At 42.1% G+C, this 57,671-nt stretch carries 51 protein-coding genes, 3 tRNA genes and 1 pseudogene; 37 read left to right on the top strand and 18 right to left on the bottom strand.

The window, feature by feature from the left end:
• The 6 genes from Q4557_RS02830 to Q4557_RS02855 all read right to left on the bottom strand — a co-directional run bounded on the left by Q4557_RS02830 (position 1) and on the right by Q4557_RS02855 (position 3,853).
• Positions 1 to 75 (bottom strand) — tRNA-Gln (locus Q4557_RS02830).
• Positions 76 to 123: 48 nt separating this feature from the next.
• A tRNA-Leu gene (locus Q4557_RS02835) sits at positions 124 to 208 on the bottom strand.
• A 123-nt stretch (positions 209 to 331) separates the two neighbouring features.
• Positions 332 to 408 (bottom strand) — tRNA-Met (locus Q4557_RS02840).
• Positions 409 to 612: 204 nt separating this feature from the next.
• A complete protein-coding gene (gene ychF / locus Q4557_RS02845) occupies positions 613 to 1,704 on the bottom strand; it encodes a redox-regulated ATPase YchF (protein ID WP_102438973.1) in 1,092 nt (363 codons plus the stop codon).
• A gap of 75 nt (positions 1,705 to 1,779) precedes the next feature.
• Positions 1,780 to 2,367: an aminoacyl-tRNA hydrolase gene (pth, locus tag Q4557_RS02850; protein WP_102438975.1), complete on the bottom strand. Its 588-nt coding sequence runs from the start codon at positions 2,365 to 2,367 to the stop codon at positions 1,780 to 1,782.
• A 262-nt stretch (positions 2,368 to 2,629) separates the two neighbouring features.
• Entirely contained in the window at positions 2,630 to 3,853 is a 1,224-nt protein-coding gene (locus tag Q4557_RS02855) for an FAD-dependent monooxygenase (RefSeq protein ID WP_303410541.1), read from the bottom strand.
• 259 nt (positions 3,854 to 4,112) lie between these two features.
• Between Q4557_RS02855 and Q4557_RS02860 the strand changes: the two genes are divergently transcribed.
• From Q4557_RS02860 to Q4557_RS02890, 7 genes are all read left to right on the top strand, one after another.
• Entirely contained in the window at positions 4,113 to 4,532 is a 420-nt protein-coding gene (locus tag Q4557_RS02860) for a hypothetical protein (RefSeq protein WP_102438979.1), read from the top strand.
• 92 nt (positions 4,533 to 4,624) lie between these two features.
• Entirely contained in the window at positions 4,625 to 6,055 is a 1,431-nt protein-coding gene (gene miaB, locus Q4557_RS02865) for a tRNA (N6-isopentenyl adenosine(37)-C2)-methylthiotransferase MiaB (protein WP_102438981.1), read from the top strand.
• A gap of 133 nt (positions 6,056 to 6,188) precedes the next feature.
• Positions 6,189 to 7,295 carry a PhoH family protein gene (locus Q4557_RS02870; protein WP_102438983.1) on the top strand — a complete coding sequence of 369 codons (1,107 nt, stop codon included), beginning with the start codon at positions 6,189 to 6,191 and terminating at the stop codon, positions 7,293 to 7,295.
• A complete protein-coding gene (gene ybeY / locus Q4557_RS02875; RefSeq protein WP_102477091.1) occupies positions 7,285 to 7,749 on the top strand; it encodes an rRNA maturation RNase YbeY in 465 nt (154 codons plus the stop codon). Before Q4557_RS02870 ends, ybeY begins: the two co-directional genes overlap by 11 nt.
• 51 nt (positions 7,750 to 7,800) lie before the next feature.
• Positions 7,801 to 8,679 (top strand): CNNM family magnesium/cobalt transport protein CorC, encoded by an 879-nt coding sequence (gene corC, locus Q4557_RS02880; protein WP_102438987.1) that lies wholly within the window; start codon positions 7,801 to 7,803, stop codon positions 8,677 to 8,679.
• Positions 8,680 to 8,722: 43 nt separating this feature from the next.
• Positions 8,723 to 10,249 (top strand): apolipoprotein N-acyltransferase, encoded by a 1,527-nt coding sequence (lnt, locus tag Q4557_RS02885; protein WP_102532072.1) that lies wholly within the window; start codon positions 8,723 to 8,725, stop codon positions 10,247 to 10,249.
• 14 nt (positions 10,250 to 10,263) lie between these two features.
• Positions 10,264 to 10,779, top strand: coding sequence for a prepilin-type N-terminal cleavage/methylation domain-containing protein (locus Q4557_RS02890; RefSeq protein WP_102438989.1), 516 nt, complete (start codon positions 10,264 to 10,266; stop codon positions 10,777 to 10,779).
• Between the two features lie 185 nt (positions 10,780 to 10,964).
• On the opposite strand, the gene Q4557_RS02895 is transcribed toward Q4557_RS02890, so the two are convergent.
• On the bottom strand, positions 10,965 to 11,465 hold the full coding sequence (locus tag Q4557_RS02895; RefSeq protein WP_076543105.1) for a zinc ribbon-containing protein: 501 nt from the start codon (positions 11,463 to 11,465) through the stop codon (positions 10,965 to 10,967).
• 120 nt (positions 11,466 to 11,585) lie between these two features.
• Here Q4557_RS02895 and leuS point away from each other — a divergent pair, with 120 nt between their 5' ends.
• The 14 genes and pseudogenes from leuS (at position 11,586) to lipA (ending at position 26,258) form a co-directional block, all read left to right on the top strand.
• Positions 11,586 to 14,165, top strand: a complete 2,580-nt coding sequence (gene leuS / locus Q4557_RS02900) for a leucine--tRNA ligase (RefSeq protein ID WP_102439165.1) — start codon at positions 11,586 to 11,588, stop codon at positions 14,163 to 14,165.
• A 136-nt stretch (positions 14,166 to 14,301) separates the two neighbouring features.
• The gene (lptE, locus tag Q4557_RS02905) at positions 14,302 to 14,796 is read left to right on the top strand and encodes an LPS assembly lipoprotein LptE (protein WP_303410737.1); all 495 of its coding nucleotides are present in this window, start codon (positions 14,302 to 14,304) and stop codon (positions 14,794 to 14,796) included.
• Positions 14,796 to 15,827, top strand: coding sequence for a DNA polymerase III subunit delta (holA, locus tag Q4557_RS02910; RefSeq protein WP_102438993.1), 1,032 nt, complete (start codon positions 14,796 to 14,798; stop codon positions 15,825 to 15,827). Before lptE ends, holA begins: the two co-directional genes overlap by 1 nt.
• Positions 15,824 to 16,438, top strand: a pseudogene (nadD, locus tag Q4557_RS02915) (nicotinate-nucleotide adenylyltransferase); the annotation flags it as partial. The gene holA and the pseudogene nadD, both read left to right, overlap by 4 nt.
• A gap of 230 nt (positions 16,439 to 16,668) precedes the next feature.
• Positions 16,669 to 16,998: a ribosome silencing factor gene (rsfS, locus tag Q4557_RS02920; RefSeq protein WP_076543101.1), complete on the top strand. Its 330-nt coding sequence runs from the start codon at positions 16,669 to 16,671 to the stop codon at positions 16,996 to 16,998.
• Positions 16,998 to 17,468 carry a 23S rRNA (pseudouridine(1915)-N(3))-methyltransferase RlmH gene (gene rlmH, locus Q4557_RS02925; RefSeq protein ID WP_076543100.1) on the top strand — a complete coding sequence of 157 codons (471 nt, stop codon included), beginning with the start codon at positions 16,998 to 17,000 and terminating at the stop codon, positions 17,466 to 17,468. The genes rsfS and rlmH overlap by 1 nt, the downstream gene beginning before the upstream one ends.
• 95 nt (positions 17,469 to 17,563) lie before the next feature.
• A complete protein-coding gene (gene mrdA, locus Q4557_RS02930; protein ID WP_102477088.1) occupies positions 17,564 to 19,420 on the top strand; it encodes a penicillin-binding protein 2 in 1,857 nt (618 codons plus the stop codon).
• Positions 19,417 to 20,529 (top strand): rod shape-determining protein RodA, encoded by a 1,113-nt coding sequence (gene rodA, locus Q4557_RS02935; RefSeq protein ID WP_102477087.1) that lies wholly within the window; start codon positions 19,417 to 19,419, stop codon positions 20,527 to 20,529. Before mrdA ends, rodA begins: the two co-directional genes overlap by 4 nt.
• A 95-nt stretch (positions 20,530 to 20,624) precedes the next feature.
• On the top strand, positions 20,625 to 21,656 hold the full coding sequence (gene mltB, locus Q4557_RS02940) for a lytic murein transglycosylase B (protein WP_303410555.1): 1,032 nt from the start codon (positions 20,625 to 20,627) through the stop codon (positions 21,654 to 21,656).
• A gap of 49 nt (positions 21,657 to 21,705) precedes the next feature.
• On the top strand, positions 21,706 to 22,521 hold the full coding sequence (locus Q4557_RS02945; protein WP_102439167.1) for a septal ring lytic transglycosylase RlpA family protein: 816 nt from the start codon (positions 21,706 to 21,708) through the stop codon (positions 22,519 to 22,521).
• A 281-nt stretch (positions 22,522 to 22,802) separates the two neighbouring features.
• A complete protein-coding gene (locus Q4557_RS02950; protein WP_076543096.1) occupies positions 22,803 to 23,993 on the top strand; it encodes a serine hydrolase in 1,191 nt (396 codons plus the stop codon).
• Positions 23,994 to 24,271: 278 nt separating this feature from the next.
• The gene (ybeD, locus tag Q4557_RS02955) at positions 24,272 to 24,538 is read left to right on the top strand and encodes a DUF493 family protein YbeD (protein WP_076543127.1); all 267 of its coding nucleotides are present in this window, start codon (positions 24,272 to 24,274) and stop codon (positions 24,536 to 24,538) included.
• Positions 24,539 to 24,640: 102 nt separating this feature from the next.
• Positions 24,641 to 25,291 carry a lipoyl(octanoyl) transferase LipB gene (gene lipB, locus Q4557_RS02960; RefSeq protein ID WP_076543095.1) on the top strand — a complete coding sequence of 217 codons (651 nt, stop codon included), beginning with the start codon at positions 24,641 to 24,643 and terminating at the stop codon, positions 25,289 to 25,291.
• A gap of 1 nt (position 25,292) precedes the next feature.
• A complete protein-coding gene (lipA, locus tag Q4557_RS02965) occupies positions 25,293 to 26,258 on the top strand; it encodes a lipoyl synthase (protein WP_076543094.1) in 966 nt (321 codons plus the stop codon).
• A gap of 70 nt (positions 26,259 to 26,328) precedes the next feature.
• Here lipA and Q4557_RS02970 read toward each other — a convergent pair whose 3' ends face one another.
• From Q4557_RS02970 to Q4557_RS02985, 4 genes are all read right to left on the bottom strand, one after another.
• Positions 26,329 to 26,547, bottom strand: coding sequence for a DUF6500 family protein (locus Q4557_RS02970; RefSeq protein ID WP_076543093.1), 219 nt, complete (start codon positions 26,545 to 26,547; stop codon positions 26,329 to 26,331).
• Between the two features lie 60 nt (positions 26,548 to 26,607).
• A complete protein-coding gene (gene rimI / locus Q4557_RS02975; protein WP_241901127.1) occupies positions 26,608 to 27,015 on the bottom strand; it encodes a ribosomal protein S18-alanine N-acetyltransferase in 408 nt (135 codons plus the stop codon).
• A 165-nt stretch (positions 27,016 to 27,180) separates the two neighbouring features.
• Positions 27,181 to 27,546 carry a hypothetical protein gene (locus Q4557_RS02980; protein WP_102439005.1) on the bottom strand — a complete coding sequence of 122 codons (366 nt, stop codon included), beginning with the start codon at positions 27,544 to 27,546 and terminating at the stop codon, positions 27,181 to 27,183.
• Between the two features lie 228 nt (positions 27,547 to 27,774).
• Positions 27,775 to 28,626, bottom strand: coding sequence for a GGDEF domain-containing protein (locus tag Q4557_RS02985; protein WP_102439007.1), 852 nt, complete (start codon positions 28,624 to 28,626; stop codon positions 27,775 to 27,777).
• A 383-nt stretch (positions 28,627 to 29,009) separates the two neighbouring features.
• Here Q4557_RS02985 and Q4557_RS02990 point away from each other — a divergent pair, with 383 nt between their 5' ends.
• The 4 genes from Q4557_RS02990 (at position 29,010) to Q4557_RS03005 (ending at position 35,250) form a co-directional block, all read left to right on the top strand.
• Complete coding sequence (locus Q4557_RS02990) at positions 29,010 to 30,665, top strand: amidohydrolase (protein ID WP_303410559.1); 1,656 nt, start codon at positions 29,010 to 29,012, stop codon at positions 30,663 to 30,665.
• A 268-nt stretch (positions 30,666 to 30,933) separates the two neighbouring features.
• Positions 30,934 to 31,638 (top strand): oxidative stress defense protein, encoded by a 705-nt coding sequence (locus Q4557_RS02995; RefSeq protein WP_303410741.1) that lies wholly within the window; start codon positions 30,934 to 30,936, stop codon positions 31,636 to 31,638.
• Positions 31,639 to 31,873: 235 nt separating this feature from the next.
• The gene (locus Q4557_RS03000; protein ID WP_102439011.1) at positions 31,874 to 32,806 is read left to right on the top strand and encodes a dihydroorotate oxidase; all 933 of its coding nucleotides are present in this window, start codon (positions 31,874 to 31,876) and stop codon (positions 32,804 to 32,806) included.
• Between the two features lie 275 nt (positions 32,807 to 33,081).
• Positions 33,082 to 35,250, top strand: coding sequence for a cation:dicarboxylase symporter family transporter (locus Q4557_RS03005; RefSeq protein WP_303410564.1), 2,169 nt, complete (start codon positions 33,082 to 33,084; stop codon positions 35,248 to 35,250).
• Between the two features lie 58 nt (positions 35,251 to 35,308).
• On the opposite strand, the gene Q4557_RS03010 is transcribed toward Q4557_RS03005, so the two are convergent.
• Complete coding sequence (locus Q4557_RS03010; protein ID WP_303410566.1) at positions 35,309 to 36,667, bottom strand: amidohydrolase family protein; 1,359 nt, start codon at positions 36,665 to 36,667, stop codon at positions 35,309 to 35,311.
• Positions 36,668 to 36,952: 285 nt separating this feature from the next.
• On the opposite strand from Q4557_RS03010, the gene Q4557_RS03015 reads away from it, so the two are divergent.
• Positions 36,953 to 37,255, top strand: a complete 303-nt coding sequence (locus tag Q4557_RS03015; RefSeq protein WP_157936144.1) for an NINE protein — start codon at positions 36,953 to 36,955, stop codon at positions 37,253 to 37,255.
• Positions 37,256 to 37,270: 15 nt separating this feature from the next.
• Positions 37,271 to 37,516: a TM2 domain-containing protein gene (locus Q4557_RS03020; RefSeq protein ID WP_102477078.1), complete on the top strand. Its 246-nt coding sequence runs from the start codon at positions 37,271 to 37,273 to the stop codon at positions 37,514 to 37,516.
• A 95-nt stretch (positions 37,517 to 37,611) separates the two neighbouring features.
• Here Q4557_RS03020 and Q4557_RS03025 read toward each other — a convergent pair whose 3' ends face one another.
• Both Q4557_RS03025 and Q4557_RS03030 read right to left on the bottom strand, forming a co-directional pair.
• The gene (locus Q4557_RS03025; protein ID WP_303410571.1) at positions 37,612 to 38,190 is read right to left on the bottom strand and encodes a hypothetical protein; all 579 of its coding nucleotides are present in this window, start codon (positions 38,188 to 38,190) and stop codon (positions 37,612 to 37,614) included.
• A 245-nt stretch (positions 38,191 to 38,435) separates the two neighbouring features.
• The gene (locus tag Q4557_RS03030) at positions 38,436 to 40,673 is read right to left on the bottom strand and encodes an acyl-CoA dehydrogenase (protein WP_303410573.1); all 2,238 of its coding nucleotides are present in this window, start codon (positions 40,671 to 40,673) and stop codon (positions 38,436 to 38,438) included.
• 313 nt (positions 40,674 to 40,986) lie between these two features.
• Here Q4557_RS03030 and Q4557_RS03035 point away from each other — a divergent pair, with 313 nt between their 5' ends.
• The gene (locus tag Q4557_RS03035) at positions 40,987 to 41,634 is read left to right on the top strand and encodes an SOS response-associated peptidase family protein (protein ID WP_303410575.1); all 648 of its coding nucleotides are present in this window, start codon (positions 40,987 to 40,989) and stop codon (positions 41,632 to 41,634) included.
• A gap of 385 nt (positions 41,635 to 42,019) precedes the next feature.
• The gene (locus Q4557_RS03040) at positions 42,020 to 42,250 is read left to right on the top strand and encodes a cytochrome c3 family protein (protein WP_102439023.1); all 231 of its coding nucleotides are present in this window, start codon (positions 42,020 to 42,022) and stop codon (positions 42,248 to 42,250) included.
• Between the two features lie 148 nt (positions 42,251 to 42,398).
• Here the strand turns inward: Q4557_RS03040 and Q4557_RS03045 are convergent, their stop codons facing one another.
• Positions 42,399 to 43,070: a DsbA family protein gene (locus tag Q4557_RS03045; RefSeq protein ID WP_303410577.1), complete on the bottom strand. Its 672-nt coding sequence runs from the start codon at positions 43,068 to 43,070 to the stop codon at positions 42,399 to 42,401.
• 148 nt (positions 43,071 to 43,218) lie between these two features.
• Between Q4557_RS03045 and Q4557_RS03050 the strand changes: the two genes are divergently transcribed.
• The 4 genes from Q4557_RS03050 (at position 43,219) to Q4557_RS03065 (ending at position 47,604) form a co-directional block, all read left to right on the top strand.
• Entirely contained in the window at positions 43,219 to 43,497 is a 279-nt protein-coding gene (locus tag Q4557_RS03050) for a peptidylprolyl isomerase (protein WP_102439027.1), read from the top strand.
• Between the two features lie 95 nt (positions 43,498 to 43,592).
• The gene (locus Q4557_RS03055; RefSeq protein WP_102477074.1) at positions 43,593 to 44,234 is read left to right on the top strand and encodes a sulfotransferase family protein; all 642 of its coding nucleotides are present in this window, start codon (positions 43,593 to 43,595) and stop codon (positions 44,232 to 44,234) included.
• Positions 44,235 to 44,378: 144 nt separating this feature from the next.
• The gene (locus tag Q4557_RS03060; protein ID WP_157937405.1) at positions 44,379 to 45,119 is read left to right on the top strand and encodes a DUF2057 domain-containing protein; all 741 of its coding nucleotides are present in this window, start codon (positions 44,379 to 44,381) and stop codon (positions 45,117 to 45,119) included.
• Between the two features lie 127 nt (positions 45,120 to 45,246).
• Positions 45,247 to 47,604, top strand: coding sequence for a penicillin acylase family protein (locus Q4557_RS03065; RefSeq protein ID WP_303410589.1), 2,358 nt, complete (start codon positions 45,247 to 45,249; stop codon positions 47,602 to 47,604).
• On the opposite strand, the gene Q4557_RS03070 is transcribed toward Q4557_RS03065, so the two are convergent.
• On the bottom strand, positions 47,601 to 48,569 hold the full coding sequence (locus Q4557_RS03070; protein ID WP_303410591.1) for a TDT family transporter: 969 nt from the start codon (positions 48,567 to 48,569) through the stop codon (positions 47,601 to 47,603). The genes Q4557_RS03065 and Q4557_RS03070 overlap by 4 nt on opposite strands.
• 263 nt (positions 48,570 to 48,832) lie before the next feature.
• Between Q4557_RS03070 and Q4557_RS03075 the strand changes: the two genes are divergently transcribed.
• A complete protein-coding gene (locus Q4557_RS03075; protein ID WP_303410743.1) occupies positions 48,833 to 49,729 on the top strand; it encodes a LysR substrate-binding domain-containing protein in 897 nt (298 codons plus the stop codon).
• Between the two features lie 299 nt (positions 49,730 to 50,028).
• On the opposite strand, the gene Q4557_RS03080 is transcribed toward Q4557_RS03075, so the two are convergent.
• Positions 50,029 to 50,403, bottom strand: a complete 375-nt coding sequence (locus Q4557_RS03080; protein ID WP_102520808.1) for a hypothetical protein — start codon at positions 50,401 to 50,403, stop codon at positions 50,029 to 50,031.
• 409 nt (positions 50,404 to 50,812) lie between these two features.
• Here Q4557_RS03080 and Q4557_RS03085 point away from each other — a divergent pair, with 409 nt between their 5' ends.
• From Q4557_RS03085 to Q4557_RS03095, 3 genes are all read left to right on the top strand, one after another.
• Positions 50,813 to 52,534, top strand: coding sequence for a bifunctional protein-serine/threonine kinase/phosphatase (locus Q4557_RS03085; protein ID WP_303410594.1), 1,722 nt, complete (start codon positions 50,813 to 50,815; stop codon positions 52,532 to 52,534).
• 50 nt (positions 52,535 to 52,584) lie between these two features.
• Complete coding sequence (cynS, locus tag Q4557_RS03090; RefSeq protein WP_102439039.1) at positions 52,585 to 53,025, top strand: cyanase; 441 nt, start codon at positions 52,585 to 52,587, stop codon at positions 53,023 to 53,025.
• 507 nt (positions 53,026 to 53,532) lie between these two features.
• Entirely contained in the window at positions 53,533 to 55,458 is a 1,926-nt protein-coding gene (locus Q4557_RS03095; RefSeq protein ID WP_241901124.1) for a bifunctional diguanylate cyclase/phosphodiesterase, read from the top strand.
• A gap of 307 nt (positions 55,459 to 55,765) precedes the next feature.
• Here Q4557_RS03095 and Q4557_RS03100 read toward each other — a convergent pair whose 3' ends face one another.
• Positions 55,766 to 57,232 (bottom strand): carbon starvation protein A, encoded by a 1,467-nt coding sequence (locus Q4557_RS03100; protein WP_102439041.1) that lies wholly within the window; start codon positions 57,230 to 57,232, stop codon positions 55,766 to 55,768.
• Positions 57,233 to 57,671: the final 439 nt, after the last annotated feature.

The following is a 57,671-nucleotide window of genomic DNA, read 5'->3' on the forward strand; positions in this document are numbered from 1 at the left end:
TGGCTGGGATACCAGGATTCGAACCTGGGGATGCCGAGATCAAAACCCGGTGCCTTACCACTTGGCGATATCCCAATCTAAAGCTTTTTCGAAAAACCCGCTAATGCCAGCCTTTCTATATAATGGTACGGGAAGAGAGACTTGAACTCTCACACCTTACGGCACCAGAACCTAAATCTGGCGTGTCTACCAATTCCACCACTCCCGCACTGACTCTGTTTAACATCCAGAACACGATGCTCATTTAACCTTGAGAAGGTAGCCAGTCATATTTCTAAAACCTTGCGGCTTTAACTAACCAGCGAATCTCTAGTTTGACATCTTGAGAAGATGGTAGCAATGGCGGGACTTGAACCTGCGACCCCAGCATTATGAATGCTGTGCTCTAACCAGCTGAGCTACATTGCCACTTTATCTTTCGTTGCCCTCGTCGTGAGGACGGGGCGTATTATGCTTATTCAGCGTATCGAGGTCAACTGCTTTTTTTAGCTATTTTCATCAATTGGCACTGTTCGGCTATAAGTTCACCAAACTGCGTAGCAAATCGGCATATTTGACCAAAAAAGTTAACCTCGACCGCTTGTTTGACTAATTAAAGTCTACAAATACTATTTATACGTTGAATAAGAAATGCATTACATCGCCATCTTTAACGATATAAGCTTTACCTTCTACGCGTAACTTACCTGCTTCTTTAGCACCTGCTTCACCATTAAACTCGATAAAGTCATCATAGGCCATTACTTGGGCGCGAATAAAGCCACGCTCAAAGTCGGTGTGGATCACACCAGCAGCTTGTGGCGCACTGGCGCCTACTGGCACAGTCCATGCTCTTACTTCTTTTACACCTGCAGTAAAGTAAGTCTGTAAGTCCAATAATTCATAACCACCACGAATAACGCGATCAAGCCCTGGCTCATCAAGACCAAGGTCTGCCATAAACTCATCACGCTCTTCAGCGTCCATCTCAGCAAGCTCAGACTCAATAGCGGCACATACTGCAACCACCACGGCGTTTTCTGTCGCGGCAATGGCTTTAACAGCATCTAAATGTGGATTATTCTCAAATCCATCTTCAGATACGTTAGCAATGTACATGGTTGGCTTTAGGGTTAAGAAGTTAAGGTAGGCAATTGCAGCCATTTCTTCTTTGCTTAACTCTAATGAACGCAGCATTTGGCCTTCATCTAAAGTTGGACGCATTTTTTCAAGTACTTCTACTTCAAACTTAGCATCTTTGTCGCCGCCTTTAGCGCGCTTTTGCTGACGGAAGATAGCACGCTCTAAGCTGTCTAAATCCGCTAACGCAAGTTCAGTGTTGATAACATCAATATCGCCTGCAGGGTCAACCTTGTTAGCAACATGAACGATGTTGTCATCTTCAAAACAACGTACAACGTGACCAATGGCATCCGTTTCACGAATGTTAGCTAGGAACTTGTTACCTAAACCTTCACCTTTTGATGCGCCAGCAACTAAACCTGCAATATCCACAAATTCCATTGTAGTCGGTAAAATACGTTCTGGATTAACAATCGCTGCTAATGCATCTAAACGTGGATCAGGTACTGGAACCACACCCGTATTTGGCTCAATGGTACAAAACGGGAAGTTAGCAGCTTCGATTCCTGCTTTAGTTAACGCATTAAATAGTGTTGACTTACCAACATTTGGCAAACCCACAATGCCGCATTTAAAACCCATATTTTTACCTTTATATAATTAAACTCACCTAGGAAGTGGTAAGTTGTGTCAAATCAATAATCAAAGCGCGGCTAATTAGAGCGCTTTGAATGTGTGTAATCGGTGCATCGCTTTCGCCATGTCTTGTTTAAACAATATTTCAGTTGAACGCACCGCTTCATCTATTGCTGCGTCCATCTTTTCTTGATCGCTCGCTGGCGCTTTACCTAAGACATAACCACTGACGCGGTTTTTATCTCCAGGGTGACCAATACCAATACGTAATCGGTAAAAGCCTTTTTCATTGGCAAGCTTAGCAATAATATCTTTTAAGCCGTTATGACCACCATGACCACCGCCCAATTTAAACTTGGCAACGCCCGGCTCCATATCAAGCTCATCATGGGCCACTAATATCTCTTCAGGTAAAATACGAAAAAAGTTCGCTAATGCGCCCACTGACTTACCGCTTAAATTCATAAACGTAGTAGGTATAAGTAGACGCACATCTTTACCATCAATAGTGACTCTGGCGGTTAAGCCAAAATATTTACTGTCTGGCGCTAAGGTGGCGCCACATAAACGCGCTAACTCTTGTACATACCATGCACCCGCATTATGACGAGTGTGGGCGTATTCTGCACCTGGGTTAGCAAGGCCGACAATTAGTTTTATTTGACTCATTAGCACTCAATTTCAGTGGTTAAATGACTGCGTTATCTTCAATATCATTTATCCATCTTAATAGTTATAGACTAAGATTTTGTGATTTGAAGGCGCTAAAGCGCGGCATTTTAACACTCAAAACTGAACTCAACAAATACACTGTGATAATTAGACAGAATGGGGATAACCTCACTGTGAAAAAGTTCACAGTGAATATAGTTAACCGCCATTAGAAATTGCGTGGTGGGGGAAGGCGTGATTGCTGATTAAATAGAATAAGTTACGCTAAACCCAATGCGTATTTAAGCACTTTCTGTTTGATCGGATTATCGTAGTTTGCCAGTTTCAACAACCCATTTCTTAACAGTTTTATTGGTAATAAATCATTACTAAAGCCTGCATAGAATGCATCCATTGCTGACATCATCAATAAATTATCGCTATAACGTTTGCATTGATACTGCTTTAAACAAGATGCTGTCCACCAAGGTTTATCATTGCCTACTGCATCGGCAATGGTTGCAATCAATACATCGACATCTTTAAAACCAATATTGACGCCCTGCCCTGCAAGCGGGTTAATGGTATGGGCTGCATCACCTAAAATCACAATATTATCTTGGCAATAATCTTGGGCATGACGTCTTGTGAGCGGGAAACTGCCTCTAGCTATAACGGTAAAGTTCTCATCAAGCCTTGATGGAAAGTTAAGCTTAATTTGCTCAGCCAGTTGTTTATGATTGAGCTGCATAAGCTGCTTAATGCGACTATTACTGTCATACCATACTAATGAGGCGTTATTACCCGGTAATGGCAGTAATGAGCGTGGCCCTTGAGGGGTAAACTGTTGCCAAGTTATGTCTTGCTGCGCGGTGTCAGTTTCAACATTAATGAGCATGGCTGACTGAGCATAATCCCAGCCAGTAATACCAATACCGGCCCATTGTCTTACTTGTGAGTTAGCCCCATCTGCGCCAACTAATAATGATGCATGTAATTCAACGCCACTTTTAAGGGTCGCTTTCATTCCTTGAGACAATGATTTTACGTCACTATTGCTCATTTCAATACGCTCGAACTTAGCAACGCTATCAGGGCAATAACAATGCACATTGTCCATCTTTTCAATTTGCTGCCACAGACTCAGTTGAATTAAGCGGTTCTCAAAAAAATAGCCCAGATGTGATTCATCGATCTGATCAGCATGAAAACGAGTAATGCAATCATCGAGCTCCCAGGTTTCTAAACCTTTATAGGCCACATGACGCATAGTGCGTAATTGCTCCATTACGCCCAAGCGTTCGAGTAATTGCTCAGAGGCCACACTAATAGCTGATACGCGCAAATCTAACGGCTGCTCAGGTAAATAGGCTTTAGGCGCGAATGCTTCAACCATGGCAACATTTAAGCCAAGCTGACCTAATCCTACAGCTACAGCTGCGCCCACCATACCACCGCCAACGATGACGACATCATGTTCAACTACATTCGATGCTTGATGCATTGTCTATTTACCTTTAAAAAAACTGTAATACTGAAACAACATTGACTGTGACGATTATTATGCCAATAAGCGTCACTTAAACTATGTACAAAGATGTCTGTAACGCCTCGATTGTGTCGATATGTTGCTATCTTGAGTTTGAGCAACACTTGCTTACACTGATTAAACTTTGACCACCAAACCTTACCTTATACTGAGACTGTCTAGTATGACATGCCTTGCAACCAACCCCTTAAATGTCAAGGTAAGAGAGGATAGTATGTTCAGTCAAAGCACCTATGTACAATCTAATAATGGAACCCTTAAATCACTAACAAGCAGCCGTAATACGTTAATGAGTTATGTAAAAAAGTTTACTAAGTCACTCTATACTATGCCGCTACTTGCAGGGCTTGTTGCTGGCGCAGCCATTATGCCAATGACAGCACAAGCCGAAGTACAACCGATGGAAACCATTACGGTTATTCACCGTTCATCCTTCGATTATGCCTTATATCAACAAACCACGGAAATGCTTACGCAGTTTAATAGAGAGCTAGCGCAAAAAATAATTGTTCAAGCAAGACAAGATAACGTCACAATGGCGAAACAATTTGGCTATTTTACCAATCAATCAAATGAGTTAGCCCAAATAGATAAACACCCTGAAAATATAGGGGTATTAGTCATTTCAGAATAATGCCGCTTAAGTGTGCACAAAGGCTAGCCAGCGAGCCTTTGTGCAGTTAAAATACTCGGCTATTTTTCTGTGGTAATAGAACGGCGTAACTGATGAGTAAAAAACTACACATAAAGACCTGGGGCTGTCAGATGAATGAATATGATTCATCAAAAATGGCTGACTTGCTGGACGATTATCAAGGTTATACCTTGACTGAGGATGCTGAAGAAGCAGACGTACTGCTACTAAACACATGTTCAATTCGCGAAAAAGCGCAGGAAAAAGTGTTTCATCAGCTTGGTCGCTGGAAAACCCTCAAAGACAAAAAACCTAATCTAATTATCGGTGTAGGTGGTTGTGTTGCCTCACAAGAAGGTAAAGCCATTAAAGAACGTGCTCAGTGCGTTGATATTATTTTTGGCCCACAAACCTTACATCGCTTACCTGAGATGATCACCCAAATTAATAATGGCGATAAAGCAGTTATTGATGTGAGCTTTCCTGAAATTGAAAAATTCGATCGCCTACCAGAGCCTCGCGCTGACGGTCCATCGGCGTTTGTGTCTATTATGGAAGGCTGCAGTAAATACTGTTCATTCTGCGTAGTGCCGTACACCCGCGGTGAAGAAGTTAGCCGCCCGGTTGATGATGTCATTTTAGAAATCGCACAACTTGCTGAACAAGGTGTACGTGAAGTAAACCTGCTTGGTCAAAACGTGAATGCGTTTCGCGGTGCTACCCATGATGATGATATTTGCACCTTCGCAGAGTTATTGCGTCTAGTGGCATCAATTGATGGTATCGACCGTGTGCGTTACACAACGAGTAACCCCATTGAGTTTTCACAAGACATTATCGATGTTTATGAAGACACCCCTGAAGTGGTGAGTTTCTTACATTTACCAGTGCAATCGGGATCAGACCGCATTCTAACTAATATGAAACGTGGTCATATGGCAATTGAATATAAATCAATTATTCGTCGTTTACGTAAAGCGCGCCCTGATATCCAAATCAGTTCCGACTTCATTGTCGGCTTCCCTGGTGAGTCAAATGCTGAATTTGAAGACACCATGAAGTTGATTGAAGATGTCAGTTTTGACCACAGCTTTAGCTTTATCTACAGCGCCCGTCCAGGAACACCAGCGGCTGATTTGCCAGATGATGTCACCATGGAAGAAAAGAAAAAGCGCTTAGCGATTTTACAAGACCGTATTACCCAACAAGCCATGCGCTACAGCCGCCAAATGTTAGGCACTGTTCAACGTATTTTAGTTGAAGGCCCTTCAGTTAAGAACCCTATGGAGCTTCGCGGCCGTACTGAAAATAACCGCGTAGTGAACTTTGAAGCTGATCCTAAGTGTATTGGCGGTTTTGTGGATGTTGAAATTGTTGATGTATATACAAACTCGCTGCGCGGCGTATTTATTCGTGGCGAAGACGAGATGGATTTACGTCGAAGTTTACGTCCGTCAGATATCGTAGCCAAACACAAAACTGATGATGATATTGGTGTAAGCCAATTTACCCCAGGCAGCTAATTTAGCCATAAAACGGGTTTATCATTATTTAATAAAGGCGGCCTCGAGCCGCCTTTATTGTGCTTTTCAGTTAATACCGTGGTATTTTAACTTTTATATCTATTCGCATTCTTTTTCTTTTGGAGCATTATTTTTGTCCACTAAAGTTACTACCATGAATTTATACCTCGAGCCTGCTGAAACTCGAAGAATTGCCTCATTATGTGGTCCATATGATGACAACATTAAACAGCTTGAACGTCGTTTAGGTGTTGAGATTATCCATAAGAATAATCATTTCAAAATCGTTGGCCTGCCAAGACATGCCTTTAATGCTAATAATTTACTGAAACAGCTATACATTGAAACCCAAACTGTTAAAGGTAGCACCCCAGATTTAGAGCCAGAGCGAGTGCATTTAGCCATTCAGGAGGTCATTAACCTCGAAGCTGAATCATCGGCTGAAGATGACACCCTGCATATCAAAACTAAACGCGGCATCATCAAACCTCGCAATCCAAACCAGTCTGTGTATGTGGCGAATATGGCCAAACACGACATTACCTTTGGTGTGGGACCTGCCGGTACCGGTAAAACCTTTTTAGCAGTTGCCGCAGCTGTTGATGCCCTTGAAAGACAAGAAGTAAGACGAATACTCCTTACCCGCCCAGCTGTTGAGGCTGGCGAAAAATTAGGTTTTTTACCAGGGGATTTAAGTCAGAAAGTCGATCCCTATTTACGCCCGCTTTATGATGCCTTATTTGAAATGATGGGCTTTGAGAAAGTTGAAAAGCTACTTGAACGTAATATTATTGAAGTCGCGCCTTTAGCCTATATGCGTGGTCGAACCCTAAATGATGCGTTTGTTATATTGGATGAAAGCCAAAATACTACCGTTGAGCAAATGAAAATGTTCTTAACCCGTATCGGCTTTAACTCGAAAGCGGTGATCACCGGTGATATTACCCAGATAGATTTGCCTCGCAGTCAAAAATCAGGGCTTCGCCAAGCCATTGAAGTATTGAGTGAGGTCGATGAAATCAGCTTCAACTTCTTTATGTCTCAAGATGTGGTGCGTCACCCGATTGTGGCAAGAATTGTCGAAGCTTATGAAGCCTTTGATTCAAAAGAGCTAGCACAAAAAGCTGAAAAAGAGCGCCAGTATAAACAACGTCAAACGGCCTTTAATGAACAAATGGCCAATGTGGACGTTAACGCCAACGAGATCAGTAAAGACGGAGCAATAAATAATGAGTCTTAAACTTGATTTAGATCTGCAAATTGCCGTTACTGACAGCAGTAAGCTCCCCAGCCGAAGTGAATTTGAGCTATGGGTAGCGACAGCCCTTGGTAACACTATGGCGCAAGCTGAACTGACCATCAGAATTGTTGAAAATACTGAAAGCCAGCAACTTAATAATACTTACCGTGGTAAAGACAAGCCGACTAATGTATTGTCTTTCCCCTTTGAAGCGCCTCCAGGGATTGAGTTACCGCTATTAGGCGATCTCATCATTAGTGCTGAGGTGGTAGAACTTGAAGCAAATCAACAAAATAAGCCCCTTGTCGCACATTGGGCCCATATGGTTATTCACGGCTGCTTGCATTTACTAGGCTATGACCATATTATCGATAATGAAGCTGAAGAAATGGAGTCATTAGAGACTCAACTCATTGAAGGCTTAGGTTTTTCAAATCCATATAAGGAAGCGTAAATAAATCAGACGACTGCATATAACATGCTGATTTTGATTTAGTAAAATATTATGAGTGACGACATCCCACCGAGTACCAACGCCCGTAAGAAGAACTGGATTGGCAAAATTAGTCAGATGTTTCAGGGCGAACCTCAAAATCGCGAAGACTTAGTTGATGTAATTGCTGGCGCAGAAGAGCGCTCTTTAATTACTGAAGACACCCGCGAAATGATGAATGGCGTATTAGAAGTATCAGGGTTGCGGGTACGCGACATCATGATCCCTCGAAGCCAAATAGTCACATTGCAAATCGATAGCACTGTTGAAGAGCTACTAGAAACAGTCATTGAGTCTGCACACTCCCGTTTTCCTGTGGTCAACGAGGATAAAGATCATATTGAAGGTATTTTGCTTGCAAAAGATTTACTTAAATATGGTTTCAAACAATCAGCTCAACCTTTCTCATTGCATCAAGTCATCAGGCCTGCGGTTGTTGTGCCTGAAAGCAAACGCGTTGATGTACTGCTAAAAGAATTCCGCTCCCAGCGATATCATATGGCCATCGTGGTCGATGAATATGGCGGTGTATCCGGCCTAGTGACGATTGAAGATATCTTAGAAGAAATCGTCGGTGAAATCGAAGACGAGTTCGATCATAGTTCAGTAGAAGATACCGAAATCAAAAAGATCAGTAACACCGTGTTTATGATTAAAGCACGTACACCGATTGATGAATTTAATGACGCTTGTGGCACCCAATTTAGCGACGAAGAATTTGATACCGTAGGCGGCTTAGTTTCACACGCATTTGGTCACTTACCAGAGCGAAATGAAACTGTCGTTATCGATAATATCGAGTTTAAAGTCACCAATGCTGACACCAGACGTTTAATTCAACTTAGTGTGAAGTTACCCGATCAAAAACTGCTAGAAGAACTCGACGACTAACTCTGTGCTAAAAAATAAACTTTCCAAGTCATCAGTGATTAAAATGGTGACTGCATTTGTTGCAGGTGCTTCAACCACACTTGCTTTTGCCCCCTACGCTATTTGGGCTTTTTACCCCGCAGCAATGCTGTTTGTTTTATGGCAAAGTCGCAGCCTAACCCCGAAAGAAAACTTCTTTCATTGGTTAAGCTTCGGCTTTGGCTGTTTTGCATTTGGCATTAGTTGGGTACATGTCAGCATTGATACCTTTGGTGGTTTACCGCTAATAGTATCAATGGCATTAATGGCAATATTGGCGCTTTATCTGGCCTTATTTCCAGCGCTAGCAGGTTATCTCACTGCGAAACTGTCCCAATATCAGCAAACTCAAGGCTGGCAAGTTTATTTTCGTTACTTAGGGTTATTCCCCGCACTGTGGGTATTTACCGAGTGGATGCGCGGTTGGGTTCTCACAGGTTTCCCTTGGTTATGGGCAGGCTACAGTCAAACCCAAGGGCCATTGTCAGAGCTTGGCAGTATAATTGGCGCATTAGGCTTAAGTTATGTTATCGCACTGGTTTGTGGCAGTATCGCACTGGTGTTATATCAACGTTTTGCCAGTGTTATCATCATATTCTCTTTGATATTTATCAGCACTTACCTTGCGCCGCACATCTCCGACATAAGCCCACGAAATGAAACGGTTAAAGTGGCTTTAGTACAAGGCAATATTGAGCAAAGTATGAAGTGGGAGCCTGACGCACTATGGCCAACTTTACTCAAGTATATGGATTTAAGTCGGCCTAATTTTGATGCTGATATCATCATTTGGCCTGAAGCCGCGATTCCAGCGCCTGAAGCTATGGTGGCAGACTTTTTACATAATACCGACAAGGTGGCTAATTTAAATAATAGCGCCATCATTACCGGTATTATTAGCATGCAACAAAATGACTTTTATAACTCATTAATTGTATTGGGCAATGCCTATCATCCTCAGCAGACTGAGGGCGATTACGTTGGAAGTGGCATTAATGATTACAAGAAACATCATCTATTACCAATAGGTGAGTTTGTCCCTTTTGAAAGCCTTTTACGCCCAATAGCCCCGTTTTTTAATTTACCCATGTCATCTTTTGCACGTGGCACCTATGAGCAAAAAAACCTTAATGCTTTAGGCTATCAAGTGGCACCGGCTTTATGCTACGAAATCGTCTTTCCTGAGCAATTACGCGCCAATGTGAATAAAGACACTGATTTTTTACTCACAGTGTCTAATGATGCCTGGTTTGGTGACTCTATCGGGCCACTGCAACACATGGAAATAGCCCAAATGCGCGCAATTGAGTTGGGGCGCCCCTTAGTCAGAGCCACCAACAACGGTGTTACCGCTGTGGTCGATATTAAAGGCCGTATTACTCACCAACTGCCACAGTTCAAATCTGGAGTATTAGTGGCTGACGTTGCCTTATATGACGGTGAAACTTGGTTTAAGCGAATAGGCCAAACACCGTTACTCATATTATGTAGCTTGATAATTTTATTTAGTTTTATATATCAACTATTATTAAACAAAGGCAGAAAAAAATAGCAAGGAGGCCATGATTGCAGCAAGCATTGCCAGTTAAGCCAAATATATTCAATCCAAATGGATTTACATTAATTGAGTTAGTGGTGGTCATTATCATTTTGGCCGTCATTGCCATTATTGCTGCGCCAAAGTTTATCAACTTTGCCACTGAAGCCCGAATTAACGCATTATCACAATTACAGAGCAGCGTTAAAGCAGCTAATACCCTCGTTTATGCACGCACGCAAATGCCCAGTATTTCTACCCGAAGTGTTCCAGGTCGTGATGATTTAACCGATATCGATTTAGAAGGCGATGGCAGTTTCAATACCCGTTTAATAAACGGTTATCTTGATAATACTGATATCGAAAAATGGATTGTGTCGATGGACGATTGGGAAATCCAATATCGAGGTGCACCTGAAACCTATATTGGATATGATCTCAATGACGATGGTGAAGTGCGTGATGACAACTGCTATTTTTTGTACACCCAGGCCAGTAGTGAAGCTAACCCGCCAACATACCAAGTTAGCACCTCGGGTTGCTAAATATGCGCTTTAAACTCAGTTAATCGATAAAAAATTGACCATAAAACACTATTGCATAAACATAAGACGTAAAACACTATTACATAAACATAAGACGTAAAGCACTATGCCACTTAAGTCAGCTAGCATAGTTGCTGTCTCAAACAATCTCTAAAATCGTGCTATTGTTTGAAATAGGCAGCGCTTTAAGGCGTTAGCGCTTCTCGAGTGAACATTTCATTATCGCATTGTGGGCAATCTGGAATAATACTGGGGAATTCAATTTTCATTTCATGATTACACTCAGTACAAATCACTTTACCTTGGTTAATCACCTCCCCTGACATATAAAAACCCTGATGCTTAAAGTCTTGGGCAATTTCATGCCACTCTACTTGGCTGCGATCAGTAATTTCACCCAGCCAGTGCCATAAGGTGTTTTCAATACCAATGACAGTTGGGCTAAAACTGAGGTTATCGGCATTTTCCTCTTTTATGTAGCTGGCGATGTCACGCTTTAAAAAATCTTCTGCTAAAGCAAGCTCCTCGGCATCGGCGGCTGACTTTAATTGCAAATAATCTTTACACTGGGTCACAGAAGCAAAAAGGCTCTTTGCCGTCAATGAGTTATCTTCATCATATTGTTTCTTAACTTGCTCAAAAAGCGTCTTATATAGTGCTAATAACGCTGAACTTCGTCCACTCATAGTAAATACTCCTTCATCTGAACCTTTTTAATGCATCACTTCTAGTTTATTCTATGCAGATCTTACTCGCGCTTTTTAGCGCTAGATCAAACAATGGGCGGCATTGGCCGGAATAGAGTGATGCAAGAGCAATATAATCCCTCAGAAATTGAAGCCTTGGTGCAAAAGCACTGGGAAGACAAAAAAACCTTCGAAGTAACTGAAGATGCAAACAAAGAGAAATTTTACTGTCTCTCTATGTTCCCTTATCCATCAGGCCGACTTCACATGGGACACGTGCGTAACTACACCATAGGTGATGTTGTTGCTCGTTACCAACGTTTGCAAGGTAAAAATGTGTTACAACCTATCGGTTGGGACTCATTTGGTCTACCTGCAGAGAATGCCGCAATCAATAATAAGACTGCGCCTGCGCCATGGACTTATGAAAATATCGACTACATGAAGAACCAACTTAAGCTATTAGGCTTTGGTTATGATTGGAGTCGTGAAATCGCGACTTGCACCCCTGAGTATTACCAGTGGGAACAATGGTTCTTCACCCAGTTATTTGAAAAAGGCTTAGTCTACAAAAAGACCGCCTCAGTTAACTGGTGTCCAAACGATGAAACAGTACTGGCTAACGAGCAAGTACAAGACGGTTGCTGTTGGCGTTGTGACACTGAGGTGGTTCAAAAAGAAATCCCTCAGTGGTTCATTAAAATCACCGATTACGCTGAAGAGCTATTAAACGATATCGATAAGTTAGATGAATGGCCTGAGCAAGTTAAGGCGATGCAACGTAACTGGATTGGCCGCAGTGAAGGGATTGAAATGACTTTCGGTGTTGCTGGCAGTGACGATAGCTTTGATATCTATACCACTCGTCCTGATACCGTGATGGGCGTAACCTATGTTGCAATTGCCAGTGGTCACCCTCTTGCTGAAGCTGCAGCAAAGAATAACCCTGAGCTTGCTGCATTCATTGAAGAATGTAAAAACGTTGATACTACCGAAGCGGCTATGGCTGCAATGGAAAAGAAAGGCGTTGCGACCGGTCTTAATGCAATCCACCCATTAACCGGCAAAGAAGTGCCTATTTGGGTCGGTAACTTTGTATTAATGAACTACGGTACTGGCGCAGTAATGTCAGTTCCAGCCCATGACCAACGTGATTATGAGTTTGCTAAAAAATACGGTTTAACCATTGAAGCTGTGATCAAGCCTGCTGATAGCGATGTGGATATCAGTGAAGCTGCCTTTACTGATAAAGGCGTGCTATTTAATTCAGGTGAGTTTGACGGTTTAGAGTTCCAAGCTGCATTCGATGCTATTGATGCCAAACTGACTGCTGAAGGTAAAGGTAAGCGTCAAGTGAACTTCCGTCTGCGTGACTGGGGGGTATCGCGTCAACGCTACTGGGGCGCTCCTATCCCTATGGTTACGCTTGAAGATGGCACTGTAATGCCAACACCAGCTGAGCAACTGCCGGTTGTATTACCTGAAGATGTGGTAATGGATGGTATTCAAAGCCCGATAAAAGCTGACAAAGAGTGGGCTAAAACCACGGTAAATGGCCAGCCAGCACTGCGTGAAACTGATACCTTTGATACCTTTATGGAATCATCTTGGTATTACGCCCGTTACTGTAGCCCCCATGCAGATCAAATGCTTGATCCTGCTAAAGCAAACTACTGGTTACCAGTGGATCAATATATTGGCGGTATCGAGCATGCTTGTATGCATTTGCTATACTTCCGCTTCTTCCACAAGTTGCTACGTGATATTGGTTTAGTTGACTCTGATGAGCCAGCCAAACGCTTACTGACTCAAGGTATGGTATTGGCTGATGCTTATTACTATAACAACGAGAAAGGCGCCCGCGTTTGGGTTTCACCATCTGACGTTACAGTACAAGAAACTGACGATAAAGGCCGTGTAGTAAAAGCGGTAGACAGTGAAGGTCATGAACTGGTTTATACCGGCATGAGCAAGATGTCTAAGTCTAAGAATAACGGTATCGACCCACAAGAAATGGTTGATAAATACGGTGCTGACACCGTGCGTTTATTCATGATGTTTGCAGCCCCACCTGAGTTAACCCTTGAGTGGCAAGAATCAAGCGTTGAAGGCGCACATCGATTCATTAAGCGTTTCTGGAAAACAGCTCATGATCATATCGCTCAAGGTGATGTGGTTGAACTTGACCCTAAAGCACTTGATAACAATCAAAAAGCACTTCGTCGTGAATTACATAAAACCATTGCTAAAGTCAGTGATGATGTTGAACGCCGTCAAATGTTCAATACCGCCATTGCCGCTATCATGGAACTGATGAACAAGTTGCAAAAAGCCCCGTCTGCTAATGAGCAAGACAGAGCCCTGATGCAAGAAGCATTATCAGCAGTAACACGTTTGCTTTACCCAATCATCCCACATACTTGTTTCAGCATGTGGACAGCCTTAGGTAACCAAACTGATATCGAAGATAGCCTATGGCCAACAGTTGATGAGTCAGCACTAGTTGAAGATAGCAAACTGATTATCGTGCAAGTTAACGGTAAGCTGCGTGCTAAAATCACAGTAGCTGCAGATGCTGCTAAAGAAGAAGTAGAAGCCCTAGGTTTAGCTGATGAAAACGTACAAAAATTCACTGATGGCGTCACCGTACGCAAAGTGATTTATGTACCAGGCAAACTGCTAAACATCGTTGCTAATTAATCATTTATAAGTAACGATAGCTTGAAGGTGACAAATGACAAGCAATTAGCCTCGTCATTCGTCGCCTTCATAAAGTTAAAGATGTAACCTAATACCCATCTTATGCATGTACAGTTAAAGGATGCCAAAAACAGTGATGCTAATTAAACGCATTAACTTGGCCTTGTTGGCGCTCGTCATTATGACCAGTGCTGGTTGCGGCTTTAAATTACAACGTAGCTATTCAATTCCTGCCGAACTTGAAGAATTGCACCTGCGTTCCAATGACCAATACAGTGAACTGACCCGTCTAGTTAATGAACGCTTACGTATTCACCGTGTGGCAACCGTACCCGCATCAGATGAAACAGCCACTTTAAGCCTCATCAATGACTCACTAGAGCGTGCTACCCTGTCTTTATATCCTACGGGTAACGTAGCTGAGTATGAGCTTATTTATGTGATTAATTACACTGTTATGTTCCCAGGCAGCGAGCCACAGCGATTCGTATCTGAAATTCGCCGTGATTATCAAGACGATCCGCGTACAGCACTAGCAAAAAGCCGAGAAATGGAAATGTTAGTCAAAGAAATGCGTATTCAAGCGGCTGATAATATTATCCAAACTCTGGCCTCAATCGAGGTGAATTGATGCGGGTTTACCCAGATCAATTAAATCAGCATCTCAAAACACTCCATGGTTGTTATTTACTCTTTGGTGACGACCCATGGTTAATTGAAAACTGCAAAGCACAAATTCTCAGCGCGGCTAAAAAACAAGGTTTTGAAGAGCGGGTACATTTAACTCAAGACAACAGCTTTAGCTGGAATGATTTGCAACAAGAGTGGCAATCAATGAGTTTATTTGCCAGTCGCCGCATCATCGAGTTGACGCTTCCCCAAGCAAAACCTGGCACCGAAGGTTCGGCAGCGTTAACAGCCATGATGCAAAATCCTAATCCGGATATTATTCTGATTATCCATGGGCCAAAGATATCTGCTGAAACCAAAAGCAAATGGTTTAAATCCCTTGATAACGACGGTATTTATTTACCTTGCGCTACCCCTGAAGGGAAACAGTTCCAGCGCTGGTTAGATAATCGCATTCATTTTTACAAGTTACAGGTGCAGATGGACGCCAAAGCCATGCTGTTTAACTTGTTTGAAGGTAATTTGTTGGCTGCTGAGCAAGCCTTGCAATTATTGCAATTACTCAGCCCTGATAAGCCAATCCACAGCGATCATTTAAACGATTATTTTGAAGATCAGTCGCGCTTTACTGTGTTTCAGTTAACCGATGCGCTACTAGGAAACCACCAAAAACATGCCCAGCATATGTTGGTACAGCTTAATGCTGAAGGCACTGCGATGCCAATTCTAATGTGGGCATTGTTTAAAGAGTTAAATGTATTACTCAGTTTAAAATCTGCAGTAGAGCAAGGCGAGCAACTGAATAGTTTATGGTCTAAACATCGTATTTGGGATAAGCGTAAACCCTTTTATCAAGCGGCATTAACCCGACTGAGCCTCAGTCAAATCGAACACATGCTAGCCTTTGCCTCAAAAATTGAGCGCAACCTCAAGCAGCATGGGGTAGAAGATTGGACCGCTATCAGCCATTTAAGTCTGTTATTTGATCCTAATGCCCACAGACGATTAGCCCATATAGAACTGCAAACATGAAGATTGGGATTTTAGGCGGCACCTTTGATCCCATTCATTATGGTCATATCAAACCTGCCATTGAAGTAAAACAACAGCTCAATTTAGACAAAATTTGGCTAATGCCTAATCATATCCCGCCTCACAAACAAACCACTAAAGTTAGCAGTGAGCAACGCTTAGCTATGGCTGAGTTAGTTTGTCAGCAATATGATGAGCTTGAAGTGTGTGATATCGAAATTAATCGTGATAGTCCATCTTACACTGTGACCACTCTTGAGTTATTAACCCAGCGTTATCCCCAGCATCAATTTTATTTCATAATGGGCACAGACTCTTTTATTCAGCTAGCGTCATGGTATCAATGGCAGCAATTATTTGCCCTGTGCCATTTGGTGGTTTGTCGCCGCCCTGGTTGGTCAGCGAGCCATGACCATCCGATGATGCAACTGCTTAAACAAAAGCAAGTAGATTGTCAGCAAGCTGAGTCGATTGAGGCTAAAGTTGGCAATATATTCCCAGTTGAAGTGACCTTGCAAGATATCTCCTCTACTGAAATAAGGGCGCAGCTGACTCAGTTAATGGCTAACGAAACTCACTTACCCACCCAAAGCACTAAACTACTCGCACAAAGCACTCATTTTTCCGCTGATGGCTCTTTGAAATTAGCAAAAGGCTCATTAAATAAAAAACTCCCAGCGTGCATCCAAGCCTATATTTTACAACATCAACTTTACCGTTAACCCCTCGTAATTCCCGCCTCAAAAATCGCTGCTGTTAAAATCAATTTCAGCTTCAATTGCGCTCGCATAGGTATTTTGCGTATAATGCCCCGTTATTTTTATATATCGAGGTAAGTGACGTGCAGAGCACGGAATTAAAAGATTTTGTTATCGATAAAATCGATGACCTGAAAGCCAAAGACGTTGTGGTATTAGACGTTGCAGAACAATCACAAATCACTGATTTTATGGTTATTTGCTCTGGCACATCAAAAACACACGTTCGCGCAATTGCGGAAAATATGATCGTTGAATCTAAAACTGCAGGCTTACAACCATTAGGTGTTGAAGGTCGTGAGAGCAGTGAATGGGTACTGGTTGATCTAGGTGGCGTAATCTTACATGTAATGCAAGACCAAACACGTGAGTTTTATGATCTAGAAAAACTATGGTCTGAAAACAACGCATAATGAAGTTACAACTGATTGCTGTTGGCACCAAGATGCCAGATTGGGTAACCCGCGGATTTGAAGAATACCAACGTCGTTTTCCTCGTGATATGGCGTTAGAGTTGATTGAGATCCCCGCAGGAAAGCGCGGTAAAAATGCTGATATAGCACGCATTCTTCAAAAAGAAGGCGAACTAATGCTAGCAGCAGTACCCAAAGGCAATCACATTGTAAGCCTAGACTTGCCTGGTAAGAACTGGGAAACCCCACAACTTGCCGAGCAACTCAGCAAATGGCAGCTTGATGGCCGTGATGTCAGTTTATTGATTGGCGGTCCTGAAGGTCTTGCGCCAGCATGCAAAGCTGCTGCAAGCCAAAGCTGGTGTTTATCCGCCCTCACTTTGCCCCATCCATTAGTTCGAGTACTGGTTGCCGAAAGCCTTTATCGAGCATGGAGTATAAATAACAACCACCCCTACCATAGAGAGTAAACCTTATTGGTCAAGGCTCTGGTAAAAGCAAAGCTAATTCAGCTAATATAACAAATCTGAATTTATTAGCCTGAATCTCATCGGAGAAAGCTTAAGTGTCGCCAAAAAAGCGCATTGCCATGCACGACCACGCTGCCGAGGCGTCGCTATTCAAACGTCGTGCTTTGTTCACTTTCCTGTGCGTGTTTATTCTCATCAGTGTTTTATTGTCTAACCTTTATCAACTGCAAGTTGTCTCATACACTGATTATGAAACCCGCTCTAATGACAACCGTATCCGCGTTGTGCCCGTAGCCCCGAGTCGCGGCTTAATCTACGACCGTAACGGCCAACTGCTTGCTGAAAACCAGCCGTTTTATACCCTAGAAGTCATCCCAGAAAAGTCTAAAGATATTACTGCGACCCTAGATAAACTCAATGAGGTTATTGCCCTTACTGAAGAAGAGCGTGAAAGTATCACTGAAAGATTACGTTATCATCGCCGCTTTAAACCATTAACCATCAAAAGCCGATTAACTGAAGAGCAAGTTGCCGCATTCAGTGTTAACCAACATCAATTCCCCGGTTTTAGAGTCGAAGCAGGCCTTAAACGCCATTATCCCTATGAAGATTTGATGACTCACGTATTGGGTTATGTGGGTAAAATTAACACCCGTGATCGCGCATCTCTTGAAAAATCGGGTACCTGGAAAAATTACGCCGCCACTAATGATATTGGCAAACAGGGGATTGAAAAGTTCTATGAGAGCCTATTATTAGGCACCCCTGGTCACCTTGAAGAAGAAGTGAATAACCGTGGCCGCGTGATCCGCACCTTGAAGGTGACCCCGCCAACGCCTGGGCAAGATATTTACCTCACCTTAGATTTAAAACTACAGCAAAAAGCTATGGAACTATTAGATGGTCGCCGCGGCTCAGTGGTTGCAATCGATCCACAAGATGGCGGCGTACTTGCGATGGTATCAAGCCCAAGTTATGACCCTAATTTATTTGTTCACGGTATTAGCAGCAAGGCGTATAACGCACTACTAAACGATAAATCACGCCCTCTTATCAACCGTGCAACCCAAGGCCAATACTCACCAGCATCAACAGTAAAACCGCATATTGCACTACTGGGCTTAGAACAAAAAGCCATTAGCGAAAAAACCCGCATCTGGGATCCAGGCTTTTGGCAAATTCCCAATGTCGAACGTAAATACCGCGACTGGAAACGCTGGGGCCACGGCTGGGTTGATGTATACAGTGCCATCATGGACTCCTGTGATACCTTCTTTTATGACTTAGCCTATAAAGTCGGTGTCGATAAGATTGCTGATTTCATGAACCAATTTGGTTTTGGCGAATCAAGTGGCATTGATATCTACGAAGAAGCCAACGGCATCATGCCATCAAAAGATTGGAAGCGCATGCGTTACAATCAGCCTTGGTATATTGGTGATACGATTTCGGTGGGTATTGGTCAAGGCTACTGGACCTCAACACCATTACAGCTTGCTAATGCCGCCACCATTTTAGCCAATCACGGCACCCGTTATACGCCGCATTTATTAAAATCATTTAAAGATGACACAGCTAAAATCGATACCCCGATTGATGAGCGTGAACCAATAAAATTAAACGATGATAATAACTGGGAAATCATTAACGAAGCGATGCGAAAAACGGCTGATAAGTCTCGCTTTACTGATGCCAAATATACCGCAGCAATGAAAACCGGTACTGCGCAGGTATTTAGTGTTGCCCAAGATGAAAAATACGATGCTGATACCGTGTCAGAGTTTTTACGAGATAACGCCTTAATTATTGCCTACGCGCCTTATGAAAACCCTAAGATTGTTCTCGCGGTGGTTATTGAAAATGCTGGCTGGGGCGGAGTCAATGCTGGACCTGTCGCCCGGGCGCTATTGGATGAATACATGTTACGAGATCAATGGATGGTGGAACAATGAATACCTCACACCACCCACACAAACAGACTATTTGGCAAAAACTACACATAGACTTACCGTTATTGTTGGGCCTACTCGCGCTAATGATTTTTGGCTTGTTTGTGATTTATTCTGCCAGCGGTGAAGACTTTGCCATGATGGAAAGGCAATTAACCCGCTTTGGCTTGTCATTATTTGTCATGTTTATCTTTGCCCAAATAAACCCTGAAATTCTCAGGCGCTGGGCTTTACCCATTTACGTGGCAGGTATCATCCTACTGCTAGGGGTACACTTTTTTGGCACCATTAATAAGGGCGCACAGCGCTGGCTAAACTTAGGCTTTATGGAGTTTCAGCCATCAGAACTTATCAAACTCGCCTTCCCTATTACTATGGCGTGGTACATCAGTAAATTTCCGCTACCACCGAAAAAACGTTATTTAGCCGGTGGTTTGGTTATTCTGCTAATTCCTACGTTACTGATTGCTAAGCAACCTGATTTAGGCACCTCAATTTTGGTCGCCGCTTCGGGGATTTTTGTGCTGTTTTTATCAGGCATGAGCTGGGTAATTGTCGGCAGTTGTGTGACCGCGGTTTTAGCCTTTTTACCGGTACTGTGGTACTTCTTAATGCACGACTATCAGCGCACTAGGGTGATGACCTTGTTTGATCCTGAGCGCGACCCTCTCGGCGCGGGTTATCATATTATTCAATCGAAAATCGCCATTGGCTCAGGTGGTCTATGGGGTAAAGGCTGGCTGCAAGGCTCACAATCACAACTTGAGTTTTTACCAGAGCGCCATACCGACTTTATCTTTGCTGTTATCGGTGAAGAGTTTGGCCTGATCGGCAGTTTACTGTTACTTGCCCTGTATATGTATATCATCGGCCGCGGCTTGGTGATCGCATCGCGAGCGCAAACCTCCTTTGCTCGCTTACTGGCAGGCAGTATTACCTTAACCTTCTTTGTTTATATTTTCGTCAATATTGGTATGGTATCTGGCATCTTACCTGTTGTGGGAGTGCCCTTACCTTTAATCAGCTATGGCGGCACCTCGATGATGACATTGATGATAGGTTTTGGCATTCTGATGAGTATTCAAACCCATAGACGCTTTGTGGATAGGTAATCCCAGCCAAACCTAATGAAATAACTTAATAAGGAAAACTGCCGCACAGCTGAATTGACATCACTTAGCGGTAGTCCAATTACACAGGACCTTAAATGCAAATAACAACTAAAATCGCAACAGCGCTGGCATTACTTCTCAGTTCAACAACACTTTTTGCGGCGCCAACGCCGCCAACAGAGCAAGACGTCAGCGCACTAAAACAGGCTTTTATCACTGAACAAGTGAGCAAGGGCTTTACCGAACAAGAAGTTCAGCAATTCTTATCATCTGCTAATCATAATCAAGCCGTACTTGATGCTATTTCCAAACCTTGGGAAGCCAAACCTTGGCACCAATACTATCCCATCTTTTTAACTGACTCCCGTTTAGAAAAAGGCTTAGCCTTTTGGCAAAAAAATGCTGAAACCATCAAGCAGGCCTCAGAAAAATTCCAAGTTGACCCGCAAATCATTGTTGCCATTATCGGTATCGAAACCTACTACGGCGGCTACATGGGTAACTATAAAGTACAAGATGCGCTGTATACATTAGGCTTTTACTATCCTCCTAGAGCCACCTTTTTCAGGAAAGAATTTGGCAACCTGATGTCATTAATTAAAGAAGAGCAATTAGATAATGACAATCTTAAAGGCTCTTACGCTGGCGCTATGGGTTATGGCCAGTTTATTCCTTCAAGCTATCGTCACTACGCGGTTGATTTCAGCGGTGATGGCCGCCGAGATCTATTGAATAGTAAGCCGGATGCTATTGGTAGTGTTGCTAATTATTTCCACCAACACGGCTGGAAAAAAGGCGCACCTGTTGCCCTTAAATTAAATCACACCGTTGAAACCGCGCCTAAAGCCAAGGTATGGCTTAAAGGTAAGCCGACACAAACTGTGGCTGATATCTTGACCCCAAGTTTATCCCTAGCGGCTGCCAAAGATATTGATGCATCGCAATCTGCATTACTGATCAAACTTGAGCAACCCAAAGCAACAGACTACTGGTTAGGGCTTAATAACTTTTATGTGATTACCCGCTACAATCGCAGCCCACTATATGCCATGGCGGTATATCAATTTAGCCAGCAATTAGCAGCTGCGTACCACTCAGGTGCAGCCCCTGCACATGACAACAAATAAGATGCGCACTCACATGAACGGTCAAATAAACTGTCACATTAAATATGACATGCTAAAAAAGTCACTCATTAGTCTCGCCGTGGTTGGGTTGTGCGGTGCATTGGCTGCGTGTTCAAGTTCACCGACGCCAACTAGCCAAGATGACCGCTATCAGCTCAAAGATGATCGCGCCCCTAAAAGTGCCCCCGATGTCAGTAAGGTTGAAGATGCCCACCCAAAGTATGAGCCCTATAGTCGCCAAGGAAACCAGCAAAACTATACTGTGCGCGGCAAGTCATATCAGGTGATGTCGAGCGCGAAAGGTTTTAAACAAACGGGCGGCGCATCTTGGTATGGGTCAAAGTTTCATGGCCACCTAACATCAAACGGCGAAACCTATGATATGTACTCCATGTCAGCAGCCCATAAAACCTTGCCATTACCAAGTTATGTGCGAGTCACTAATGAGGCTAATAACAAACAAGTGATTGTCAGAGTCAATGATCGTGGCCCATTCCATGAAGGGCGCATCATTGATTTATCCTACGCAGCGGCCTACAAAATTGGTATGTTGCAGCAAGGCACCGCTAAAGTCAGCATTGAAGCCATTCATATTGAGTCACCAGAATCAATGGCACTAGATGAACTAAAAGACTCCAGCGTGCATTTTATTCAAGTGGTGGCCTCTAAAGATCTGCTGCGGATTAATGTGCTGGCAAAAGAGCTTGAACAAAAGTACCAAGTGCCGGCAAAAGTTGAAGCGGCTAATGGCTTTTATCGCCTACAACTCGGGCCAATTGGACAGCGTTATTTAGCGAATAAAGTATTAGTGCAGCTAAAACAAGATGGCCACCCTAATAGCTATATGATGTACCCTAAAAAATAACCAGTTTTTGAAAAATAATAAATTAGCCTGCCTGACAGTTTATTTATGTTAATGAAGCTTAATGTCAAATTGTCAGCGACTAATGATATAATGTTTTTAATTATGTCGTTTATTCATTTAAACCTACTAAAGATGCTTTAAAGTAATAATCTTGCTTGGTTTTTATGCTATTTTTGATAAATGCGTTTGTTGGTGCTTTCACTAGCACATCAAACACGGTAAGTTAAAAATAAACCCTAAACGACGTCACCTTCTACATTGACCAGAGATGTGCCAATTTAATGATGAATATTGTTAACACTCCCCTAAAATCTTTGCTGTTGCTTTCTGCGGTATCTTTTTCATCTCAAGCAGCCAACGCAGCTAATGCACCTATGGTTATGCCTAATGCGCCGACTGTCGCCGCTAAAGCTTATGTTCTAATGGATTACAATTCAGGGCGCGTGATTGCTGAAAGCAATGCCTATGAATCACTTAACCCTGCTAGCTTAACTAAAATGATGACCAGTTATGTTATTGGTCATGAAGTTAAAGTCGGTAATATTTCTTTAGATGATGAAGTAACCATCAGTAAAAAAGCTTGGTCTAAAAACTTCCCAGATTCGTCAAAAATGTTTATTGAAGTGGGTAAAACTGTCACGGTCGAAGATTTAAACCGCGGCATTATTATTCAATCAGGTAACGATGCCTGTGTGGCAATGGCAGAACATATCGCCGGCACCGAAGATGGCTTTGTTGACTTAATGAACTCATGGTCAAAGCAACTGGGCATGACCCAAAGTTACTTTGAAAACTCACATGGTTTAGATTCTGATAATCACAAAACCACCGCCTATGATATGGCATTGCTAGGCGCAGCGTTAATTCGTGATGTGCCAGATGAATACCGTGTTTATTCAGAAAAATCTTTCACCTTTAACGGCATTAAACAATATAACCGTAACGGCCTATTGTGGGATAACAGCCTTAATGTTGACGGCATCAAAACTGGCCATACATCAGGTGCGGGTTACAACTTAGTGTCTTCAGCAACCAATGACGGTATGCGTCTCATTACCGTGGTGATGGGTACTAACAGCGAGTCAGCCCGTAAAGCTGAAAGCAAAAAGCTGCTTAACTACGGTTTCCGTTTCTTTGAAACCATTACCCCATATAAAGCTGGCGACACCTTTGTTACCCAAAAAATCTGGTATGGTGATCGTGAAACGGTTGATTTAGGTGTCGTTACCGACACGCCTATTACCATTAATCGCGGTCAAGCTAAAAACTTACAAGCAAACTTTGAGCTAACTAAGCCACTAACGGCGCCGTTAGCGAAAGGCGAAACTGTTGGCCGTGTTTTCTTCCAATTAGATGGCAAAGACATAGCTCAATTCCCATTAGTCACTTTAAATGAAGTCAATGAAGGCAGCTGGTTTAGCAAATTGATGGATTACTTCAAGCAAATGTTTGAAGGCTGGTTTGGTGAATAATAAGCTAAGCTATTTTCTAAATAATTAGCAAAATGGTCAGTTAAACAAACTGATATCTACAATAAAGCCACCTTCGGGTGGCTTTATTGTTATCGAAGCAGCAGCGCAAAACTAGCGCCTTAGGTAATAAATTACAATGGCGCAGTAAAAATGACCATCAAACGCTGCTCGCAGACTTGTATTACAGTATAATTACCCCATATAGAAGTGATAACAGCTTCAACTGTACCTGCTGTAATATCTACAAACAGGCGCATTCAACCGTAGAGAGCAAACACATGTTAGAAACAAACTTTGGCGAACTAATGGATTTTCCAAATTCATGCCCATTCAAAGTCATCGGTAATGCTGACGATACCTTAGCTGATCGCATCGTTGCTGTAGCGCAAAAACTCGCACCTGGCGATTATGCGCCAACAGTCAAAGCATCAAGCAAAGGCACCTACTACGCAGTATCAATTCGTATTACTGTTACCAGTAAAGAACATATTGAGCAAGTTTATACAGATCTTGCTGCAATTGAAGGTGTAAACCGCGTACTTTAACACCGCTCAAAATGGTATAAAACGTGATCCACCTATCACTTTGATGTTATTTCAGTGATAGGTGCGTATAATAAGCCAACTTTTTTGAGGGAGAGCTTGCCCTTGCAAACTCAGACGTTACATATCAGGCATCTTGGCCGCCAAGATTACGAGTCGGTCTGGCATGCCATGCAAAGTTACACTGACAATCGCGACAGTGACAGCAACGACGAGCTATGGATAGTTGAACATTCACCGGTATTCACCCAAGGCCAAGCAGGCAAAAGTGAACACATTCTCAATCCTGGCGATATCCCAGTGATCCAAGTGGATCGCGGCGGACAAGTCACTTATCACGGCCCCGGCCAACTGGTTGTCTATCCACTCATTGACATAAAAAGAAGTAAACTCGGTGTGAGACAATTAGTGAATAATATCGAGCAAAGCATCGTTGATATGCTCGCCATGTACGATGTCAATGCTTACGCCAAAGCAGATGCACCCGGTGTCTATGTTGACGAGCGAAAACTCGCGTCATTAGGGTTACGCATTCGTAAAGGCTGCTCTTTTCATGGCCTTGCCCTCAACGTCGATATGGATTTAGCACCATTTCTGCGCATTAATCCTTGTGGTTATGCCGGACTTGAAATGGTGCAATGCAAAGCCTTAGGCGGCCCACAAACCGTGACTGAAGCTGGCGACAAACTGATTCAAACATTAAGCCAAGTATTAGGCTACCAAGAACTTGTACATCATCAAGGATTAGCAGAATAAAATGAATAGGCCTGAAAGATTACAACCCGGTGTTAAATTGCGTGATGCTGAAAAAGTCGCGCGTATCCCTGTTAAAGTGGTTCCATCTGAACGTGAAACCATGTTGCGTAAACCAGATTGGTTAAGAGTAAAACTCCCTGCATCAAACCAGCGAATTACTGATATAAAATCAGCACTGCGTAAAAACGGTTTGCACTCAGTATGTGAAGAAGCCTCATGCCCTAACCTTGCTGAATGCTTTAACCACGGTACTGCCACCTTTATGATCTTAGGGGCGATTTGTACTCGTCGTTGCCCTTTTTGTGATGTTGCCCACGGCCGTCCACTAAAGCCTGATGCAGCTGAGCCTAAGAAACTCGCGCAAACCATTCAAGATATGAAGCTTAAATATGTGGTGATCACCTCTGTAGATCGTGATGATTTACGTGACGGCGGCGCACAGCACTTTGCTGATTGTATTCGTGAAATCCGCATCTTAAATCCTGAAATTAAAATTGAAATTTTAGTGCCTGATTTCCGTGGCCGTATTGACGCCGCTTTAGATATTTTAGCCACTGAGCCACCAGATGTGTTCAACCACAACCTTGAAACAGCGCCAATGCATTACCGTAAAGCGCGTCCAGGGGCAAATTACCAGTGGTCATTGGATTTACTAAAACGCTTTAAAGACCGTCACCCTGATGTTCCAACTAAGTCAGGTTTAATGATGGGCTTAGGGGAGTCAAACGAAGAAATCGCCGATGTATTACGTGATTTACGTGCTCATAACGTCGAGATGTTAACCTTAGGTCAATACTTACAACCAAGTAAGTTCCACTTACCGGTTGAGCGTTACGTGCCACCAGCAGAGTTTGATGAGCTAAAAGCATTAGCTGACGAGATTGGCTTTACCCATGCAGCCTGTGGCCCGCTTGTACGTTCAAGCTACCATGCGGATTTACAAGCGCAAGGTAAAGAAGTGAAGTAAGCTTTATTTGCTTCCTAAGAGACTAAAACGGCGCCTAGAGCGCCGTTTTTAATGTCTGTTATTAATAGTATTACTTACCAGCTTGAACCATTGCTTTAATCACATGGGCTTTAACGAAATGATCAAGTTGATGAGTTTCAATCCACCAAGTCGCAGCTTCCATCAATAATATCGGGTCATCGTTCTTATTGGCAAAAAAGGCATAAAATGATAAACCAACATTATCGCCTTTGGCGGCAATTTTTTTATCGCACACTTGGATTATTTTGGCTCTTAACGACTCTCTCATTTAACGCTCTTTATTGGTTTAACAATATTAATTTACTCAGCATATGATTCATTCAGTCATTTATTCTGGCAATAACCTGTAATCCATCAAGATAGCATCTTCACGGCCAGTTACGCTTGGGTAATAACCCGTGCGGCGACCTGCTTCAACAAAACCTAATGTATTATACAAGCCAATTGCAGCAAGATTAGACTGTCGAACCTCCAACATCACCACCACTGCCTGTTTCACTTTAGCATCATAGATAACATGATTAAGTAGCTGCTTTCCTAGGCCCTTTCCTTGTTGATTCGGCGCAATACAAATATCTAATAACGTCAGCTCATCGACAATTTGCTGCACAATGGCAAAACCAATAAGCTCATCTTTATCAAAGACTCCATAAACGCGATATAAGCGGCCAAAACAGTCTTCTAAGCTTGCTAAACTCCAAGGGTGAGAATGTGCAGCAGACTCAATTTCAAACATTGCAGCTGTGTTTTCAGGAGATAATAACGAAATTGTTAAACTTGTTTGAGGAGAAGCTGAAGTCATAAGGTTTCTTCAATAGTGGAAGTTTGAATAATCGAAGCTTTAAATAATCGAAGCTTTAAATAATCACTGTTTTATATCGTCAATGTCAGTAACTAAATTCTAAGCTGACTTATCTGTATCAATCGAAGCCGTTTTATCAAGCTGCAAACCAAGCTGTTGCCACAGGTCTCTCTTACCTTGATGGCCTTGCAATAACGCCTCAATAGGATCGGTAATAATCCAAGCCACTCGTGGACGGACGCGCATTTTGCGCATATCCCAAATCACCTGCATGCCTTTGACCATTTCAGTATCAAACTCACATTGTGACTCATCAATATGTAATAGCGACAACACGCTTTTAACCAAACTATGCTGGCTAATATCATCACCGTCATCATGAATAATTAAATACGGCTTGCCTTGGCTATCAGCGCTGCGCCAACGGGTTACGCCCATGGCATCTAAAAAAGCTGATTTTTCCATAGTAATTCTCTATCAATGATCTCGTCACTAGAATAGCAGTTCATTAACCACAATGTGAGAGCAAATCAGCTTGAGCGGGTAGATTTAATCCAATTAAAGCCTTAACAACAAAAAACCGCAATAATTTAAAAACCTTGGTAAATACATATCTGGTTAATAGGAGCCCTAGGTTCTTCAGAATGAGCGATATTCACCACTCGCGATTCTAGTTTTAAGAATAATGATCCCTTAACTCTTTTCAACATCTAAAACAGATTCAGGTAGTGTGGTTGTAGGTAGATGAGATTGATAATACTGATGGGGCATTTCATTCTTTTTTGCGTGATACATGGCGATATCGGCATGCTTAATTAAGGTTTTGCTATCTTGCCCATCTTCTGGATACTGAGAAATTCCAATACTGGCGGCAATGACAATCAAATGTCCAGCACAAGGAATGTCAATTAATAGTGCAGTTTCAATATCTTTCGCCACATCAGAAATATTCAGATTGGCGGTATCAGGAATAATAATCGCAAATTCATCACCGCCAATACGGGCCGTTAAGCTATTTTCAGGTACGACTTGCAAGATCCGCTGGGCAATCACTGTTAAAATTCGGTCCCCTTCTGGGTGCCCAAACGTGTCATTAATCATTTTAAAATTGTTAATGTCTAACATTAAGCAATAAAAACCTTCACTTTTTAGCGCTAACATTTGATCCATATGGCGATAAAAGTGCTGACGATTGGCTAATGTGGTTAACAAATCATGGTTCGCTTGATGGTGCTTTTGCTGCAATAACACATCAATATCCATAATTGTTTGCTTACTTAGGTTCGTCACCAAGTACACAAACCCGCCGCCAGCGAAGAAAATACCAGCCACTACTAATTGTATAAAATCAATCTCACTGGTAGAGCTAAATAATAAAGATAAATAACTGAGGTAACTGACAATAAATAATCCAATTAACAATAACAGCGTCAACCAGCCTTTATTACTAAACTGAGAATAAGCACAGATGGCATAAGCTGGGCGTAACGATAACACCAGCCCGATGCTTCCAACCAGCACCAAAAATAAAGCAACATAATCCATAGCACACCCAAACAGTTGTCAAAATCACATTCGATTCATTTTATTCAGTTCTCGAAGCTCTTTGCCATAAAAGACATTGGCGTTGGAATTCACTGAAACCGATAAGGTTAATTAATATAAATATTGTTATATATTAACCTATTACATAATTTAAAGTATACCAGTTCATCGCAACCATCGATATTCAAGGTTTAGCCAACTGCCTACTAAATAAAGAGGGAGCATTGCGCTTTCGAGATGAATATTAACCACCAAAGTGCTACAGCCCTAGAGTCAAAGGTCTCTTTTCAAAACAAAGCAGTTAACATTTTGGTAACAGTGTGGCATTTTGTATTTAAGATACGCTAAAAACACAAATAATAAGAACATGGACCGGTTTAATCATGCTTAAGAACTATAAATTACTATTACTTACTTGCCTTTGCCTTCCCCCGTTAACAAGCCTTGCCCAAAGTAAACTTATCAATAATATCAATGGCTACACTGTCAGTAATGGTAAATTAGTTGAGTTTAAGGCATTACAATTTAACGGCGATGTCATTGAAAAAATCTACCTTGAAAATGAACATCTTCCCTACAGTACTAACACCAGTATTGTAAGAATTGATGGACAAGGCAAAACCTTACTACCAGGCCTTATCGATGCGCATGGTCATGTTTTAAGCTATGGATTAAGCCTGATGCGAGCCCAGTTACGTGGCAGCGTGACTGAACAACAAGCCGTTGAAACTGTTGTAGCATTTAGGCAATTACAACCAACAATGCAATGGATACAAGGACGCGGCTGGAACCAAGTGTTATGGCCACAACAAAACTTTCCCGTGGCTGCATCACTGGATAAAGTCTTTCCCGATACCCCTGTATGGTTAGTTCGCATTGATGGCCATGCTGGCTGGGCAAATAGCGCTGCGATGAAAATCGCTGGTATTAGCTCTGCCACCACCAGCCCTGAAGGTGGTGAAATTATCAAATATGCTGATGGTCAGCCGACAGGGGTATTTATTGATAATGCCATGAGCCTGATCACTACTAAAATCCCACAACCTTCTATCGACGAGCAACAAGAAATACTGCTAACAGCTCTTACTTCGCTGGCTAAGCAGGGATTAACAAGTGTCCATGATGCAGGTATTGGCAGTGACACTATCGCGGCTTATCAGGCACTTGATTATGCCGATAAACTGCCAATTCGCGTGTACGCCATGATAGATGCTCAAGACCCTGAATTTGACAAGATGATGCAGGCAGGGCCGATGGCTTCAGGCTCAGATAAATTACACATCAGCAGCGTAAAAATATCCGCCGACGGCGCCCTTGGCAGTCGCGGCGCTGCATTGATTGAAGACTATAGCGATTTAGCTGGCCATAAAGGTTTATTGCTCTATTCTGAAAAAGAGTTGGGCGATACGATTCAACAAGCGATGGATGCAGGCTTTCAGGTCAATACCCATGCCATTGGCGATAATGCCAATCAAATAGTGTTGGATCACTACCAAGCCAATATCGCCGCAAGTAACAGCCGTCATTTACGCCATCGAATTGAACATGCCCAAGTGTTGCAATTAGCCGATATTCCACGTTTTGCGCAACTCAATGTTATCGCATCAATGCAAGCAACCCATGCTACAAGTGATAAAAACATAGCATTAGACCGAATTGGTAATGCCCGTATAAAAGGCGCCTACGCTTGGCGTAAGCTACTTAATGCCAATACGATTATTGCCGCAGGCTCTGACTTCCCCATTGAGTCGCCAAATCCTTTTTATGGCCTGCACGCCTCGGTAACTCGTCAAGATCACGACAATCAACCTGTTGATGGCTGGTATCGCCGCGAAAGCATGAATTTAACCGAAGCATTAGCCACATTTACCACCCACGCCGCTTTTGCCGCCCATCAAGAGCAAATGATTGGCCAACTTGTCCCTAAGCGTAAAGCAGATTTTATTCTGATTGATAAAGATATCTTTGCTATTAACCCTGAAGATATTTGGAAAACTAAGGTGCTGGAAACTTGGGTTGATGGTGAGCGAGTAGAATAACGCCGCAATCATTTTTAATATGCCTAACCTAAAAGCCTAGCGATTAATTTAACTAGGCTTTTTTACGCCTATATTTTGCATTAAACGCCAAACGCCTAAAAAGTGCTTATTAAAAACTGACTTTTCTTAATTAGGTTTTATCGCGTCAAAAATAAAATTCAATAAATTAACCCTTTTCAAATTTGCTCTCGTTTATAGCTATAACAAGGTTACTACCAACCTCATTTATTGTTTGGAGCACGACATGACAACATCAACACATCGCATTATAAAAACAACCTTAATGAATGGTTTTCTAGCAACAGGATTACTATTTGGTTCACTGTCTCAAAATGCTATTGCTGCTGACTATAATTTTCCACATATTGAAACGGTTGGTACGAGCCATTTAAAAATAGCCCCTGATATGGCGGTAATTTCAGTTCAAGTCAGCCTAACTAAAGATGATGCTAAGCAAGCTAAAGTCGCTGTTGATCAAGCCGTCGCTAAATTCATCAAGCGACTCAAGGATGCTGGAGTCGATAAAAATGCGATATCTAGCGCTAATTTGAGCATTCAGCCGCAATACCATTACCCCTCGAAACAACCCAAAGAGTTAGTGGGTTACCGCGCTAACAGACAAGTGATTGTTACCATCAAGCAGTTGCCTAAGCTTAATGACATTTTAGATTCCGCATTAGAAGAAGGCATTAATAAGGTGCAAAATATCAGTTTGAAATCATCAAACGAAACTGCAGCGATTGAACAAGCAAGACAAGCCGCTATTAAAGATGCCAAACAAAAAGCCCAATCATTGGCCCAAGGGTTTGAGCGTGAGCTTGATGGTGTTTGGAAAATCCGTTACTTAACTCAGCAGCCGGTACAACCTGTGATGATGCGTATGGCGGCAATGCAAAGTGACACGGCCGAAAGCTATCAATACGGTCAAGTCAGTGTCGAGGAGCGTGTTGAGGTCATTTACAAATTAAAATAGCTATAAACGTAAGTGGCGATTAACAGCAACAGTTCATCGCTGCCTTACTCGGTGGTATAAAGAACAGCGCATAAAGAACAGCAGCATTTATGCGCTCTAGTTAACACTCTTAAAAAATAATCACACATTTGTCATATTTATTGTTTTTAATCAATACCTCTATTGTCCCGCTGCATAAACTACCTCGCAATTTACACATGCTTTTTTATTGTTTATTCCACCAAGAGGACGCTTCATGAACATCGATTTATCCACTGAAATTGCTGGTATTAGCTTAGACAGTTACTTAATGAATGCCTCTGGCCCCAAGTGCACCACTTGGGATGAACTGCACACGATTGCCCAATCTCATTCGGCTGCTGTGGTCACTAAATCTTGTACCATGGAAGCGCGCGAAGGCAATCCTGAGCCACGCTATAAAGATTTACCATTAGGTTCGATTCAATCGATGGGCTTACCCAATTTAGGTTATAAAGCTTATTTAGCAATGGTGCCTCAATTAAAAGCATTAGGTAAACCTGTTGTTGTAAGCATTTCAGGCTTTAGCATTGAAGATAATATTGAAATGGTTAGCGCCTTTCAAAACAGTGATGTTGACCTAATTGAAGTTAACTTCTCTTGCCCTAATATCCCCGGTAAAGCGCAGGTCGCTTATGACTTTGAACAAACTGACAAAGCACTCGCTGCCCTAACAGCGCTAGGCAATAAACCAATTGGGATTAAACTGGCGCCTTATTTTGATATGTCACATTTTGTGGCAGCAGCCAATGTCATCAAAAAATATCCAGTAAAATTTATCACCTGCATTAACTCAATCGGCAACACTTTAGTTATCGACCCGTACACTGAGCAACCCATAATCAAGCCTAAAGGCGGCTTTGGTGGTTTGTGTGGTGATTATATTAAACCTGTCGGTTTAGCCAATGTGCGCGCCTTTCGTGAACTGCTGGATGATGACGTACAAATCATTGGCGTTGGCGGGATAAAAACCGGAATCGATGCCTTTGAATACCTACTCGCCGGTGCTGATGCGGTACAAATCGCGACCTGTTTTGAAAAAGAAGGTGAAGCTTGCTTTGAGCGTATTGAAACAGAACTCGCTGACTTCATGCGCGGTAAAGGTTACCAGTGTATTAATGACGCTAAAGGCAAATTAAAACCGCTTTAATGATACCTGTGGCACATTAAGCCTCTGAATATCTGTATTGAAACTCCCCCCTTCCCCTTTAAAGCCACTGTATTTACAGTGGCTTTTTAGCCGTTTCAAAAACATTGCATATAAATAAATTCAGTAAGATATTTATTGTACAAATTATCCCTAATCCAAACTAACACTGTTAATATTAAACTTGAGCAACAACTTTGTAGCATTATCAAAACATTAGCCTGCTAACGGTTAATGTGAGTTTACCCTCAAGCCCAGATAATAAATGGAACATAACTGTGTTTAAAAAATTACTTGCGATGACCAGTTCAACCCAAATGCTAGTGGCTATGTTTGTCGGCTTTGCTGTGGGGATATTCTTTGGCGAGTCCGTAGGCTGGCTTAGCGCTATCGGTAATGGCGTTATTTTATTAATGCAAATGACCGTATTGCCTTACATAGTGGTATCGCTTATTGGCGGTATAGGCAAACTGCAAAAAAGCACGGCCATATTAATTTTTAGCCGCGCTGGCGCCATTATGTTATTGCTGTGGTTAGTCGGTTTAGTTCTCACTGCGTTAATGCCATTGTCTTTTCCGTTTATTGAATCAGCATCGTTTTTCAGCACCAGTATTATCGAACCTGCCCAGCCGATTAATTATTTTAAGCTCTATATTCCTTCAAACCCGTTTGAGTCGATGGCGGAAGGCTATGTTCCTGCCATGGTGGTATTCAGTATTGCCTTGGGTCTCGCGTTAATTAGTATGGAGGGCGACAATAAAAAGCTGGTGTTAACCTTCATGCATACCATCACAGAAGCCTTTTCTCGGATCACCCAAGGCTTGGTTAAAGTGTTGCCTATTGGTATTTTTGCCATGTCAGCATCGGCAGCTGGCACTATGGGAGTTGATGAATTTGCCAGTATGCAGGTTTACCTTATTAGTTACTTTGCTTTGTGCTTATTGCTCACATTTGCAGTGCTACCTTGGATAGTTTCGTCATTAACGCCAATCACTTATAGGCAGACGGTTAACATAAGTAAAGCCAGTTTAGTTACCGCCTTTGCCACAGGTAATATCTTTATTGTTATTCCGGTAATTATTGCTGAGTGTAAGCAAATTATGCGTGAGCATAATAACTTAACTGAAGATGGCGTCACCCTGATTGAGATTTTGGTGCCTATTGCATTTACCTTCCCCAATATCGGTAAATTAACCGTTATCTTGTTTGTCTACTTTGCAGGCTGGTTTAATGGCACCCCTGTTGATATCAGCGCTATGCCGTCGTTGTCTGTCAGTGGCTTATTATCATTATTTGGTAGTGTGTATGTCGCCATTCCTTTTATGTTGGACTTAGTGCAACTACCTTCAGACTTATTCCAACTATTTGTCATGTCAGGCTTTATCACAGGCAAGTTCAACTCTATTGCCGCAGTAATGAACCTATTCGCCCTCACCCTATTAACCGTGTGCTTATTCCAAGGGACACTGAAAATTCGTCCGCCGCAATTAATTAAAATGTCGGTTGGGCTTTTAGCCAGTACCGCGGTCACCATTGTTGTTTGCCGCATAGGTATGGGATTATTTATACATAGCCCTGATATCACCAGTGAGGTGATCGCCAACATGAAAGTGGCTGACAAAGTGCCCACGAAAGTGACTCGCCAATACCCTGAAATCGGTAAAACGCCCACTCAAGCAATCGCCAGCGTCCATTCCATTCGCCAACGTGGCTTACTAAGAGTCGGTTACATTCCCAGTAATGTGCCTTTTAGTTACTACAATAATGCCGGCCAGTTAGTGGGCTTTGATATTGCAATGGCCACTAAGTTGGCGGAGGACTTGAAAGTCGAGGTAGAGTTTATCCCGTTCAAAAAAGATCAGCTCGCAGCGTCATTACAGGCTGGCTATTTTGATGTCGCCATGTCGGGGCTGTCAATGGATATCAAACAAATGGACAGGCTTAGTTATGGCGAACCAGTGCTAGAGCTTAACATCGCCATTGCCACTCAAGATCATCGGGTTAATAGCTTCAAAACTGATGAGTCCATTCTCGAAATGGAAAATACCACCATCGCCTATGTTGAACATGATGATAAAATTGCCGATGCCAAGAAAAAACTGCCTCATATTAATTTTGTTAAAATTGACGGTTATAAAGATTTCTTTAGGCAAAAAGCGCCCAAATACGATGCGGTGGTGATCAGCGCTGAAGCAGGTTCAGCTTGGACATTATTCTTCCCAGGTTACGGCATTGCTATTTTAGAAGGTAAAAATCGCTACCCTGTGGCTTATGCCGTGGCCCAACCTAATCAGTCACTATTAAACTACATTAATAACTGGCAAAAACTGCGCCGAGTCGATGGCCACCAGCAACAATTTTATGATTATTGGATGCTAGGAAAAGGCGCAACCACACCAGTGCCGCGATGGTCGATTATTCGTGATGTACTGCATTGGGTTGACTAAATTAACCATCCATTAAAAAGGCTCCTTCGGGAGCCTTGGTGATAATGATTAGCCAAGGTTATTGCTTATGTACTTTACCTGATTTCATGACAAAATGAACATCAAGTAAGGCATCAATACTTTCAAGGGGGCTCGCTTTCATTGCAATAATGTCAGCATGCTTACCTTGTGCTAGCGTGCCTAGAGTATCGCTCATATCAATAAGGTCAGCAGCGTTAATGGTCGCGCTGACTAAGATATCTTGATTGCTCATCCCCGCCTGACTCATCAGCACAGCCTCTTTCGCATTATCGCCGTGGCGTGATACGCCGCTATCTGTACCAAAAGCAATGTTAACCCCCGCTTTATAGGCATTACCAAAGTTGTTTTGCATATCATGACCGACCCTAATCGCTTTGGCTTTAATTGCTTCAGACATAAAGTTGCCATCACTTTTAGCCATTTGAACCACAGTGTCACCCGCTAACAGGGTTGGCACTAAGTAAGCCCCTGACTTTTTAAATAGCTTAATCGATTCTTTATTGGCGTAACTGCCATGTTCAATGCTATCAACACCTGCTCTCAGAGCCGCATTAATCCCTTCAGCCGCATGGGCATGGCTGGCGACTTTACGCCCTAATGCATGCGCTGCATCAATGACTTCTTTTAACTCGTCATTGGCCATCTGCTGGCCTGTGCCAGTATTGGTATCTGACAACACGCCACCTGTAGAGGTAATCTTAATCACATCAGCGCCATATTTTATCGCTCGGCGCGTGGCACGGCGGCAATCAAAGGGACCATCACAAATGGTTTTAGAGGTCAACATATCCAGCAGATCAGGGCTTTTCCCATCCACATCACCATGCCCGCCAGTGACAGAGACGCCGCCTGAGGCAATAATTCGAGGGCCTGCCAACCAGCCTTTGTTAACCGCATCACGAAGCGCATAAATCTGCTCAGGCTTGGCGCCTAAATCTCTTACTGTGGTAAAACCAGCTAACAGTGTTTTATTTGCAAAATAAGCACTTTTCATTGCCACATCGGCATCTGACATGCGTAATGCTTCGCTGTCATTATTGGGCCCTAACTCCCCTTGTAAATGCACGTGCATATCCATTAAACCCGCCATGACAAAGCTGTCTTTGAGGTCAATATATTCAAGGGTATCTGCTTCAGTTATTTGGCTGGATGGAAGCTCAATATAGCCACTGTTGATGGCGCTGATTTGACCATCTTTAATCAATATTGATTGTTGTTTAGTGGTTTTTTCACCTGCAATGGAAAGTAATTCGCCAGCGTGGATGACTTTAAAATCGGCTGATTGTATTGAAGGTATTACGCTACATAAACCGACTATAATCGCTAGGTTAAACGATTTTTTATGACTCAAATAATATTGAATTCGTCTAGTTGCTGCTATTGCTAGATATGACATATAACCCTTCTTATATTTTTAATTTTACCCGAAGGTTAACATGCCTAACTTAATCATAATTTACAACTTTTTCACATTAGCGTTAACAGAAACATTATCGAAAAACCATTCATGTATACCCTGCAGCTCGGATATAAGCTCTCATTGATTTAACCTATCGTTATTCAAATTTCTTATTAAACCTAGATTTGTGACACAAATTAACTTATTTATTAACAACTTTAGATTGATAAAGGTAAGCCTTTGCTATATAAAACTTTAAGATTTTCATCAAGGAGGTTGAAAGTGACTGATTCTGTCAAATCAGAAAAAAACTACGCTGTAGCAGTTATCCTCTCCGGTATTTTCGGAGTGCTAGGAATTCATCATTTTTACTGCGGCCGTATTAGCCATGGTGTATTTGATTTATCTTTAGCCATTGTAGGGCTAACACTCATGCAGTTTGAAGACGTCACCCTCGCGCTACTTGGTTTAGGTCTCATCGTTATCGATGTTATTCACACTATAGTGGTCACTTTTATGCTTCTAGTTGGAAGCTATAGGGACGGGAAAGGTAAGTTGATTACCTATCCAGGACAAAAATTATAATTAAGGGATTTATTTATGTCAGAAGTACAAACAGCAACTGCAGATGTCCAAGTAAGCGACAAAGGATTCGTACCAACGCTACTATTATGTTTTTTCCTAGGTATGTTCGGTGCGCACCGTTTTTATGCAGGTAAAATTGGTACTGGTATCCTAATGCTATTAACTTTAGGTGGTTTTGGTATTTGGACACTAATCGACTTTATTATCATAGCCGTTGGTAGTTTTAAAGATTCTGAAGGCAAGTTTATCAAAGCAAGTTAATTGATGACTAAATTAAAAGTGGGCTAAAAAAGTTAACCCGCTTAGTTTTAAAGCCGTATCAATTCATTTTGATATGGCTTTTTTATTACAAGCGATTAAAAGGTAAAATCAATGCCGAAGTAAATTTGCTCAGCATCATTAACTGATAACGCAGCACTGTTATATTCCATCGAAGAAGTGACATTATGCCTTAAATAACGAAAACCTATCTCAGATGTAAAATCATGTCCCAAATCAAATAGAAAACCCACTTGTCCGCCATAAACATAGCTGCTGCCAGAGTCTTGATAACTTCGATCTAAATCGGTTAATTGAATTTCATTACCGCTAAACCCTGCAGAAGCACCAATAAACCATTTTATATCATGTACATCATCAACCGAAAACAGTCGGTCATAGGAGACTAATAGTCCTTCATGCTGAGTCATATCATCAGAGTTATAGGAATAAGCGCCATAGAGTCGATTACTGGGGTTAAGTTTAATGCTACTTCGATATTGGTAATTAATGCCACTTTCTTGAGTATCAGAAAGCCCCACAGAAGAAGCGCTATAATCGGCATAACCCACAACGCCGCCCACAATGGCCTCAGCACCATGACCAACACTGGGCAGCAAGCAAATAAAAGTCACCTTGAGTATTAACATCAATTTTCTGTTATAAGCACGGATCATTATTCCCCCCAAAAGTTAGTGGTCATCATTCATTTATACGCCCTAGCGCTGAGCAAAAAACGAACTAAGATCAAACTTTGATGATTAAAACGCGCTTAAAATACAGCTTTAATACAAAATTGTGAGCCGGTTACAATTTAATCGACAATTAATCAAACATTAATCTTGCCAACATAAGCCCTAAACGCAAAAAAGCCGCTTAAAGGCGGCTTTTAACATCCTAAACAAGGCTGATTTTAGCGATATTAGTTAGCGATTTTTAAATCCGCTTTATCGGTAATTATGTTCATATCAAAATCAAACTCATCAACTCGAATCGCACGTTCACGCTTTAAGTTGTAATCTTGCAGCTGCTTATGCTCATCGGCTGTAATAACCTTAGCTTCAAGCGCGGCATCCAGTGTTAACGAGAAACGAACCCCAGCTTTAAATACACGCTGTTTAAGGGCCTTTTTCACTTTAGCTAGCATAGGTAAACATGCCATTTTAGCTAAGTAAGCTTGCTCATTAATGTAGTTACCATCACCAGCAACAGGCTTAATTAAATGAGTTAACTGCTTTTTAAACTCAGTATCAAGCTGGGCTTGATGGGCAAGCTCTCTGACCAAATCATCATTCACTTTTGGCATTTTAGCTGAGTAAGTCATGGTGATTAAACGCATGAACTGGCGAGTCGGCTTAGATGGGAAGTTCTCTAGGAAGCCTAGTAGTGCTTCTTCAGCTTTACATAGCGCCCAACGAGTCGCGTAATCAAAGTATGGCTTAGCTTGCGTGCGCTCATCTGCTGACAATTTTTGCTCGTAAAAACGAATCGATGCCATCGCCGCATAAAGGTAACTCATTACATCACCTAGACGTGCTGAGATCATTTCAGCCTGTTTAAGCTTGCCGCCTAATACAAGCAACGAGAAGTCAGCATAAACAGCCAGTTTAGATGCAAGCTTGTGTACTGATTTTTCGTAACCAATAACTTCAGGCAATGCAGATGAAGCAGGAGCAGTAAATGGCAATACGCCTAATTTGAATGCGCGTAAACTATTACCAACACTGTAACCTACGGTTTGTCTGAAAATACGGTTAAAGGTTTTATCAGCATCACTTGCATCACTATGAATTGATTCAACCATACTTTGTAAGTGAGGATGACAACGCATCACCCCTTGACCAAAAATCATCAAGTTACGGGTTAGAATGTTGGCACCTTCAACGGTAATTGCAATAGGTTGCGCCACATAACCTGATGCTAAGGTATTTTGTGGTCCACGTTGAATCGCTTTACCAGCTTGAATATCCATAGCAGAATCAAGAACATCACGTCCAAGCTCTGTCATGTGATACTTAGCAATAGCTGTTACTACAGAAGGTTTTAAGCCTAAACCTAATCCTTCAGTGGTTAGCACTCGCATCGCCTCTTGCAAGTAAGTTTTACCGGCAATATCTGCAAGCTTTTCTTGAATACCTTCAAACTTACCAATTGATAAACCAAACTGTTCACGCACAGCGGCATATTCAGCAGAAGACTTAAATGAACATTGGCTAACTGAAACACCTAAAGCCGGCAGCGAAATACCCCGGCCAGCGCCTAAACAGCTAACCAGCATTTGCCAGCCGCGACCTATGTTGCTTTGACCACCAATAATAAAGTCCATTGGAATAAACACATTCTCACCACGGGTAGTACCGTTATAAAAACGACAGCCCATAGGATCATGACGGTTACCTAATTGCACACCAGGGTGCGCCTTAGGAATAAGCGCACAAGTAATACCAAGCTGTTCTTTGCCACCTAATAAACCTTGTGGATCTTCAACTTTAAACGCTAAACCGAGTACCGTAGCGATTGGCGCTAAGGTGATATAACGCTTATCCCAAGTTACTGATAAACCCAGTACTTGCTCGCCTTGATACTCACCCATGGTGACGGTACCAATATCAGGAATACCACCAGCATCAGAACCCGCTTCAGGGCTTGTTAACGCAAAACATGGAATTTCTTGGCCGTTAGCTAAACGAGGCAACCAAAAGTCACGTTGGCTATCTAAACCGTAGTGCATTAATAACTCGCCAGGACCTAAAGAGTTAGGCACCATGACCGTAACAGCAACCGCAGAACTTTTAGCAGCAATGGTCGCTACGATAGTTGAGTTAGCATAAGGGCTAAACTCAAGTCCACCGTAAGACTTAGGAATAATTAAAGAGAAGAATTTGTTCTCTTTTAAGTAAGTAAGAATATTGTCTGGTAAATGTTTACCATTTTGAATCTCAAAATCATCAACCATTTCGATTAATGTTTGCACCGGGCCATCGAGGAAAGCTTGCTCATCAGCTGACAGCGTTGCCCCAGGAATGTCACGTAAGGCGGTAAAATCAGGAATGCCCTGATAAATAGACCCTTCTAACCAAACATCTCCGGCATCTAACGCTTCTTGTTCTGTCGTCGAAATACTTGGCAATACTTTTTTAAATGTTGTTCTTAAGCTCATAGTTTTACACTCATCAGACCAGACTAATAGTGTGCATTACGTCACAAAAATTAAATTAGATCAAACATTCTAATTAAAAATAAACCCAATAATTACAACAACAAAGTAACATTTAAAAAATAATACCAGCATTTCATAAACTTACACGTGTGCGCTGAAGCAAAAAATTTTTAAAAAATTTATACGCTCGTTTGAATTTTTAAAGTCGAGAATGCTATTTAAGCAAATTTTCAAAGCTACTCGACACAAATCATTAGTCAAACTCATGGGAAAAAATGCTACTTTAAGTGAATGGAAATAAAAAGGGGCCGAAATGATGTGTGGCAGAATTGAAATGCTATTTGATGGCATGAAGCAAACACTTGATGACTTGTTTGATATGCCACTGTCGATACAAACAAACCTTGATTTACGCCCAACAGATACTGTTACCTGCATCACTCGTACTTGCCCTGAAACAACCCCATCAATAAATGCCGCAGACCCTAGTAGCACTGCAATTGCAACAATAAGTCACTCGGCAAATATTCCGCCTTTAACTGTCATAAATAGCCTTTGGGGGATAAAACCTAATTGGTCTAAAAAAATCATTATTAATGCCCAAGGAGAAACCGCGGCCGACAAAGCAACCTTTGCCAATGCCTTTAAACAGCAGCGCTGTATCATCCCTTGTAGTGCTTGGTTTGAGTGGCGCGATGAACGCCAGACTAAAAAACAAAAGTATCGCTTCAGTCACGCAGCTAATAAGCCATTGTTTATGGCTGGCATACTGTACCCTGAAGAAAATCAACTGGTTACACTTACCATTAACCCTAATGATAAATGCGCTCAGTATCACCACCGCATGCCATTGTTTATTCCGTCTACCGAGATTAACAACTGGCTTTATCATGATGTTTCGCAGCTCCAGCCATTACTTAATCCACTACCAGAGAAATGGATTAAGATCTGTCGCGCCTAAATGATTAAGCCGCTTTCTCCAAAAATTTCCCCCTGTTAATTCTGAACTCGGATAGGGTTAACACATTTTAATTTTCTAGAATTTTATTAAGCAGATCACAACCTTGAGAATTAACTAAGCTAGAAAATGCAAAACTGTAGCTTTAAGGGCAATTTTAAGTTTCAATTAACATAAATCGATAAGATAGTCTTCGAGTAAGGCAGTTTAGGCTGTATTACAAAGACTAATTTAAAAAATGTGCTATCCAATTTTCAGTGTTCTTAGTTTTAAAGTAACGGATTTATTTTCATTAAGATATTGGTTCATTGAGTATGCGCAGTTTGTTAAGGCCAACTTAGGTTCTTAGCATGGGCGATTAAGCCCCTTAACTGATGATGGAGTTACTATGAAATATTTATCTATGATTGCTGCACTTATGTTTGCAGGTTCTGCTTTTGCTGTTGATTGTGTTGATTGTCACAATGCTATCAATGTTGAAGAGCATGCTGAAATGGAAGCAAACATCGAAACTTGTAATGATTGTCACAGCCTAACTGACGCTCACGAGTTAGATACTGATCTACATACACCAGATCTTACTATTACTGAATGTGCTGATTGCCACACAGTAAAATAAGCTCCTTAACCTTGATGTAGCTTGACCATAATCCAGATTTGGCCAAACTCACAAAATCAAGTGTTAAACGCTCAGTAAGAGCACTTAAAAACCAGTTGCCTTGCAACTGGTTTTTTTGTGCCTGTCATTAACCAAAAATAACTGATAGTTACTCAGCTAACAGCTTGTTAATCGCTTTTAGACTGACATTAACATCTTTATAATCCAATGGAACACAATAGCTTTGCTGATCAATCGCCAATACCAGTGACGGAAAACCCTCAACAGGTAAAGACTGAGCAACATTAAGCTCTGACAGTAATTGCTGCTGCGTGGCACTGGAGGTTAATTTCGCCCTAAAGTCTGCTTCATCAATACCCAGTTGGCTTGCGAATGCAATGAGTGTGCTGTCATCTGAGGGGTTTTGCGCCTGCAAATAATAGCCTTGTTGAATGGCAAACAGCATTTGCTGCTCTAAACCATAGTGCCTTGCCACAAGGCAAGCCCGACAGGCGGGATAACTCGAACGCCTTGGCTTGCATTGACGCCAAAAATCAAAATTAAATTGGGTTCCTAGCTGCGTCGCTATTTTTTGCCAGGTGTTAGCTAAAAATTGCTGCATTTCTAGTGGCATTGGCACATCGGAGTCTGGGGCTAAGCCGCCTAACAGGTATGTCAGTTGCACCTGAGGCAACTGCAGCTTGATTTGCTCAGCTAATGCCAGCCAAGTGGGGCGATATCCCCAGCACCAACTGCACATAGGGTCGTAAACGTAAAACAATTGCACTTGCTTACGGGCTAATGGCTGATCCACTAACGGGCTGCTGAGTCGTTGAGACATGTATCACTCATCTGTTTTAAAGGGACTAAGCTAGCTGTTATACCATCAATTCAACTAAAAATCAGAGTCAAACTCGGGCGATTAAATTCGATTCAAATTTTGCCATTAAACAAGGTATAATCTGGCCATTATTGATTGGAGAGTCCCCATGGCCAGAACCGCTGCAGCACTGCACATATTAGTTAAACACAAAACCCAAGCAGAAGACTTAATCAAGCAACTTGATAATGGCGCTAAATTTGATGTGCTAGCAAGAAAACACTCATCGTGCCCTTCAGGAAAAAGTGGCGGTAACTTAGGTGAATTTAAAAAAGGTCAAATGGTGCCACAATTCGATAGAGTCTGTTTTACTGGTGAGCTTATTACCCCCCATTTAGTTAAAACCAAGTTCGGTTGGCATGTGATAAAAATTTTGTACCGCACCTAAGGAGTCACCTTAGTTTATTGCGTTTTCGGCGCACATTTAACTCACCATACCCAAGCCTAACATCATTGTTTCTTGAGTATTAATCGAGAGCAATCATGTCCAAAGTGTTTATCATTGGTTTGCCCAGAACTGGCACCACCAGCGTGAGTGCTGCCTTACTTGAACAGGGATTAAAAGTCGCCCATATCGGTTTAACCAAACGCGCTTTTGAAGTGGCCGATGTGGTTTCAGATGTGCCCTGTTTTTGTGATTACCCACAGTTAGATCAGTTATTTCCCGATGCCAAATTTGTCTACATCGACCGACCTATCGACACTTGGGTTGCGTCAATACAAATGCTGCTCACAAAAATGAGGCCAAACCTTGCCGATAAAACCGGCACCTTCCATCCGATCCTTAAGCGCTGTTTCAAACAAACTTTTGGCCCGTTAGACGCTGATAATCTGCTAGATGAAGCGCGTTTAAAAGCTTGCTACCTTGCGCATCAACAAGCTGTTTACCATTACTTTAAGCATCGAGATGACTTTCTATCGATAAAACTTAGCGATAACAATAGCCTGCAAACTTTACTCAACTTCATTGGTATACATGACAGCCCCACTGCTGAGTTTCCACAGCTTAATGTTGGCACCCATGTGGCAAGCTGGGGCGAATATAAGCACCCTAATAAAGTGAATACCAACTTAGCAGGCCCTGAACATCGCAAGTTTTTTGATTATCGAATTCCTAAAAGTTAGTTATGCCTAAGTTGTAACTCAGGCGAGCTTTGCTATAACTTAATGGAACGATTAAGCATTGTTTTGAACAAATAGTCACTGCTCGCTCAGCATCATTCAATGCCAATAGTGACCATACCCACTTCTAGCCATAATGAGAACACCATGAAATTACATCCACTTATCATCGGACTCCTCGTCGTCATCACCAGCCCTGCAAGCTTTGCCGCTAGCGTATTAGATATTCCTAGTAGTGTTGATGTATTGCTATTGAATGGCCAACAATTGGATACTGATGAAGTGACTTTGGTTGAAGGTGACAATCAGCTGCTATTTCGCTATCAGGTTAATTACCGTGATAGCGGCATGCAAACGCAATTTAAATCTGAAGCGGTGATCGTAAAGTTTAGCGCCAGTAATGATACCTATCGCCTTAAACTGCCAAGCATACGCAATCGAAATGCCGCCAATAGCTTTAATAAATCGCCCCAATTAACCCTTACCAATAGCCAAGGTCTACCTGTGGAGTTTATACAAGATTTACTCCTAAAAGATGGGCTGCAATTAGGCCGCGATTTTGAGCTTGAGCTCAGCCAGTACAACCTTAGCAATAAACCTGCCGCCATGAGCTTTACGCCGCTAAGTGTCGATAACGCCAATCTCGCGACTAAGCCAGCGTTAACTGCTGCACCAACAATAACCTCGACAGCAACGATAACTCCTGCGTCAACGACCACAGCAGCACCTGCCACTGTCGCGGCTGCGCCAGCATTAGCTCCGACAGCGATGACACCTAAGACAATTGCTCAAGATCAGGCAGAAATCACTGAAATGCTCGATTATTGGTACAGTAAAGCCAATCAAGAAACTCGCGCTAAATTTAAAGCCAAAATTAATCAGCAATGATTAACTAACCCTAATTTATAAACGCTATTTTATAACGTTAAGTTATTTTGCTATAAGCAATAAAATACTGTTAACAAACTAGTAACCTTGGTTATCATAGACTCGAATATTCTTTAGGGTCATAACCATGTCTATTAGCTTTACCAAGGTGTTGCAATCTAACGTCACCAAATACACGCTCACCAGCCTAGTCGTACTGATCATGCTGGTGTTATTAGCCATTTATAGTGTATTGCGCCTAAGTATGCCCAGCTTAAATACAAGCTTTAATAGCCAAGATATAACAGCGCCTGTCACCATTGAACGTGATGAACTCGGCACGGCGATTATCAGCGCCAGCAACCGCCTTGATGCCTCTTATGCCCTTGGCTATGCCCACAGCCAAGACCGCTTTTTTCAAATGGACTTATTACGACGCAATGCCGCAGGTGAACTGGCTGAAATATTTGGTGAAAAGGCACTTGAGCGCGATAAAAACCGCCGCTTTCATCAGCTACGCAAACGGGCACAAATGATATTTGGTGGCTTAACCACAAAAGAAAAGCAAACCCTTAGGGTTTACACTAAAGGGGTAAATGCCGCACTGAAGGCGCAAACTCTGTCCTCATTTGAATACCTACTCACCCAATCAAGTCCTCAACCATGGCATGAAACCGACAGCTTATTGGTCATATTTAGTATGTATCTTGATTTACAAGGCAATACCATTAAGCGAGATATGGCCTTAACCCAAATAAAACAGACCTTTGGCCCCGATATGCTGGCATTTTTAACCCAAACAAGCCACCATCAGGCAGCTCTTGATGATAGCCAAATCCCCTACTTTGACGGCGATATCCCAACACTTGAGCCCCAGCTTTTGGCTCAAGCAAACAGCAGCACAATCACCGCCCCATTAGAGGTCGGCAGCAATAACTGGGCAGTGACCGGAGAGCTTACCAAGTCTGGCCGGGCAATGTTATCTGATGATATGCACTTATCGTTTGCCGTACCTATTATCTGGTATCGAGCGCAATTAAATTACCCCAGCATTAGCGATGCTAAAACCAATAATGTCCCAAATAATACCAATCCATCGGCGCAAATAACTGGCGTCTCATTACCCGGCGCGCCAGCCATTGTTGTGGGCTCTAATGGCAAGCTCGCTTGGGGATTTACCAACAGTTATGTGGACACCGCTGACTGGGTTGAAATTGACGCCAACACTGAAATAGCGCTTGAATATGAGCCGATTAAACTGCCCAGCTCAGAAGTGATGCATACAGTACAAGTCAGTGAATATGGCCCGGTAAAAACCGTTAATGATAAAAACTACGCACTATCATGGGTCGCCCATCAAGACTATGCGGTTAATATGGGCTTAATTGAACTAGAGCAAACAACCACAGTCGATCAAGCCATGGCATTAGCCAGCAGTATCGGTATTCCAGCACAAAATATGTTGTTAGCAGACAGCCAAGGTAACGCGGGCTGGAAGATAGCTGGCGCGCTACCAAGTCGTAGTAATCCTGCCAATGTCGCTCAAACAGCAACTGAAGTGCAAACCCAAGCTTGGCAGCAACCCCAACCCAATGTCCCAAGTGTCATTAACCCACTCAGCCATCGTATTTGGACCGCTAATTCACGGGTGCTCTCCACCCAAGATTTAGCCCAATTCGGTGATGGCGGCTATGCTCTTGGGGCCCGCGCTACGCAAATTCGGGACAGATTACATGAGCAAGAGCAATTTACTGAAACTGATTTTTTTAATTTGCAGCTAGATAATCAAGCACGATTTTTACAGCCTTGGCAGCAATACCTACTTAATCTGCTAAGCCAACAACCCAAACGGTTCGCTGAAGATGTTAAGTTCATCAATCAATGGGGCGATTGTGCCTGTGCAGACTCGGTGGGCTATAGCTTAGTAAAACATTTTCGCGCCGCCATGATAGATCAAAGCTTTGCGCCGATTGAAACTAATCTAACAAGCCAAGGCAGCAGCTTAGCTGTGATTAAGCGCTATTTAGAAACGCCTATGTGGCAACTGATCAATCAGCAGCCTAAAAGCTGGCTACCTAAGCAATTCCAAAGTTGGGATGAATTTGCCATCAGCGCCTACAAACAGGCTAAAACCGCCTTACTTAAACAGCACAGTCAAGATAATCAGCTAGCTGATTTACGCTGGGGTGAGGTAAATAAGCTAGACATTAAGCACCCATTTTCAAAACAGATGCCCTTACTGAGCCATTGGTTAGATATGCCTGCTGCACAAGGTTATGGCGACAGCTTTATGCCAGCGGTGCAAGGTGCCTCATTTGGCGCCTCACAGCGATTTATTGTACAACCGGGCAATGAGCAAGATGCCATCATGAGCATTCCTGGTGGGCAATCTGGCCACCCGTTATCGCCTTATTATCGTAGTGGCTATCAGCAATATGTTAATAATCAAGCTACGCCATTATTGCCACAAACTATTGAGCACACATTAACCATTAAGCCGCGCTAAACTTGCGCGGATTTTGCCCTTCGGGATTGGTAAAAGTGTAAATAGCACGCGGCCACATACACCACTACCACGGTGGCTATCGATAATTCTATAATAGCCAGTATCCGCACTTGCTGAATGTATTGCTCAGCCATATTAATGCTTTGCATCCAGCTGATCATTTTAAATAATGCTGTCGCGCCTATGACCATAGGGAAAGTAAACGCGGCATAGCCAGGGCTAAAAGGGAGGGTTAGTAACTTAAAGAAGGCTAAATAAATAATACTGGTCATCAGCACTGCAATGCCAAATAGTAAGGCAATGATAATGGGTGATGGCGTAGCCGTTACCGTTAAATAACCCGCTAGTGATAAGCTTGCTGGCGCCGCTAAAATTGCCATGGTCGGTTTAGCCGCATCAGGCACTTCATGGGTAAATATCAAACGATAAATCATCACCGGCAGCATCAAGGCATAGGCAAGCATGCCAAATACCAAGGCGATATGGGCGATTAATGTCAATTGCGGGTTACCTGAAAAAGACACATCGGCCACGATAATCCCCACCGGCGGCACAAACCAACTTGGCACCATATGATGTAGCTCAAATGCTTTAGCGCGGTGATATAAAAAGCTAATCAAAAATACGATATGAAGCCCTACTGCAAATAACCATAAAGCATCACCGACTTGAGGGTAAAAATGCCCAACTGAGTTAGATACTACCATGGTGGCCATGGCAAAGGTCGGTACTACACTGCCAACCACAGGGTGCGCTAAATCTGCCTTTAAGGTATGAGACAGCAATAAAAACTTCAGCGTTAACACCAGTAATAATAGGCTCGCAATAGCAGCGCTGCCCCATTGACCATAACCCTGAAAATCGGCGAGATTCTCCCAGCACCAACCTAAGCTAGCAATCGCCAATGCTAAGCCTGCCATAGGGGTTGGAGCGGTCATTAATTTAGCTTTAGCGATGTTTATCATGGTGGCCTCAACTTAACTCTCGGATAAACCCCTTTGTTAGCAATCAAAGAGATTGCAATAAAAGAGTTTCAACTTTTTAGCTTGAGTTGATATTACTCTTGCTAATTGTTCAGATATATCCAATTATTTAAAACATGCGTTAAGTTTAATTGAACGTATAATTAGGCCATCAACAAAACAACTGACAATAAAAGCAAACTGGCGTTAAACCTAAGTCAGCGCTAATGATAACCATGAAAAGCGGGGATGATAACACCATGGCGATACTGATATCTTTGCGGCAGCTCAATGTATTTAACGCTATTACTCAGCACAACACCTTAACTGCAGCAGCTGAAAAACTATACTTATCAAAAGCGGCGGTAAGCATGGCGCTAGCAGAGCTTGAAAAACACTTAGGACAGCCACTATTTGATCGCGTAAATAATCGACTTATCCTTAATCAAGAAGGTCAAAAACTGCAGCCTTTGGCCGATGAATTACTGGATCGCGCCCAGCAAATCAATACCCTCTTTGATGATGAGCACGCCAATAGCGGTAAACTCAGGCTTGGTAGTAGTGACACCATAGGCAACCATGTTAGCCCTTATTTACTGAGCCAGTTTCGCCAGCAACAGCAACACTTCAGCCAAAGTTTATTCATTTCAAACTCCGCTACTATTTGCCAAAAACTGCTTGATTTTGAACTAGATGTCGCCTTAATTGAACGAGATAATTACCACCCTGATCTCCTCTCTGTGCCCTTCAGTGCCGATAACATGTGTGTTATTAGTGCTTCTGAGCACCCTCTAGCTAAGCTTGAAAAGGTAACTATTAACGATTTAGACAATCATGATTGGGTGTTAAGAGAGCCAGGTTCCGGATCGCGAGAATGCTTTATCAATACGCTGGCACCACAACTTAAACACTGGCAACTGGCCTTTGAGCTTAATACCACAGAGGCATTAATTAGCAGTGTCTCAGCAGGGCTGGGCTTAGGTTGCTTATCCACCTTAGCCGCGCAATATGCTATAGAAAGTGGCCGAGTTAGTTTACTCAAACAACCAATTGAAATGCCGCGCAGCTTTTGGCTGCTGGTACATAAAGACAAATACCAAAGCCCACTACTCAAAAGATTTATGACGTTTTGTTTGCAATGGCAATCAAGTGTTCAGCTTTGATATCAATAAGGTATTGCAGCGGCAGTAATGCCGCCCATTTGTTTCTGATTGCTAGTACATAAAGACAAATACCAAAATCCACTACTCAAACGCTTTATGAGGTTTTGTTTGCAATGGCAATCAAGTGTTCAGCCTTGATATCAATAAGGTATTGCAGCGGCAGTAATGCTGCCCATTTGTTTCTGATTGCTAGTACATAAAGACAAATACCAAAATCCACTGCTCAAACGCTTTATGAGGTTTTGTTTGCAATGGCAAACGAAAAACTAAATAACTTGTTCATCGAGTCGAGCTGAAAATCACTTCGTAGTAGGTGCCGCTACCGTTATACGCTCTTGGTTAGATAAGCGAATTTGAATGCCATCCACAGTGGTAATACGCTGCGCTTCAATGTCTTTTTTGCGCACATAATAAGTTGCCGACATCGCTTCAACAGGCGATGAAATGGTCACTTGCACAATTTTATTATCGTCATACCATGACCAGCCCCAAAAGGCTGCAGTTACTAGCATCGAAACGGCGATCATCGGATAAATAATCAACTTTGAAAATAGCGGTGAAGAATCACTGCCCATTGACACTAAAGCCGGCTTTTTCTTTGTGCCACGACCGCTGCGTATGTACAGCACACAAGCGACGATCACTAACAAGGTTACCAGTATTTTTGTAAGCACAGCGTGTTCCACAGTTAATTAGCTTAAGTATAATTATACTGATTTTAAAGATATAAACCGTTATATAAAACACAGCCCGTTAAATTAACTATTGCTAATGGATAATGTTTTAACCCCAAAGCCAATAAGCCAGTCACAGCCGCTATTTCGATCTATTTAAGTGCGTTAATTATTCGCACTGCACCATTACGTAACAAAGCAAACGACCAACTGAGCGCCATCACAGACTTTCATTGGTTTAACTTAGTTACCGCTAGGCAATAGTAATGCTGCAACGCTATAACTTGTTAGCCTTTTGACTGAGTTAACATTGCGCACTGGCCACGTTTTGGAATGTTAGTTGCACTTAAAAGCAAGTATTTATGATTGGCGCTGATGAGCCATTACTTTTAGCTTAATAAGAAAATATATGACTCGAAAGCTCACCGTTTCAATAGGCCAATATTCCAACAAAGGCATTAAGGAAATCAATCAAGATTTTCATGGCGCCACGATCCCAAAGCAACCACTATTGACCTCTAAGGGCATTGCTATTGCCATTGCTGATGGGATCAGTAGTAGTGATGTGAGCCAAATTGCCAGTGAAGCTAGCGTAAGGGGCTTTTTAGATGACTATAGTTGCACGCCAGAATCTTGGTCGGTTAAAAAGTCCGCCGCTCAGGTGCTAACCGCCACAAACTCTTGGCTCTATTCCCAATCCCAAAAAAGTGAACATCGATTTGATAACGATCGTGGTTATGTATGCACTTTAAGCGCGATGGTCTTCAAATCGACCACTGCCCATATATTTCATATTGGTGATAGCCGCATTTATCGGTTGCGGGATAATGAAATAACTCAGCTTACTGAAGATCACCGCCTGTGGATAAACGCTCATAAAAGCTACCTTAACCGCGGCCTAGGTATCAGCCCCTTCTTAGAAATCGATTATGATGCTAAGGCACTAGAAGTCGGTGATACTTTTATCTTAACAACCGATGGCATTTATGAATTTATTTCCGAAGACGAAATTAACTCATTAATAAAATTACATCATCAAGCCTTAGATATTGCCGCCCAAGTCATTGCAGAGGTTGCACTGGCCAATGGCAGCCAAGACAATTTAACCATTCAAATTATCCGCATTGATGACTTGCCGCTGCAAAGCGCTGATGAAGCTTTACAAAAACTCACCGAACAACCTTTTCCACCTATTCTTGATGCCAGAATGAATTTTGACGGCTATCAAATCCTCAGGGCTTTGCACCATAGCAGTCGCAGCCATGTGTACTTGGCCATGGATATCGACAACCTAGAAAAAGTTGTCATTAAAACACCATCAATAGATTTACAAGGTGATCCTGCTTATCTTGAACGATTTTTAATGGAAGAGTGGATTGCCAGAAGGCTAAATAATGCCCATATCCTTAAGCCTTGTCCGCCCACTAAACAGCGTAATTATCTCTATGTAGCCATGGAATACATCGAAGGCATTACCCTGAGCCAGTGGATGTTAGATAATCCACAACCCGCTATTGAAACCGTGCGTGATATTGTCGAGCAAATAGCTAAAGGCTTGCGGGCTTTTCATCGGCAAGAAATGATCCATCAAGATTTACGCCCTGAAAACATCATGATTGACATTAATGGCATGGTAAAAATCATAGATTTTGGCGCCACCAAAGTAGCTGGTCTTGCTGAAATATCATCCCCAATCGTACATGCCGATATTCTCGGCACAGTGCAGTATACCGCCCCCGAATACTTTGTAGGTGAAGTTATCACCCATATGGCTGATAACTTTTCACTGGCGGTGATCACCTATCAAATGCTCAGCGGCAAATTACCCTTCGACGGTAAGATGTCCCAAGCAAGGACCAAAGCGGCGCAAAACCGCTTGGTATATCAATCAGTATTGGATGATGAGCGCGACATCCCGGCCTGGATTGATGATGCGTTAAAAAAAGCGCTCCATCCTAATCCTTATAAACGCTACAGTGAATTATCAGAATACTTATACGACTTGCGTCATCCCACTCAAGCTTTTTTAAATAAAACCCGTGCCCCACTTATCGAGCGCGAGCCTGTTAAGTTCTGGCAAGGGATTTGTGCAATTTTAAGTCTCATCATCTTGCTATTAATATTTCGCTGATGTGCTAATTAACTTTACCTTAACTATGTCACTTAAACTGGAGCTGCACTATGGAAATCAACACCCTAAGTAAAACGATTTTAGCTGCCAAAAAAGCACAAAAACTCACCTTCAATGATATAGGTCAGATGGTGGGCCGAGATGAGGTCTGGGTGGCGGCATTATGCTACGGCCAAGCCTGTGCATCTGAAGCTGAAGCAATTCAAATTGCACAAGCCTTAGGTATCGAAGCAGAGCAAATGATGCCACTAACCAACTCCCAACTTAAAGGCTTAGGCCCGACAGTGCCTACCGATCCATTAGTGTATCGCTTTTACGAGATCATGCAGGTGTATGGTATGCCGATGAAAGCTGTGATCCATGAAAAATTTGGTGACGGGATAATGAGCGCAATCGATTTTAGTTTAAACATTGATAAAATTGAAGATCCCAAAGGCGATCGCGTATTAGTGACCATGAATGGTAAATTTTTACCTTATAAGAAATGGTAACTGGCAATTACAACTGAGCTAGACAAGGTGTAACTACCTAGACCATGCCTCGCCGATTAATAAATCCTATCGCCATTAATGGGCGGTGGGATTTTTGTAACAGTGACGCGATAAAGTTAACCGAAGCAGTGCTATTACCTTAATACTTTTGTGCCATCTATGTTGGGCAAATAACTGACGGGTCAAAGCCAATTGGCTATAGTGCCGAATATAATGCTAATTCATATTATTACTTCACCTTATTGCACTGTAAAAAAAGCCAATTTAAAGCCAGTTACAAATCTGGTTAAAACGCTCCCCTCGTCCACAGAAAAAGCTTTGTCACATTCGTAACACATTATATTTATTGCACTTTTTAACAATTCGATAACCCAAAAAAATCTTGTATCCCCGTATTAATGAGCTTATAATTCAGCCGCTACATCATTGAAACAAAATTGCCAACTACCGTAAACAAAATGCGAACATCATACGATTTTCAATCGGCACACTTTACTAAGACTCTTTATGACTAAAATTTCAAAGTTCGTATTCATGTTAATTAGCTTTTTGATGATGATGAACGTATTACTGGTGTTAAGTTTTAGCCAGGGTATCGATGCTATTCATACTGAAAATTTTCACCACAACGTAATTAAGATTGCACCTGCCAATGTCATAGATACTAATTCCAATTGGGAAAAGTGGCTGTTTTTAGAAAATGATATCGTGAAATCTGGGCAGCATTACTTTGCGGTACTGGCTCGGGATGACAATGAACTCACCGTAGTCAAGGTCACAGACGTGTTTGGCGCTATGATGATGTTCAGTAATGTGCCATTACTACTCATGTTTCTATTTGCCTGCTTTATCCCTTTTTATATCAAAGCCAGTTCTGATAAGAAGAACAGTGCATCACTTGAATTTATCAGTAATGAAACCGATAAATTGTTAGCGACCTTCAAAATAAAGCAGCCAAACAATCACACTAACAATACTCTGTCACACATTAGCGTGGCATTAAATGAGTTAAATAGGCATGTAAAACAACAAAATATTGATACCCAGTTAACTATATTTCAAGACAAGCTCACCGGTCTTGTCGATCGCCATGCCTACCTTGAACACTTAGAAAAACAGTTACAACGCGCCCAAAAAGATGGCACCAAACAAGCCTTACTATTCATAGACTTAGATGGATTTAAACAGGTTAATGACTCCTTTGGCCACAGCTTTGGCGATGAAGTGCTCATTCAAGTTGCCAATCGATTATCCACAGTGATCAGAAACCATGACCTTAGCTATATCGGCTCTGGGGTAAATTTAGAGCTAAATCTATCCCGCTTAGGCGGTGATGAATTCTCTATTTTTATTGATCACATTGACGATGACAACCGTGCAGTGGAAGTCGCTAAAAACGTGCTACAAGAAGTTGAACGAGATTTCGTACTTGGTAATAAAATCATAAAAATTGGTGCTAGCATTGGCATTGCTAGCTACCCTGACAGCGCATCAAACCCCAATACACTATTACAAATGGCCGATGTGGCCATGTACCGCGCCAAAGCCGATGGTCGCGGTATTTTTCGTGTCTATTCGCCAGAAATGGGTAATAAAATTCGCCGCTATCACTACCTACTCGAAGAAATGCGTTTAGCCATTGCCAGCCAAAATTTCAGCTTATCATTTCAACCGATTGTCAGCGTTGATGACTGCAGTATCGATTACTTCGAATGCTTAGTCCGTTGGAATCACCCTATTGAAGGCCCAATCACCCCAACTGAATTTATCCCAATCGCAGAAGACTCAAACTTGATCATTGAACTGGGTAACTGGATTTTATTTGAAGCCTGTCGCCAAATGTCAGCTTGGCACAATGCCGGCATGAATAAAGTCCGAATTTCAGTGAATATCTCAGGGGTGCAATTAAAGCATGTGCCGTTATACGACTGGATTATGGACACCTTAGCGAAAACAGGCTTACCAGCTAGAGCATTATTATTGGAGATAACAGAATCATGTTTAATCCATGCATCTGACACTATTATTAATGATTTACAAAAACTACGCCGCCAAGGGGTATTAATTGCCATCGATGATTTTGGCACTGGCTTTAGCTCCCTTTCAACATTGGCTAATTTACCCGTTGATGTGATCAAAATTGATAAGCTGTTTATTGACCAAGCTACTATTAACCCTAAATACGAAAAGATTTTAGATTCGATTAGTAACTTGGGGAAAACCCTTGATTTAAAAGTGGTTGCTGAAGGCGTTGAAGTGGCCTCTCAATTTGAATTAATCAAAAAACTGGGCATTCATTGTGTGCAAGGTTACCTCATCAGTCGACCTGAAACCTCATTCAATGTTGGTTCTAAAGTGATTAAAAACAACCTCAACCATATTGCATTAACGGGCACAGGTGTGTGTAATCCGATTATCAATAAAGATGAATAAACCTAACCGCAGCTAGCCTTAATAAAGGGCATGATAGCAGCATCTACCTTGCCCTTCATTTTTTGGGATACGTCAAATTGACCACACTCAGTGAATAGAATGGCTAATCGCTATTACTGATCATCAACTGACTTCTAAGCTGGCTTTTTAACTTGCTGTACGACCCAATTTAGGCATAAAAAAACCGATGCATACATCGGTTTTTGGGGCTTAAATAACATCTTTTATGTGATTGCTTAACTGCGATCACCTAATTGTTATCATCTATCGTTTAAATCATTGCAGAATTAGCCGATATCAGAGCCTATTAAGCGTGCGCGACTTTACGTTTACTGTGGGCAATAATCAGCCCTACTAAACATATAATCCCAACAGCGATACCCACTGGCTGGCTTAACTCTTGTGGTAAACCAAGGCCAACACCCGCAGTCATAATATAAGAGACTGTGATAGAAGTACCGACGATTGCAGGTAAACTCACAATCCAATGGAAAGTACCACGGTTAAATAAGTACTTAGTTGCCAACCACAGTACACTGGTTGAAAGTAACATGTTGGAGAAGGCAAAATAGCGCCAGATTAATGAGAAATCAATCTTAGTCATAAAGTATGCAATCACCAGAATTGGAATGGCTAATAGCAAACGGTTACGCATACTTTGCGGGATTTTAAACGCATCAATGATGGTCAAACGTAATGAACGGAACGCGGTATCCCCTGAGGTTATCGGGAAAATTGCTACAGCAATAATCGCCATAATACCACCAGCAACGCCAAGATAAGTGCTCGCAACTTGGTTCACTACAAGGCCAGGCCCACCCGCATCAAGAATACTCTTAAGCTCAACATATCCACCAGGGAAAGCCGCAATACCTGCTGTTGCCCATACGCAAGCAACAATACCTTCAGACATCATTGCGCCATAATAAACTGGGCGAACATATTTTTCATTGGTTAAACAGCGAGCCATAATAGGGGCTTGAGTAGAATGGAAACCACTAATTGCACCACAAGTTATGGTGACAAATAATAACGGCCATACTGGTAAACCATCAGGATTTGGCTCCAGTAAATCATTGTTGTAATGGCTATGGTCAAAATAAGCAAAAATATCTGCAACCTCGGGCAATTGCGGCGCACTGATAAGCAGTGCCACTGCAATTGATACTGTCATCACAATCATGAGTAGACCAAATAATGGGTACAATTTAGTGATAATTTTATCAATGGGTAACAGTGTCGCTAAGAAGTAATAGCCTAAAATAACCAATACCCAAAAGGTATTGTTAGCCAAGATGGTACCTTCAAATAACTCTAAGTTACTTAACAGTCCCGCAGGACTCATAATGAACACCACACCAACGAAGAACAATAACATCGCAGTGAATACCAACATCACCCCTTTAAAGTACACATTAAAATAGTGACCGGCGATTTCAGGTAAGCTTTTACCGTCTTCTTTGATGCTCATAACTCCAGAGAAGTAATCATGCACCGCGCCGCCAATAATATTACCCAATACAATCCACACTAAGGCGATTGGACCGTATAATGCCCCCAGGATAGGACCAAAGATTGGCCCGACACCAGCAACGTTTAAAAATTGAATAAGGTACGCTCTAACGGGATGAACTTTGACGTAATCAACCCCATCGTCAAAACGTGTTTGAGGTGTTTTTGCATTTGGGTCAATGCCCGCTTGGCGCTCAACAAAAGGGCTGTAGAATTTATAAGCGAGGACTAACATCGCAATACAAATAAAGAAAATTAGCATTTTTTATTATCCATACTTGGTAGGGTATTTGGTTAGCATAGAGTGTCAGGTAGTTACTAACATTGGTCAAGCTATCCAGAGTTATACCAAGGTCGGGGTTGCGTTACTCAAATCATTAAACTGTAGATATATTACCAACCAAAAGAAATAATCATTCGCGTGACATCAAATCGCCCCTACAATAAAGCTTAAGCCACTAATAAAACAGCTATTTCAATAATTTAGTCAGTCTCTATGAAAACTGTATTTCAAAACTGTTGCTTAATTACTAATTAATAAACCTGCAAGCAAAAGCCATTTTTGTGATCGCCGTCCATACTTGGAAATTCAAAAGAACGTTCACATCTCAAAAAGTAGCAAGGTAGCTATTTATTAAAGAGCTTAGCAATTAAGCACTAAGCAGTTATAACCATACTCGCCGCAATGACGACGCCCCTAC

This window comes from Shewanella sp. 5_MG-2023, assembly GCF_030547465.1.
Lineage (GTDB): Bacteria > Pseudomonadota > Gammaproteobacteria > Enterobacterales > Shewanellaceae > Shewanella.

What these genes read in the sequence shown, in the direction of transcription:
- ychF (WP_102438973.1), bottom strand. Translation starts at nt 1,704, where the DNA reads ATGGGTTTTAAATGCGGCATTGTGGGTTTGCCAAATGTTGGTAAGTCA.
- pth (WP_102438975.1), bottom strand. Translation starts at nt 2,367, where the DNA reads ATGAGTCAAATAAAACTAATTGTCGGCCTTGCTAACCCAGGTGCAGAA.
- Q4557_RS02855 (WP_303410541.1), bottom strand. Translation starts at nt 3,853, where the DNA reads ATGCATCAAGCATCGAATGTAGTTGAACATGATGTCGTCATCGTTGGC.
- Q4557_RS02860 (WP_102438979.1), top strand. Translation starts at nt 4,113, where the DNA reads ATGTTCAGTCAAAGCACCTATGTACAATCTAATAATGGAACCCTTAAA.
- miaB (WP_102438981.1), top strand. Translation starts at nt 4,625, where the DNA reads ATGAGTAAAAAACTACACATAAAGACCTGGGGCTGTCAGATGAATGAA.
- ybeY (WP_102477091.1), top strand. Translation starts at nt 7,285, where the DNA reads ATGAGTCTTAAACTTGATTTAGATCTGCAAATTGCCGTTACTGACAGC.
- corC (WP_102438987.1), top strand. Translation starts at nt 7,801, where the DNA reads ATGAGTGACGACATCCCACCGAGTACCAACGCCCGTAAGAAGAACTGG.
- lnt (WP_102532072.1), top strand. Translation starts at nt 8,723, where the DNA reads ATGGTGACTGCATTTGTTGCAGGTGCTTCAACCACACTTGCTTTTGCC.
- Q4557_RS02895 (WP_076543105.1), bottom strand. Translation starts at nt 11,465, where the DNA reads ATGAGTGGACGAAGTTCAGCGTTATTAGCACTATATAAGACGCTTTTT.
- leuS (WP_102439165.1), top strand. Translation starts at nt 11,586, where the DNA reads ATGCAAGAGCAATATAATCCCTCAGAAATTGAAGCCTTGGTGCAAAAG.
- lptE (WP_303410737.1), top strand. Translation starts at nt 14,302, where the DNA reads ATGCTAATTAAACGCATTAACTTGGCCTTGTTGGCGCTCGTCATTATG.
- holA (WP_102438993.1), top strand. Translation starts at nt 14,796, where the DNA reads ATGCGGGTTTACCCAGATCAATTAAATCAGCATCTCAAAACACTCCAT.
- rlmH (WP_076543100.1), top strand. Translation starts at nt 16,998, where the DNA reads ATGAAGTTACAACTGATTGCTGTTGGCACCAAGATGCCAGATTGGGTA.
- rodA (WP_102477087.1), top strand. Translation starts at nt 19,417, where the DNA reads ATGAATACCTCACACCACCCACACAAACAGACTATTTGGCAAAAACTA.
- mltB (WP_303410555.1), top strand. Translation starts at nt 20,625, where the DNA reads ATGCAAATAACAACTAAAATCGCAACAGCGCTGGCATTACTTCTCAGT.
- Q4557_RS02945 (WP_102439167.1), top strand. Translation starts at nt 21,706, where the DNA reads ATGCTAAAAAAGTCACTCATTAGTCTCGCCGTGGTTGGGTTGTGCGGT.
- Q4557_RS02950 (WP_076543096.1), top strand. Translation starts at nt 22,803, where the DNA reads ATGATGAATATTGTTAACACTCCCCTAAAATCTTTGCTGTTGCTTTCT.
- ybeD (WP_076543127.1), top strand. Translation starts at nt 24,272, where the DNA reads ATGTTAGAAACAAACTTTGGCGAACTAATGGATTTTCCAAATTCATGC.
- lipA (WP_076543094.1), top strand. Translation starts at nt 25,293, where the DNA reads ATGAATAGGCCTGAAAGATTACAACCCGGTGTTAAATTGCGTGATGCT.
- Q4557_RS02970 (WP_076543093.1), bottom strand. Translation starts at nt 26,547, where the DNA reads ATGAGAGAGTCGTTAAGAGCCAAAATAATCCAAGTGTGCGATAAAAAA.
- rimI (WP_241901127.1), bottom strand. Translation starts at nt 27,015, where the DNA reads ATGTTTGAAATTGAGTCTGCTGCACATTCTCACCCTTGGAGTTTAGCA.
- Q4557_RS02980 (WP_102439005.1), bottom strand. Translation starts at nt 27,546, where the DNA reads ATGGAAAAATCAGCTTTTTTAGATGCCATGGGCGTAACCCGTTGGCGC.
- Q4557_RS02985 (WP_102439007.1), bottom strand. Translation starts at nt 28,626, where the DNA reads ATGGATTATGTTGCTTTATTTTTGGTGCTGGTTGGAAGCATCGGGCTG.
- Q4557_RS02990 (WP_303410559.1), top strand. Translation starts at nt 29,010, where the DNA reads ATGCTTAAGAACTATAAATTACTATTACTTACTTGCCTTTGCCTTCCC.
- Q4557_RS03000 (WP_102439011.1), top strand. Translation starts at nt 31,874, where the DNA reads ATGAACATCGATTTATCCACTGAAATTGCTGGTATTAGCTTAGACAGT.
- Q4557_RS03010 (WP_303410566.1), bottom strand. Translation starts at nt 36,667, where the DNA reads ATGTCATATCTAGCAATAGCAGCAACTAGACGAATTCAATATTATTTG.
- Q4557_RS03020 (WP_102477078.1), top strand. Translation starts at nt 37,271, where the DNA reads ATGTCAGAAGTACAAACAGCAACTGCAGATGTCCAAGTAAGCGACAAA.
- Q4557_RS03025 (WP_303410571.1), bottom strand. Translation starts at nt 38,190, where the DNA reads ATGATCCGTGCTTATAACAGAAAATTGATGTTAATACTCAAGGTGACT.
- Q4557_RS03030 (WP_303410573.1), bottom strand. Translation starts at nt 40,673, where the DNA reads ATGAGCTTAAGAACAACATTTAAAAAAGTATTGCCAAGTATTTCGACG.
- Q4557_RS03035 (WP_303410575.1), top strand. Translation starts at nt 40,987, where the DNA reads ATGATGTGTGGCAGAATTGAAATGCTATTTGATGGCATGAAGCAAACA.
- Q4557_RS03040 (WP_102439023.1), top strand. Translation starts at nt 42,020, where the DNA reads ATGAAATATTTATCTATGATTGCTGCACTTATGTTTGCAGGTTCTGCT.
- Q4557_RS03045 (WP_303410577.1), bottom strand. Translation starts at nt 43,070, where the DNA reads ATGTCTCAACGACTCAGCAGCCCGTTAGTGGATCAGCCATTAGCCCGT.
- Q4557_RS03050 (WP_102439027.1), top strand. Translation starts at nt 43,219, where the DNA reads ATGGCCAGAACCGCTGCAGCACTGCACATATTAGTTAAACACAAAACC.
- Q4557_RS03055 (WP_102477074.1), top strand. Translation starts at nt 43,593, where the DNA reads ATGTCCAAAGTGTTTATCATTGGTTTGCCCAGAACTGGCACCACCAGC.
- Q4557_RS03060 (WP_157937405.1), top strand. Translation starts at nt 44,379, where the DNA reads ATGAAATTACATCCACTTATCATCGGACTCCTCGTCGTCATCACCAGC.
- Q4557_RS03065 (WP_303410589.1), top strand. Translation starts at nt 45,247, where the DNA reads ATGTCTATTAGCTTTACCAAGGTGTTGCAATCTAACGTCACCAAATAC.
- Q4557_RS03070 (WP_303410591.1), bottom strand. Translation starts at nt 48,569, where the DNA reads ATGATAAACATCGCTAAAGCTAAATTAATGACCGCTCCAACCCCTATG.
- Q4557_RS03085 (WP_303410594.1), top strand. Translation starts at nt 50,813, where the DNA reads ATGACTCGAAAGCTCACCGTTTCAATAGGCCAATATTCCAACAAAGGC.
- cynS (WP_102439039.1), top strand. Translation starts at nt 52,585, where the DNA reads ATGGAAATCAACACCCTAAGTAAAACGATTTTAGCTGCCAAAAAAGCA.
- Q4557_RS03095 (WP_241901124.1), top strand. Translation starts at nt 53,533, where the DNA reads ATGACTAAAATTTCAAAGTTCGTATTCATGTTAATTAGCTTTTTGATG.
- Q4557_RS03100 (WP_102439041.1), bottom strand. Translation starts at nt 57,232, where the DNA reads ATGCTAATTTTCTTTATTTGTATTGCGATGTTAGTCCTCGCTTATAAA.